This window comes from Streptomyces sp. NPDC004031, from assembly GCF_053604375.1.
The window spans coordinates 1-57,671 of the sequence record NZ_JBSGHL010000012.1 but is presented as its reverse complement, the minus strand read 5'-3'; the positions used below and the strand labels follow the sequence as shown (position 1 = coordinate 57,671).

41 protein-coding genes (1 of these 41 running past the window's edge) are annotated in these 57,671 nt (G+C 73.7%); 17 read left to right on the top strand and 24 right to left on the bottom strand.

Going from position 1 to position 57,671, the window contains the following annotated elements; all coding sequences use genetic code 11:
• The 7 genes from ACWERV_RS10170 to ACWERV_RS10140 form a co-directional block, all read right to left on the bottom strand.
• Positions 1-1,838: the 5' portion of a glycoside hydrolase family 3 C-terminal domain-containing protein gene (locus ACWERV_RS10170; protein ID WP_452931079.1), read on the bottom strand. It extends 1,810 nt beyond the left edge of the window; only the first 1,838 of its 3,648 coding nucleotides appear in the window; it begins with the start codon at positions 1,836-1,838; the stop codon falls past the left edge of the window.
• Between the two features lie 237 nt (positions 1,839-2,075).
• On the bottom strand, positions 2,076-4,337 hold the full coding sequence (locus tag ACWERV_RS10165; protein ID WP_452931077.1) for an ROK family protein: 2,262 nt from the start codon (positions 4,335-4,337) through the stop codon (positions 2,076-2,078).
• Positions 4,330-7,497 carry an alpha-mannosidase gene (locus ACWERV_RS10160; RefSeq protein WP_452931074.1) on the bottom strand — a complete coding sequence of 1,056 codons (3,168 nt, stop codon included), beginning with the start codon at positions 7,495-7,497 and terminating at the stop codon, positions 4,330-4,332. The genes ACWERV_RS10165 and ACWERV_RS10160 overlap by 8 nt, the downstream gene beginning before the upstream one ends.
• A gap of 258 nt (positions 7,498-7,755) precedes the next feature.
• Positions 7,756-8,832, bottom strand: coding sequence for a Gfo/Idh/MocA family protein (locus ACWERV_RS10155; RefSeq protein ID WP_452931071.1), 1,077 nt, complete (start codon positions 8,830-8,832; stop codon positions 7,756-7,758).
• Positions 8,817-9,470: a ThuA domain-containing protein gene (locus ACWERV_RS10150; RefSeq protein WP_452931068.1), complete on the bottom strand. Its 654-nt coding sequence runs from the start codon at positions 9,468-9,470 to the stop codon at positions 8,817-8,819. The genes ACWERV_RS10155 and ACWERV_RS10150 overlap by 16 nt, the downstream gene beginning before the upstream one ends.
• Complete coding sequence (locus ACWERV_RS10145; RefSeq protein ID WP_452931065.1) at positions 9,467-10,786, bottom strand: enolase C-terminal domain-like protein; 1,320 nt, start codon at positions 10,784-10,786, stop codon at positions 9,467-9,469. The genes ACWERV_RS10150 and ACWERV_RS10145 overlap by 4 nt, the downstream gene beginning before the upstream one ends.
• Before the next feature lie 224 nt (positions 10,787-11,010).
• The gene (locus ACWERV_RS10140; RefSeq protein ID WP_452931062.1) at positions 11,011-11,793 is read right to left on the bottom strand and encodes an IclR family transcriptional regulator; all 783 of its coding nucleotides are present in this window, start codon (positions 11,791-11,793) and stop codon (positions 11,011-11,013) included.
• Positions 11,794-12,007: 214 nt separating this feature from the next.
• On the opposite strand from ACWERV_RS10140, the gene ACWERV_RS10135 reads away from it, so the two are divergent.
• The 6 genes from ACWERV_RS10135 (at position 12,008) to ACWERV_RS10110 (ending at position 23,474) form a co-directional block, all read left to right on the top strand.
• Positions 12,008-13,351 (top strand): ABC transporter substrate-binding protein, encoded by a 1,344-nt coding sequence (locus ACWERV_RS10135; protein ID WP_398177951.1) that lies wholly within the window; start codon positions 12,008-12,010, stop codon positions 13,349-13,351.
• On the top strand, positions 13,348-14,349 hold the full coding sequence (locus ACWERV_RS10130; protein ID WP_452931059.1) for a carbohydrate ABC transporter permease: 1,002 nt from the start codon (positions 13,348-13,350) through the stop codon (positions 14,347-14,349). Before ACWERV_RS10135 ends, ACWERV_RS10130 begins: the two co-directional genes overlap by 4 nt.
• Entirely contained in the window at positions 14,346-15,248 is a 903-nt protein-coding gene (locus tag ACWERV_RS10125; RefSeq protein WP_452931056.1) for a carbohydrate ABC transporter permease, read from the top strand. The genes ACWERV_RS10130 and ACWERV_RS10125 overlap by 4 nt, the downstream gene beginning before the upstream one ends.
• A complete protein-coding gene (locus ACWERV_RS10120) occupies positions 15,248-16,099 on the top strand; it encodes an NAD-dependent epimerase/dehydratase family protein (RefSeq protein WP_452931053.1) in 852 nt (283 codons plus the stop codon). Before ACWERV_RS10125 ends, ACWERV_RS10120 begins: the two co-directional genes overlap by 1 nt.
• Positions 16,100-16,178: 79 nt before the next feature.
• Positions 16,179-19,271 carry an alpha-mannosidase gene (locus tag ACWERV_RS10115; RefSeq protein ID WP_452931050.1) on the top strand — a complete coding sequence of 1,031 codons (3,093 nt, stop codon included), beginning with the start codon at positions 16,179-16,181 and terminating at the stop codon, positions 19,269-19,271.
• Positions 19,272-19,538: 267 nt separating this feature from the next.
• Positions 19,539-23,474: a discoidin domain-containing protein gene (locus ACWERV_RS10110; RefSeq protein ID WP_452931048.1), complete on the top strand. Its 3,936-nt coding sequence runs from the start codon at positions 19,539-19,541 to the stop codon at positions 23,472-23,474.
• Positions 23,475-23,540: 66 nt separating this feature from the next.
• Here the strand turns inward: ACWERV_RS10110 and ACWERV_RS10105 are convergent, their stop codons facing one another.
• The 4 genes from ACWERV_RS10105 to ACWERV_RS10090 form a co-directional block, all read right to left on the bottom strand.
• Entirely contained in the window at positions 23,541-24,188 is a 648-nt protein-coding gene (locus ACWERV_RS10105) for a thymidine kinase (protein ID WP_452931045.1), read from the bottom strand.
• A gap of 59 nt (positions 24,189-24,247) precedes the next feature.
• Positions 24,248-25,432: an alkaline phosphatase family protein gene (locus ACWERV_RS10100; protein WP_452931042.1), complete on the bottom strand. Its 1,185-nt coding sequence runs from the start codon at positions 25,430-25,432 to the stop codon at positions 24,248-24,250.
• Positions 25,432-26,016 (bottom strand): DUF5998 family protein, encoded by a 585-nt coding sequence (locus tag ACWERV_RS10095; RefSeq protein WP_398177929.1) that lies wholly within the window; start codon positions 26,014-26,016, stop codon positions 25,432-25,434. Before ACWERV_RS10095 ends, ACWERV_RS10100 begins: the two co-directional genes overlap by 1 nt.
• A gap of 85 nt (positions 26,017-26,101) precedes the next feature.
• Entirely contained in the window at positions 26,102-28,945 is a 2,844-nt protein-coding gene (locus ACWERV_RS10090) for a bifunctional acetate--CoA ligase family protein/GNAT family N-acetyltransferase (protein ID WP_452931039.1), read from the bottom strand.
• Positions 28,946-29,097: 152 nt separating this feature from the next.
• Between ACWERV_RS10090 and ACWERV_RS10085 the strand changes: the two genes are divergently transcribed.
• On the top strand, positions 29,098-29,379 hold the full coding sequence (locus ACWERV_RS10085) for an HPr family phosphocarrier protein (RefSeq protein WP_452931037.1): 282 nt from the start codon (positions 29,098-29,100) through the stop codon (positions 29,377-29,379).
• Positions 29,380-29,576: 197 nt separating this feature from the next.
• Here ACWERV_RS10085 and ACWERV_RS10080 read toward each other — a convergent pair whose 3' ends face one another.
• The 3 genes from ACWERV_RS10080 to ACWERV_RS10070 all read right to left on the bottom strand — a co-directional run bounded on the left by ACWERV_RS10080 (position 29,577) and on the right by ACWERV_RS10070 (position 33,222).
• Positions 29,577-30,251: a GntR family transcriptional regulator gene (locus ACWERV_RS10080; RefSeq protein ID WP_398177920.1), complete on the bottom strand. Its 675-nt coding sequence runs from the start codon at positions 30,249-30,251 to the stop codon at positions 29,577-29,579.
• A 200-nt stretch (positions 30,252-30,451) separates the two neighbouring features.
• Positions 30,452-31,816, bottom strand: coding sequence for a M16 family metallopeptidase (locus tag ACWERV_RS10075; protein ID WP_398179266.1), 1,365 nt, complete (start codon positions 31,814-31,816; stop codon positions 30,452-30,454).
• A gap of 17 nt (positions 31,817-31,833) precedes the next feature.
• Positions 31,834-33,222 carry a M16 family metallopeptidase gene (locus ACWERV_RS10070; protein ID WP_452931034.1) on the bottom strand — a complete coding sequence of 463 codons (1,389 nt, stop codon included), beginning with the start codon at positions 33,220-33,222 and terminating at the stop codon, positions 31,834-31,836.
• A 246-nt stretch (positions 33,223-33,468) separates the two neighbouring features.
• Here ACWERV_RS10070 and ACWERV_RS10065 point away from each other — a divergent pair, with 246 nt between their 5' ends.
• Together ACWERV_RS10065 and ACWERV_RS10060 are read left to right on the top strand one after the other, a co-directional pair.
• Positions 33,469-35,916 carry a DNA gyrase/topoisomerase IV subunit A gene (locus ACWERV_RS10065; protein ID WP_452931032.1) on the top strand — a complete coding sequence of 816 codons (2,448 nt, stop codon included), beginning with the start codon at positions 33,469-33,471 and terminating at the stop codon, positions 35,914-35,916.
• 86 nt (positions 35,917-36,002) lie between these two features.
• Positions 36,003-36,923, top strand: coding sequence for a sucrase ferredoxin (locus ACWERV_RS10060; protein WP_452931028.1), 921 nt, complete (start codon positions 36,003-36,005; stop codon positions 36,921-36,923).
• Here ACWERV_RS10060 and ACWERV_RS10055 read toward each other — a convergent pair.
• The 3 genes from ACWERV_RS10055 to ACWERV_RS10045 are packed head-to-tail and all read right to left on the bottom strand — an operon-like array spanning position 36,907 to position 39,740.
• On the bottom strand, positions 36,907-37,959 hold the full coding sequence (locus ACWERV_RS10055; protein ID WP_452931026.1) for an ABC transporter substrate-binding protein: 1,053 nt from the start codon (positions 37,957-37,959) through the stop codon (positions 36,907-36,909). The genes ACWERV_RS10060 and ACWERV_RS10055 overlap by 17 nt on opposite strands.
• A gap of 49 nt (positions 37,960-38,008) precedes the next feature.
• Positions 38,009-38,902: an ABC transporter permease gene (locus ACWERV_RS10050; protein WP_398179263.1), complete on the bottom strand. Its 894-nt coding sequence runs from the start codon at positions 38,900-38,902 to the stop codon at positions 38,009-38,011.
• Between the two features lie 4 nt (positions 38,903-38,906).
• Positions 38,907-39,740 (bottom strand): ABC transporter ATP-binding protein, encoded by an 834-nt coding sequence (locus tag ACWERV_RS10045; protein ID WP_398177907.1) that lies wholly within the window; start codon positions 39,738-39,740, stop codon positions 38,907-38,909.
• Positions 39,741-39,980: 240 nt separating this feature from the next.
• Between ACWERV_RS10045 and ACWERV_RS10040 the strand changes: the two genes are divergently transcribed.
• Both ACWERV_RS10040 and ACWERV_RS10035 read left to right on the top strand, forming a co-directional pair.
• Positions 39,981-41,624 carry a sensor histidine kinase gene (locus ACWERV_RS10040; protein ID WP_452931022.1) on the top strand — a complete coding sequence of 548 codons (1,644 nt, stop codon included), beginning with the start codon at positions 39,981-39,983 and terminating at the stop codon, positions 41,622-41,624.
• On the top strand, positions 41,621-42,325 hold the full coding sequence (locus ACWERV_RS10035) for a response regulator (protein WP_452931019.1): 705 nt from the start codon (positions 41,621-41,623) through the stop codon (positions 42,323-42,325). Before ACWERV_RS10040 ends, ACWERV_RS10035 begins: the two co-directional genes overlap by 4 nt.
• A gap of 31 nt (positions 42,326-42,356) precedes the next feature.
• Here ACWERV_RS10035 and ACWERV_RS10030 read toward each other — a convergent pair whose 3' ends face one another.
• From ACWERV_RS10030 to ACWERV_RS10010, 5 genes are all read right to left on the bottom strand, one after another.
• The gene (locus ACWERV_RS10030; protein WP_452931016.1) at positions 42,357-44,003 is read right to left on the bottom strand and encodes a solute symporter family protein; all 1,647 of its coding nucleotides are present in this window, start codon (positions 44,001-44,003) and stop codon (positions 42,357-42,359) included.
• 11 nt (positions 44,004-44,014) lie between these two features.
• On the bottom strand, positions 44,015-44,494 hold the full coding sequence (locus ACWERV_RS10025; RefSeq protein ID WP_398177895.1) for a DUF485 domain-containing protein: 480 nt from the start codon (positions 44,492-44,494) through the stop codon (positions 44,015-44,017).
• 94 nt (positions 44,495-44,588) lie between these two features.
• Entirely contained in the window at positions 44,589-45,248 is a 660-nt protein-coding gene (locus ACWERV_RS10020; protein ID WP_452931013.1) for a response regulator, read from the bottom strand.
• The gene (locus ACWERV_RS10015) at positions 45,245-46,399 is read right to left on the bottom strand and encodes a sensor histidine kinase (protein ID WP_452931010.1); all 1,155 of its coding nucleotides are present in this window, start codon (positions 46,397-46,399) and stop codon (positions 45,245-45,247) included. The genes ACWERV_RS10020 and ACWERV_RS10015 overlap by 4 nt, the downstream gene beginning before the upstream one ends.
• On the bottom strand, positions 46,396-46,875 hold the full coding sequence (locus ACWERV_RS10010; protein ID WP_452931008.1) for a DUF1453 domain-containing protein: 480 nt from the start codon (positions 46,873-46,875) through the stop codon (positions 46,396-46,398). Before ACWERV_RS10010 ends, ACWERV_RS10015 begins: the two co-directional genes overlap by 4 nt.
• A 422-nt stretch (positions 46,876-47,297) precedes the next feature.
• Here ACWERV_RS10010 and ACWERV_RS10005 point away from each other — a divergent pair, with 422 nt between their 5' ends.
• The 6 genes from ACWERV_RS10005 to ACWERV_RS09980 all read left to right on the top strand — a co-directional run bounded on the left by ACWERV_RS10005 (position 47,298) and on the right by ACWERV_RS09980 (position 55,124).
• Positions 47,298-49,175: an APC family permease gene (locus ACWERV_RS10005; protein ID WP_452931005.1), complete on the top strand. Its 1,878-nt coding sequence runs from the start codon at positions 47,298-47,300 to the stop codon at positions 49,173-49,175.
• A gap of 303 nt (positions 49,176-49,478) precedes the next feature.
• The gene (locus tag ACWERV_RS10000) at positions 49,479-50,135 is read left to right on the top strand and encodes a maleylpyruvate isomerase N-terminal domain-containing protein (RefSeq protein WP_452931003.1); all 657 of its coding nucleotides are present in this window, start codon (positions 49,479-49,481) and stop codon (positions 50,133-50,135) included.
• Between the two features lie 181 nt (positions 50,136-50,316).
• Positions 50,317-51,540: a phospholipase D-like domain-containing protein gene (locus ACWERV_RS09995; RefSeq protein ID WP_452931000.1), complete on the top strand. Its 1,224-nt coding sequence runs from the start codon at positions 50,317-50,319 to the stop codon at positions 51,538-51,540.
• A 96-nt stretch (positions 51,541-51,636) separates the two neighbouring features.
• A complete protein-coding gene (locus ACWERV_RS09990; protein ID WP_452930998.1) occupies positions 51,637-53,367 on the top strand; it encodes a diacylglycerol kinase family protein in 1,731 nt (576 codons plus the stop codon).
• A 1-nt stretch (position 53,368) separates the two neighbouring features.
• Positions 53,369-54,325: a YihY/virulence factor BrkB family protein gene (locus ACWERV_RS09985; RefSeq protein ID WP_452930995.1), complete on the top strand. Its 957-nt coding sequence runs from the start codon at positions 53,369-53,371 to the stop codon at positions 54,323-54,325.
• Position 54,326: 1 nt separating this feature from the next.
• On the top strand, positions 54,327-55,124 hold the full coding sequence (locus tag ACWERV_RS09980) for a phosphatase PAP2 family protein (RefSeq protein ID WP_452930992.1): 798 nt from the start codon (positions 54,327-54,329) through the stop codon (positions 55,122-55,124).
• Positions 55,125-55,162: 38 nt separating this feature from the next.
• Here ACWERV_RS09980 and ACWERV_RS09975 read toward each other — a convergent pair whose 3' ends face one another.
• Positions 55,163-56,731 carry a glycoside hydrolase family 88 protein gene (locus tag ACWERV_RS09975; protein ID WP_452930989.1) on the bottom strand — a complete coding sequence of 523 codons (1,569 nt, stop codon included), beginning with the start codon at positions 56,729-56,731 and terminating at the stop codon, positions 55,163-55,165.
• A gap of 261 nt (positions 56,732-56,992) precedes the next feature.
• Positions 56,993-57,298: a hypothetical protein gene (locus ACWERV_RS09970; protein WP_452930986.1), complete on the bottom strand. Its 306-nt coding sequence runs from the start codon at positions 57,296-57,298 to the stop codon at positions 56,993-56,995.
• Between the last annotated feature and the right edge of the window lie 373 nt (positions 57,299-57,671).

Below are 57,671 nucleotides of genomic sequence, written 5' to 3'. Positions count from 1 at the left end.
CCGCTGAAGAGGACCGAGGAGACCTTGTCCTGCACGTCGTCGATCGTGACCGGGCCGTCGGACTGGATGACCAGCGCCGTCCTGTCGTTGCCGAGGGCGGCGGTCTGGTCGATGAGCGAGCGGTAGTTGCCGGGCATCGCGAGGTTGTCGCGGTCGTTGCCCTCGTCGCCGTTGGCCTGGGTGGTGCCGACGAAGACCACGACCAGGTCGGCGGCCTTGATCGCGTCCTTGGTGGCGTCGCTGAGCACGGCCGGGCCGGTCGCGGTCGAGGAGGTGCCGGCCGCGTCGTAGACCACGGAGGCGTACGGGTCGACCGAGTGGACCGCGTTGAGCACGCCGCGCAGCGGGGTCGTGGTGTGGGTGGGCTTGCCGGAGTAGAGGCCGAGGGTCGTGGTGTCGGCGAGGTCGCCGAGGACGACGACCTTCTTGGCCTTGGTGACGTCCACCGGCAGCAGCGGCGCCTTGGCTGCGGCCGGCTTCCCGTTCTTCAGCAGCACCAGCGAGTTGTCGGCGACCTTGGTGGCCAGCGCCTGGTGCGCGGGGCTCTCCACCTGGTCCTTGGTGATCTTCGTGTACGGCACCGAGCCCGCCGGGTCGAACTCGCCGGTGGCCATCCGCACGCTGAAGACCTGCACCAGCGCGGTGTCCACGACGCCCTCGCCGAGCGCGCCGGAGGCGATGGCCTCCTGGATGTTCGCGGTGGTGGCCTCGTCGCCGGTGCAGTTCAGGTCGGTGCCGGCGCGCAGGGCGTAGGCCTGGCTGCCGGCCTGGCCGGAGAGCTTCTTGCCGGTCGCGGTCTCGGTCCAGGTGGGGCTGTCGGCGTGGTCGGTGGTCCAGCCGGGCGGCGCCCAGTCGTGGCCGCCGGGGAACTGCCGCCAGCCGGTGCCGACGGCGCCGCAGTCGGAGGTGATGTAGCCGTCGAAGCCGAAGGTGCGCCGGGCCAGTTCGTCGGTGGTGTACGTGTCGGCGACCGAGGGGGTGCCGTTGATCGCGTTGTACGACGTCATGAGGCCCGCGACATGCGCCTGCTCGATGAGGTCGCGGAACTGCGCGGTGTAGTAGTCGCGCAGCTCGCTGTCGCTCACGTCGGAGCTGATGCCGGTGCGGTTGTCCTCGACGTTGTTGAGGGCGTAGTGCTTGGCGGTCGCGGCGACCTTGAGGTAGCCCGTGGGGGAGCTGCCGTCCTGGTTGTTGCCCTGGTAGCCGTCGATGAACTGGCCCGCCATCTGGCCGACGAAGTACGGGTCCTCGCCGAAGGCCTCGTCGGTGCGGCCCCAGCGCGGGTCGCGGTCCAGGTTGACGGTGGGCGCCCAGAAGGTGAGCGAGCCGTAGTCGTCGGCCGAGGGCCCGAGGTTGTTCTGCCCCTTGCCGAACAGCGACTTGTCGAGGAAGCCGCGGATCTCGTCGGAGATCGCCGTGGTCTCCTGGTACATCAGGTCCTTGTCCCAGGACATCGACGAGGCGAAGTTGACCGGGAAGCTGGTCGCCGCCGGGTTCAGCTCGCCCTGGCCGCCCGCCGCGGTGTCCGCGCCGAGCCGGTTGACGCCGTGCTGGCCCTCGCTCCAGTAGGTGTACTGCTGGACGCCGAGCCGCGGAATGGCGGGGGCGTTGTTCGTGCTGAGCTGCTGGACCTTCTCCTGGAGCGTCATCCGGGACACCAGGTCCGCGGCGCGCTCCTCGAAGGAGTAGTGGGTGTCCAGGTAGATCGGGGTGGCCGCGGCCGTCGCGCGGGGGGTGCCGGCCACGGCCGCGGCGCCGCTCCCCGCGGTCAACGCGGCCGCGCACGCCAGGGCGCACGCGACGGCGACTCCCGGGCGCCGGCGCTTTCGCTGGTCCATCCTGCCTCCGTACGTCATCGAGCAGGGACCCGGGCCGCTCCGCGACTTTCGTCCAAGTCCGGAGAAAGGTCCGGGCAGTGCGGTAACAACTGGGCAGTGTGTGGCCAGTTCTGATGCAAGGTCAAGACGTATGCGCGAAATTATCCGATGAATAATGCTGGAAAATGGCATGCCGGATCACGCAAATTGCGCAAGTTCCTTGCAATGACACGGTGGCGACGGGCCCGGCAGCACTGCTCAGGGGCGGTCCCGGCCGCGCAGCCGCGGGGTGAAGGTGGCGTGGAAGATCGTCGAGGCCGCGCCGACCGCCGCGGCCTCCGCGCTGAGCACCGACGGCTCCACCTCGACCTGCCGCAGCCGGCGCGCCTGCGGGAAGTCGTTGACCACCCGGCGGATCTCGTCCAGGTAGTAGGACGCGGTGTCGTCGGTGAAGAAGGGGCCGCCCAGCACGATCAGGTCGATGTCCAGCAGATCGACCAGGCCCAGCGCGCCGCGCCCGACCGCGCCCGCGACCTCGCGCAGCGCGGCGACCGCCGCCGGGTCGCCGCCCGCCGCCGCCCGTCCCACCGCGCGGTAGGCCGCCGACGAGCCGCCCGGCGGCGGCAGGTCGGCGCCGCCCGCCGCCCGCAGGCCCAGCCGCGCCGCGGCCTCGGGGACGGACACCGGCGGATTGCACTCCGGCAGCAGCTCGGGCTTGCCGTCCGGGCCGACCCGACCCAGCGCGACCGCGCACAGCTGGCCGAACTCCCCCGCGTTGGCGCTCACCCCGCGGTAGATGTCGCCGTTGAGATAGAGGCCGGAGCCCACCCCCGTACCGAGGTAGAGGTACGCGAAGTCGCGCGCCCGGCGGTCGCGGCCGATCCACCGCTCCCCCGCCGCCGCGGCCAGCGAGTCCTTCTCGATGATCACCGGGCAGGGGAAGTGGTCCTGGAGCAGGTAGAGCAGCGGCAGGTCGTTCCACGCCGACATCAGCGGCGGGTCCAGCACGGTGCCCGACGCGATGTCGACCGGGCCGGGCACGGCGACGCCGATACCGAGGAAGCCGTCCTCGCGCACCGCGCCGCGCGCCTTCTCCAGCGCCTCCCGGCCCAGCGCGACGACCTGCGCGACGAAGTCGCCCGGGTCGATGTCGGCGCTGACCGGCCGGGTGCAGGTGCACACGAGGGCGCCGTCCAGGTCGATGACCACCGCGGTGATGACCTCGGGATCGATGTGCAGGCCCAGCGCGTGCGCCGCGCTGCCGCACAGCCGCACCGGGGTGCGTGGCTTGCCCGAGGTCGCCCGGCGCTGCGCGTCCTCGACGAGGATGCCGCGGTCCAGCAGCGACCGGGCGATCCGGGAGACGGACTGCTGGGTCAGGCCCGTGCGGTGCGCGATCTCGCCGCGGGTGATGGTGCCGGCCAGCCGCACCGCCTCGATCACCACGCACTCGTTGAACGAGCCCAGGTCGATCTGGTTGACACCGCTGGAGGACACCTGGCGTGGGACCGCTCCCAGAACGGCGGCGTCCGGGACCGCCGTCCGCGGTGCGCGCAGGTGCCCGGCGACGCTCTCCCGCAGCCAGCCCACCGGGCCCTCGGACTGCTGGAGCGCGGCGATCAGGTCGAGGTAGACGCGGCGCGAGGACTCCGGGTGGCTGGTGCTGTCCAGGGCGACCATCGCGCGCAGGAAGCCGCGCCAGGACGAGCGGGCCGGCAGCAGATGCCGGCTGGGGCCGCCCGGCGCCGCCGCGGGCGGCACATCCGGCACGGCCGCGTCGTCCCACAGCGTCACGGCGTGCAGCGCGATGTCCGGGTGGTGCCCGGCCGCGGCCGCGAGGAAGGCGGCGAGCCCGTCCGGGCCGGGCTGCCGGGGTGCGGCGGCGCGGCCTGCGGGGCGCCGCTCCTCCAGCGCCCGGCCCAGCCCGGCCAGCACGTCCTCGCCGATCACGGTCGCGGCCGGGCCCGGCGCGGCTACCGGGCGGCTGCGGGTCCCGGCCAGCAGCACCGCGCGGCGGGCGTCGGCGTAGAGGCCGAGCACCCACACGTCGGGGCCGGGCAGCGGCGGGACGGTCGGCACCTCGGGGCCGGGCCCGGCGGCGTCCGGGGTGAGGCGCCAGCGGCGGCGGATGGCGGCCACCGTGGCGTGCGACAGGCCCAGTTCGCGGGCGATGGCCCGGCCCGCGCCGCTGCCGCCGGGGGCGAGCAGGGCGCGGGTGACGACCTCGGCCTCGTCGACGGTGGCGGGCCGGCCGGTGCGCGGGCGCTGCTCCAGGCCGCGCAGTCCGGCGCTCTGCCAGCGGTGCCGCCAGGTGCCGACGGTCTGCCGGGAGATGCCGAGGCGGCGGGCGATCTCGGCGTCCCGCACGCCCTCCTCGGCGAGCAGCACCACCCGGGCGCGGACCGCGAGCGGCCCGCCCTCGGCGGCCCACCCGCGCAGGACCTCGCGGCTGCCGGAGCGCGGGTCCGCCTGCTCCTCCGGCTCTCCGGCGACGGCGGTGACGGTGCGGACCTCAGTCACGGCCCACCCCCTGCGCGGCGGCCGGGGTCAGCCGCAGCGTGAGGATCTGGAAGGGGCGCAGGGTGAGCGGTACGCCGTCGGCGGCGTGCGGGCGGGGGCTCAGCGGGGACTCCAGCAGGTCGGTTTCGTGGACGGCGGCGACGGGGAAGCCGGCCGCAAGCGTGGCACGCGCGCGGCCACCACGCGATTCATACAGTCTGACAACGATGTCTCCGCTGCGGTCGTCGGCCAGCTTGACCGTCTCGACCAGCACGTCCGGGTGGTCCACCGCGACCAGCGGCTCCTGCGGCAGCGCGGGACCGGGCCGCAGCGGCAGCGCGAGCGCGTAGCCCTCGGCGACGGCGTCGCCGACCCCGGCCCCCGGGCGCAGGGTGTGCCGGAAGTGCTGGACACCGCGGTCGGCGTGCGGGTCGGGGCTGTGCGGGGCGCGCAGCAGGGTGCTGCGGACGACCGTGGTGGTGCCGCCGTCGGCGCGGGTGTGCCGGGTGACGTCGTAGCCGTAGCCCGCGTCACCGGCCAGGGCGACGCCGAAACCGTGCTCGCCGACGTGGATCCAGCGCTGGGCGGCGGCCTCCTGGTGGGCGGCGTCCTGTGCGGTGTTCTCGTGCGTGGGGCGGGTGACGTGCCCGAACTGCACCTCGGCGCGGGTGTTCTCGGCGTGCACGTCGAGCGGCCAGGCGGCCTTGAGCACGGTGTCCTGCTCGCGCCAGTCGATCTCGGTGTCCACCGCGAGCGCCCGGCTGCCCGCGCCGAGCGCGAGGTCCTGGACGACGGTGGAGCGGCCGGTGCCGCGCGTCACCCGCACGACGGCGAGCAGCGGTCCGGCCGCCCGCACCTCGACCCGCTCGGCGGTGTCGAGGTCGCGGCGGGTGGCGCGGTAGCCGGGGTCGAGCTGCAGCGCGCTCCAGCCGGCGGGTTCGTCGCGGTGCAGCTGGAGCAGGTTGCCCGCCTCGCCGGGGGCGATGGCGTCGCGCCCGGTGGCCAGGTCGACCGCGGAGCGCACCAGGCCGTGGGCGTCCACACGGACCCGCAGCAGCCCGTTGTCCAGGACGTGCCCCCCGTCCTCCGCGGGGGTGACGGTGACCGGGGCGGTGCCGTCGAGCGGGAGTCCGGCGGGGCCGGCGCCGAGGGCGGGCGCCTGCGCCAGGACGGCCACCTTGCCGTCGGGCAGCGGCTGCGCGGTGGGGTAGAAGGTGCCGGTCCCGGCCTCGGGGGCGGGGAGCACGGCGACCTCACGGCGGGCGTGCGGCGCGGAGTTGAGCACGTAGGTGCCCTCGGGGTCGCCGGCCGCGCGCCGGACGAGCCGGTCGAGGCGGCGGTGGACGTCGCGGTGGGTCTGCTCGGCCTCCTCGTGCACCCAGGCGATCGAGGTGCCGGGCAGGATGTCGTGGCACTGCTGGAGCAGCACCTTCTTCCACAGCCGTTCCAGCTCCTGGTAGGGGTAGCTGACGCCGAGCCGCACCGCGGCGGTCGCCGACCACAGCTCGGCCTCGTGCAGCAGCGCCTCGCTGCGCCGGTTGCCGCGCTTGGTGCGGGCCTGGCTGGTGTACGCACCGGTGTGCGGGGTGAGGTCGATCTCGCCGCGCCACACCGGGGCGGCCACGCAGGACTCTCCCCCGGCGGGTCCGGCCGGTGCGCCCGCGGGGGCGGCGTACTCGGCGGCGGCGTCGCGGAAGAAGTGGCCGGGCTGGCGGAGCGTCACGCGCGGGGCTCCGTCGAGGTCGGCGAGGCGGCGGGCGCGTTCCAGCATCGCGCGGTCGGGCCCGCCGTCGCTGCGGCCGAAGGGCAGCAGGGAGCGGGTGGCCAGGCCCTTCTCGGCGAAGCCGGCGACGGCGTCCGCGGTGTCCCCGGCGGTCAGCTCGCTGCCCTCGGGTCCGCCGGGGGCGAGGTGGGTGAACAGCCGGGTGCCGTCGAGGCCTTCCCACCAGAAGGTGTGGTGGGCGGGGCCGCAGCCCGGGTCGGGGCGGCGGCTGAGGAACCAGGTGGCGCCGGACAGCGCGGCGATCTGCGGGAAGGCGGCGGAGGCCCCGGAGGCGTCGGGCAGCCAGACCCCGTCGGCCTCGACGCCCAGCTCGTCGCGGAAGAAGCGCCGCCCGTAGACGAACTGCCGCACCAGCGCCTCGCCGCCGGGCAGTTCGGCGTCGGCCTCGACCCACATGCCGCCGACCGGCGCCCAGGTGCCGTGCGCGACGGCCTTGCGTATCCGCTCGAAGACGTGCGGGTGGTGCTCCTTGGTCCAGGCGTAGTGCTGGGCGGCGGAGGCGGCGACGATCAGCTCGGGGTATTCCTCGGCGAGCGCGGCCATGGTGCTGAAGGTGCGGGCGCACTTGCGCACGGTCTCGCGCACCGGCCACAGCCAGGCGGAGTCGATGTGGGCGTGGCCGACGGCGTCCAGGTGATGGGCGGAGTCGTGGGCCGGGCGGGCGAGCAGCGGGGCGAGGACGCCGCGGGCGCGGGCCGCGGTCCGGCCGACCGCGCGCGGGTCGACGGCGGCGACCGCGCGCTCCAGGCCGACGGCGATCTCGTACCGCCGCGGGGCGTCGGCGGGCAGTGCGCGCATCAGGCCGAGCAGTGTCTCGACGTCGTGGACGAGCTGCCAGACGTCCTCGTCGCGGATGGCCAGGTCTGCCCGGCGCAGCCGGAACAGCGGGGTGTCGCCGGCGGTCGCGGGGTCGCCGTAGCGGGTGCCGGCGCCGCTGCCGCCCTCGATGCGGGGGTTGGCCGCGGCCTCGACGAGCAGCCGGACGCTCTCGCCGCCGGACGCCGAGCGGTGCAGCAGCACCGCGCCGAGCCCGGGGTGCAGGCCTTGCAGCGGGATGCCGTGGGCGTCGTGGACGAGGGCCTCGGCGCGGCCGCCGTACTCCCCGGCGCCCTCCTCGGAGCCGAGGTCGACGAGCGCCTCGACGCGGCGCCCGGCCCAGCGCTCGGGCACGGTCGCACGGACGTCGAACCAGCTGGTCGCCCAGGGGCGGCCCCAGGGCTCGCCCACGGTGAAGGGGGTGTAGTCGGCACGCAGGGCCACCTCGGCGGGCACCGGTTCGCCGGCGATGTGCCAGGCGCCGACGTCCATGGGCAGCCGCTGCGGATAGAGCGCGGGGCGCAGCCTGTCGGCGAGGAAGGCGGCCGTGCGCTCTTCCCCGGAAGTGGTCCGGTCATGCATGGGCAGCCCTTCCTGTCCAGCCAGTAACCGCTATGTAAAACCATGTGTGTTATCAAGTCAACGCTTACGACACTTTCGGCTTTCCTGCTGGTCGTGACCTGCGAAGACGTATACGTCAGGCGAATTAACCGCCGCGCCGCGCATTCTTCGGACATTAATTGACGTGACATCGTGGAGACGAAAAGGCGGCGGAGGTACCGGCCCCCATGACCGGTCCCTCCGCCGCCTTCCCTGCCCGTGCCGCCGCTGGTGGCGGGCTTACGTGAGCGGCACCGCCGCCGGGCGCTCGCAGGAGGTGGCGACCGGCAGCGACCGCCCCTCGTGCGCCGCGTCCAGCAGGGTGAGCATCACGTCCAGGACGTGCTCGGCGAGTTCGCCCGACGCCAGGTGCGGGCGGTCGCCGGCCACGGCGTCGGCGAGGTCCGCGAGCCCGGTGCCGCGTCCGGCGCCACGGTGCCCCGCGGAGACCGGCAGCTCCTGCCACGCGCCGCCGGTGAACAGCTCCACCGGGCCGTCGAAGCCGTTCGGGTCCGGCACCCCGAGCGAGCCCCGCGTGCCGTGCACCTCGATCCGCGGCAGGTGGGCGGCGTGGATGTCGAAGCTCATCACCAGCGTGGACAGCGCGCCGCCCGCGTGCTCCAGCACGCCCGTGACGTGCGTGTCGACCTCGACCGGGAAGCGCTGCCCGGCCCGCGGCCCGCTGCCGATCTCCCGCTCGGCGCGCGGGGTGCTGGCCGCGCCGGTCGCCCGGACGACCGGGCCGAGCAGGTGCACCAGCGCCGAGAGGTAGTACGGGCCCATGTCCAGCAGCGGGCCGCCGCCCGGCCGGTAGTAGAACTCCGGGTCCGGGTGCCAGGCCTCGTGGCCCGCGGTGGTCATGAAGGCGGTCGCGGCGACGGGCCGGCCGATCAGCCCGTCGTCGACCGCCTTGCGCGCGGTCTGGGTGCCGGTGCCGAGCACGGTGTCGGGCGCGCTGCCGACCCGTACGCCCGCGGTGCGCGCGGCGGCCAGGACGGCGGTGGCCTCCGCGCGGGTCGCGGCGAGCGGCTTCTCGCCGTAGACGTGCTTGCCCGCCGCGATCGCGGCGAGCGCGACCTCGGCGTGCACGGCCGGGATCGTCAGGTTGAGCACCGCGTCCACGTCGTCGCGCGCGACCAGTTCGGCGACGTCGCCCGCGACCTCGGCGCCGGCCGAAGCGGCGGCCTCCTTCGCGCGCTCCGGGTCGAGGTCGGTGACGGCGGTCAGCCGCAGGGTCTCCAGCCGGGCGATGGTGTCGAGGTACTGGCCGCTGATCTTGCCGGCCCCGACCATGCCTATCCTCAGCGGCTCGCCCACAGAAGTCCCCTCTCGGTGATCGCCCGCACCTCGGGCACGTCGAAGTCGTCGGCCTTGTGGCCGATGGCGGAGACGAAGACCCGTCCCGCGCCGTGCGTCCTGGTCCACACCTGCGGCATGACCACGTCCCGCGAGCGGTCCCCGGCGGCCGGGAAGACCGAGGTGGCCAGCACCTCGCTCGCCGGGTCGGTCGACATGAAGTAGTGCTCGGTGTGGACGGCGAAGTCCTTCAGGCCCGCGGTGATCTCGTGGCCGCCGTCCGCCAGTTCGACGGTGTAGTCGACGAAGCCGGCCGGGTGCATGAGGAACTGGCCGCCGGTCAGCTGGGCGTAGTCCAGGTCGCCGCGGAAGGAGTCCAGGACCCCGCCGTGCCAGCCGGCGAAGCCGGTGCCCGCGCGCACCGCCGCGGACAGGCCGCGGCTCTGCCCGGGGGTGATCTCGCCCATGGTCCAGCACTGGACGACCAGGTCGGTACCGGCCAGCAGGGCCTCGTCGGTGTAGACGTCGAGCGAGTCGGAGATCTCGACGGCGAAGCCGTTCTCCTCCAGGAAGGGCAGGAAGAGGCCGGTGATCTCCACCGGGCTGTGCCCCTCCCAGCCGCCCCGGACGACAAGGGCCTTCCGTACGGATTCGGTCACGGGCGTTGCACGCTCCCATCGGTGTTGCGCAGCAGGGCCCACCGGTCGTGGGCCAGCGGTTCGGGTACCGGGTACCGGCGTGCGGCGGCCTCGTCGAAGTCGACGCCGTGCCCGGGGGTCTCGTGCGGGCGCAGGCCCCCGCCCTCCGCCACGACCGTACCCGGGAAGACCTCGTGCACCGGCGGCTTGAAGACGGCCGCCTCCTGCACCCCGAAGGCGTGACTGGAGATGTCCATGGCCAGGGTCGCGGCCTGCGCGACCGGGCTGACGTCGGCCGGGCCGTGCGGCGCCAGGCGTACCCCGCGCAGCTCGCACATCGCCGCGATCTTGCGCGCCGGGGTCAGTCCGCCGAGCGTGGGGACCCTGATCCGGGCGAAGTCGATGTCGGGTCCGGCGAGCAGCGCGGTGAACTGCGCCGGGTCGTGGAAGAGTTCGCCGACCGCGAGGGGGACGGGCGAGGCGTCGTGCAGCCGCTTGAAGTGGCCGGCGTCCTCGGGGGCGAGCAGGTCCTCCACGAAGTACATCCGGGCGTCCTCGACACGGCGCAGGAACTCCCGGGCCTGCCGCGGGTCGAGGCGCTCGTGGACGTCGTGCAGCAGCTCGACGTCGTCGCCGACCAGCTCGCGGACCCGGGTGAGGACGGGCGGGACGTGCCGCAGGTAGCCGGCGCTGTCCCACGGCACGCGCCGCTCGTGCACCGCCTGCGGATCTGCCGCGCCGCCGCCCGCGGTGCCGTAGGTGTCGGCGCCGGGCACCGCGGCCTGGATCCGGACGTGCCGGTAGCCGCGCTCGCGGGCGGCCAGCACCTTGTCGGCGATCTCGGCGGCGTCCTGGCCGTCGACGTGCGTGTAGGCCTCGGCGAAGGCCCGGACCCGGCCGCCGAACAGCGAGTGCAGCGGGGCCCCGAGGCGCTTGGCCTTCAGGTCCCACAGGGCGACGTCGACACCGCCGAGGGCGTTGCCGGTGACGGAGCCGCCGCGCCAGTAGCCGCTGTTGAGCAGCAGCCGGTGGATGTCCTCGATGTCGTCGGGGTCGCGCCCAACCAGCATCGGGGCGACGTAGTCGTCGAGGACCGACCGGACGGCCAGCGTACGCTGGGGGTCGCTCGCACAGCCGAGGCCGTAGAGTCCGGGGTCGTCGGTCTCGACCCGGACGATGAGGTGCGGACAGCCGTGCGGGGCTGTCAGGAACGTGCGAACGGCCGTGATGCGTACGGCGGCTCCGCGCTCCTCGACCCAGGGTGCGGGGGCGAGGACGACGGGACGGCCGGGGTCGGTGCCGGTATGGCTGTCGGTGCCGGCATCAGGCAATGCCATGTGGGACTCCCACGTACAGATAGCAGAATGTCGTACTGCCATCCGAACGTATGGAGGGCGGTCGACAGTTGTCAATGCCTGTCCGCGGCCGCCACCCGGTCACCCGTCAACAACCCTGCGGTCAGCGGGAGTTGGTCTGCGGGAGGCGGCAGGGCATGCCGCGGCACGCACCGGCGGCGCGGAGGGGACGCCGGGGCGTGCCGGGAGCGACTGGGGGCGGCCGGTCAGTGCTGGCCGAGGCGTTTGAGCAGGGTGCTGAGGCTGTGCGCGGCCTCGGTGACGGCCTGCGCGACCTCTTCCAGCCGGGCGTCGTCCATCCGGCTCTTGGGGGCGGAGCAGCTGATCGCGTCCATGCCCTGGCCGCCGCCGAGCGGCACCGCGACACAGCGGATGTCGACGGAGTTCTCGCCGTCGTCGGTCGCCCAGCCGCGCAGCCGGGTCTCGGCGAGCTGGGCCAGGAAGGCGTCGGGGTCGGTCACCGTGCTGGGGGTCAGCCGCTCCAGCGGCCAGTCCAGCCGGCGCTGCACTTCGGCCGGATCGAGCTGCGAGAGTACCGCCTTGCCCAGCCCGGTGGCGTGCGCGGGCAGCCGGCGGCCGACCGCCGAGTACATCCGTAGCGCATGTCTGGACTCGCGTTTGGCCAGGTAGACGACGTGCGTGCCATCCAGCCTGCCCAGGTGCACCGCCTCGCCGGTCTCCTCGGCGAGCGCGTCCAGCACCGGCCCGGCCAGGCTCGTGACGTCGTCGCCCTCCAGGTAGGCGGTGCCCGTCAGCAGCGCCTTCAGACCGATGCCGTAGCGCGTGCCCGACGCGTCCAGGTCGACCCATCTGCGGGCCTCCATGGTCCGCAGGATCGCATGCAGGCTGCTCTTCGGCACGGACATCGCCGCGGCCATCTCCGCCAGTGAGAGCCGGGCCCCCTGCACCCCGAGCAGCTCCAGCACTTCCAGCACGCGCGCCGCGGACTTGACCTCTTCCGGCTTCCGTCCGCGCGCCGCTTCTGCCACCGATTCCACTGATCCTCCGCTCCCCGCGCCGACGCCTCTCGGCCGCGCTGTGCCCATCTCACCTCAGCGCGCGTCTTGACGCTATACCAAACACGACCCTAAGTTCAGGGACTCCAACGTCATTCGGTCTTCTGAACGACCGAAGCCTAGGTAGGGGCCCATGCGCACACCATTCGCACGTTTTACCCCGAAAACGAGACTTGCCGCGGGAGCGGTGGCGGCCGTCCTGTCGATGAGCCCGCTCGCCGCGTGCGGCGGCGGCTCCTCCGGTGGCGGCGACGCCAAGTCGCTGACCATGTGGACCTTCAAGCAGTCCCACGTGGCGGCGCTGAAGAACGCGGCGGCGGAGTTCAAGAAGCAGACCGGCATCACGGTGAACGTCCAGGCGTACGGCCCGGACGACGCCTACACCACCAAGGTGCAGGCCGCCGCCAAGACGCACGACCTGCCCGACGTCCTGGAGGTGCACTCCGACGGCGAGGACTTCGCGCTCGGTGCCACCGGCATCACCAAGGACATCGCCAAGGACGTCGGCAGCGACTGGAGCGGCCTGTACCAGAAGGGCGTCCAGACCTCCGGCACGGTGACCCCCGCGCACTACAAGGAGTCGGTCCCCACCGACTCCAAGTCGCACGGCGTCAAGGAGGGCCAGCGCTTCAGCGTGCCGCTGACCTCGGGCACCTTCGGCATCATCATGGGCAACAAGAAGATGCTGGCCGCGGCGGGCGTCACCAAGCCCCCGGCCAGCTACGAGGAGTGGCTCGCCGACCTCAAGGCGACGACCGACAAGGACCCGAAGAACGGCGGCGTCTCCCTCGGTCTGAAGGTCAAGGCCACCGGCCTGACCTGGGCGCTCCAGCCGCTGGCCTTCGGCGAGCTGGGCAAGGACAAGTACCAGGCGCTGTGGAACAAGGACGCCGCCACGGACTTCGCCTCGCCCGACGGCCAGAAGGTGCTCGCCGACTACGCGAAGATGCAGCCGTACTGGATGCCCGGCACCCAGACCCTGGACATCGACGCGGCCGACCAGGCCTTCGCCCAGGGCAAGTCGGCCTGGGACATCGGCGGCACCTTCACGCTGGCCTTCCTCCAGCAGAACGGCATGAACCCCGACGACGTCATGGCCTTCGGCTTCCCCGGCCCGCAGTCCGGCGCGGTGCCCAAGCCGGCGCTCGCCCCGCTCGCCCTGACCGGCCTGGCCGTCACCTCCACCAGCGCGCACCCTGACAACGCGCTCAAGTGGATGAAGTTCCTGGGCCAGCCCGACGTCGCCTCGAAGTTCGCCAAGGACGCCACCGAGGTGCCCTCCACCGAACTCGGCGCGGACGCCGCCTCGGTGATGGGCGCGACCCTCGCCGACATGACCAAGGCCTTCGAGGGGACCCCGGAGAACACCTACGACCCGAACGTCGCCGACTTCCGGCCGCCGGGCTACGACCAGGACTCGATGGCGGAGATCCTCGCCGACCTCACGCCGCTGAAGCAGAAGGGCGTGGACGCCACCGGCAAGGCCCTGGCCAAGCTGAACAACAACTTCTGGGCGACGGCGAACAAGTGAGCACCGCACCCCGTCCCGTACTGACGGAGACGGCCGCCGCCGGCCGGGGCGCCCCCCGGCCGGCGGACGCGGCCGGCCCCGCGGGCGGCCGCCGTATGCGCCGCCGCACCTACGAGGCCTTCTCCGGTTATCTGTTCGTCGCCCCGGCCGTGATCCTCTTCGCGGTCATGGGCCTGTACACGGTGGGCTACGGCTTCATGCTCAGCTTCGCCCGGTGGAACGGCTTCGCGCCGCACTGGGACTGGGTGGGCCTGCAGAACTACAAGGATCTGCTCTGGCAGAACCCCGCCTACGCCCCCCGGCTGCACCACGCCGCGAAGCACACGCTCTACGTGATGATCTTCGTACCGCTGCTGACCGTGCTGGTGTCCTTCCCGCTCGCGGTGCTGCTCAACTCCGCCAAGCGGATGCAGGGCCTGCTGCGCTCGGTCTACTTCGTGCCGTACGTGACCAGCGGCGTCGCGGTGTTCTTCGCCTGGCAGTACATCCTCCAGCCGGACGGCGCGATCAACACCGTGCTGAGCAGTCTGGGCATGGGCTCGCTCAGCCAGCCGCAGGGCTGGCTCGGCAACCCGGACACCGCGCTGCCGACGATGATCGTCGTCACGGTGTGGGGCGCGGTGCCGGTCGCGATGCTGCTGTACCTGACGGGGCTCCAGGGCATCGACCGCAGCGTGCTGGAGGCCGCGCAGCTCGACGGCGCGGGCTGGTGGCGCACCAATGTCTCGGTGGTGTGGCCGCTGGTGCGGCCGATCACCTCGATCGTGGTGCTGCTCAACCTGCGCGACTCGCTGCAAGGCTTCCAGACCTTCCTGGTGATGACCAACGGCGGCCCCGGGGACCACACCAACGTGCTGGGCCTCGAGGCCTACCGGCTGGCCTTCCTCAAGGACCTCGCGCCGACGCTGGGCCTGGCGAGCGCGCTGGGCTGGCTGCTGTTCGCCGCCGCGCTGGTCATCGCGCTGATCAACCTGCGAGTCATGCGGAGCAAAACATGACAACGATTTCCCTCGGCTCGGGGACGGGCCGCGGCAGCGGAGACGCACACCGCAAGGACGGCGCCGCGGCGGCCCGCGCCCGCAGGGTCAGTGCCCGGGTACTGGTCGGGGTGCTGCTCGCGCTCTACGGCGTGATCAGCATCTACCCCTTCCTGTGGATGGTGTCGGCGGCCTTCAAGGACCAGATCGAGGTGGTCCGCGGCGGCCATCTGATCCCGCACCACCCGACGCTGGACACCCTCACCAGCACGTGGAACCAGCTGCACTTCTTCCGCTACTTCATGAACAGCCTGGAAGTCACCCTGCTGACCGTGGTGCTGACCCTGGTGGTCTACGCGGCCGCCGGCTACGCCTTCGCGGTGCTGGACTTCCCCGGCCGCGGCGCGCTCCAGAAGCTGTTCGTCGCGCTGCTGTTCGTGCCCGGCGTGACGGTGATGCTGCCGATCGTGCTGCTGGAGAACAAGATGGGCATCCTCGGCACCCACATGGGGCTGGTGCTGCCCTTCGTCAACGGCGGCGCACCGCTGTCGGTGCTGCTGATGACCGGTGCCTTCGCCTCCGTGCCGAAGGAGCTGCGCGAGTCGGCGCGGGTGGACGGGGCGAACGAGTTCCACATCTTCACCCGCATCTACCTGCCGCTGACCCGCCCGGCGCTCATCACGGTGGCGCTGATCACCGCGATCCCCACCTGGAACGAGTACCTGCTGACCCGGGTGTCGCTCAACGACCCGAACACCTACACGCTGCCGCTGGGCCTGCAGACCCTCGCCTCGGAGAACGTGCCGCACTACAACAACCTGATGGCCGGCGCGCTCATCGTCGTGGTGCCGGTGGTCCTGCTCTTCCTGGCCCTGCAGCGCTACTTCGTCAACGGCCTGGTCGGGGCGGTGAAGGGCTGATGCGGATCCTCGTGACCGGCGCCGCCGGCCACATCGGCGGCCATGTCACCGAAGAGCTGCTCACGGCGGGCCACGAGCTGGTGCTCACCGACCTGCTGCCGGTGGACGAGCCGCGCGCGCTGCGGGTGCACACCGGCGACCTGCGGGACGCCGACCTGGTGAGCAAGGCCGTCGAGGGCGTGGACGCGGTCGTCCACCTGGGGGCGATCCCGCACCCCAACGTGCCCGACCACAGCGCGATGTTCGCCGCCAACTGCCTCTCCGCGCACCGGGTGTTCGACGAGGCCGGCCGCTCCGGGGTCCGCCGCGTGGTGGCCGCCTCCAGCATGGCGGCGGCCGGCCTCGCGTGGTCCCCGGTGCCGGTCTCGCCGTCCTACGTGCCGCTGGACGAGGGGCACCCGAGCCTGGTGCGCGACCCGTACGGGCTGTCCAAGGTGGTGCTGGAGGAGATCGCCCGGACGGCGCACCGGCGCTGGGGGCTGGACGCGGTGTGCATGCGCTTCCCGTTCACCGGCACCGGCGACCGGCTCGCGGACTTCCTGGCCACCTGCGCGGCCGACCCCGCGGCGCAGCGGCACGACCTGTGGGGCTGGCTGCACACGGACGACGCGGCGCGGGCGATCCGGCTCGCCGTCGAGGGCGACGTGACCGGCTGCCACGTCGTCAACGTCACCGCCGCCGACACCACGTCGGCCGTGCCCTCGGCGGAACTGATGGCCGCGCACCACCCCGGCGTACCCGTACCGCCCTCGGTCACGGGGCACGCGAGCCTGTTCGACACGACGGCATGCACCGATCTGCTGGGGTTCGTCCCCCGGCTCACCTGGCGTACCACCGAAGGAGAGAGCTGATGTCGCACGCATCCCCCTCCCGCCGCTGACCGCACCCTCCCCCGGCCCTCGGCAAACCCCCAGCAGAAAGAGCACACCAGTGCATGACGACCGGCATATCGTCGAAGAGCGGATCACCAAATTCCTCGCGCAGGTGGTCAGGCCCGCCCTCTACCGCGACCCGGTGGACCTGGACCTGACCGTCTGGCACGTCCCGGGCGAACCCGTCCCGGTGGCGGACGCCCTGGCCGCCGCGTACGAGCCGACGGCGATCGGCGAGACCTGGGGCGGCCCCTGGTCGACCAGCTGGCTCAAGGCCACCGGCCGGGTCCCGCAGGAGTGGGCGGGCCATCGCGTCGAGGCCGTCTTCGACCTGGGCTTCGACCCCACCAAGGGGCCGGGCGGGCAGGCGGAGGGCTTCGCCCACGACGCCTCCGGCTCCCCCTTGCAGGGGCTGCACCCGCACCACCGCAGTGTGCTGCTCGCCGAGTCCGCCGCGGGCGGCGAGCCGGTGGAGCTGCTGGTGGAGCTGGCCGCCAACCCGATGATCGAGGGCGCGAAGTCGGTCGGGACGTGGTTCGGCTCCAAGGAGACCGCGGGCACCGAGCACCTCTACCAGCTGCGCGAGGCGCACATCGCGGTGCGCGAGAACACCGTCTGGCACCTGCTGCACGACATGGAGGTGCTCGACGAGCTGATGCGCGAGCTGCCCGTGGGCGGCTCACGGCGGCACGAGATCCTGCGCGCGCTGGCGCACGCGATCGACGCGGTCGACGTGCGGGACGTCGCGGGCACCGCGCAGGCCGCCCGCGACCGGCTCGCCGACGTGCTGTCCCGCCCGGCATACGCGTCCGCGCACACCGTCACCGCGGTCGGCCACGCGCACATCGACTCGGCGTGGCTGTGGCCGATCCGGGAGACGGTGCGCAAGTGCGCCCGCACCTTCACCAACATGACGACGCTCGCCGAGGAATACCCCGAGCTGGTCTTCGCGTGCTCGTCCGCGCAGCAGTACGCGTGGATCAAGGAGCGCCGCCCGGAGATCTTCGAGCGCATCAAGAAGGCGATCACCGAAGGCAACTGGGCGCCGGTCGGCGGCATGTGGGTGGAGGCCGACGGCAATCTGCCCGGCGGCGAGGCGCTGGCCCGGCAGCTGGTCTTCGGCCGCCGCTTCTTCGCCGAGGAGTTCGGCCTGGAGCAGGAGGGCGTGTGGCTGCCGGACTCCTTCGGCTACACCGCCGCCTACCCGCAGCTGGCCACCCTCGCCGGGGCCAAGTGGTTCCTCACGCAGAAGCTGTCGTGGAACGAGACCAACCGGCTGCCGCACCACACCTTCGCGTGGGAGGGCATCGACGGCACCCGCATCTTCACCCACTTCCCGCCCGTCGACACCTACAACGCGAGCCTGACCGGCGCCGAACTGGCGCACGCCGAGAACAACTTCGCCGACAAGGGCGCCGCGACCCGCTCGCTGGCCCCGTTCGGCTTCGGTGACGGCGGCGGCGGCCCCACCCGCGAGATGCTGGAGAAGGCCCGGCGGCTGCGCGACCTGGAGGGCTCCACCCGCGTCGAGGTCGGCCACCCGGAGGACTTCTTCGCCGCCGCCCGCGCGGAGTACGAGAAGCTGCCGGTCTGGCGCGGCGAGCTGTACCTGGAGAACCACCGCGGCACGTACACCAGCCAGGCCCGCACCAAGCACGGCAACCGGCGCGCCGAGGCGCTGCTGCGCGAGGCCGAGCTGTGGTCGGTGGCCGCGGCGGTGCGGGGCGGGGCGCCCTACCCGTACGAGAAGCTGGAGTCGATCTGGCAGCGGGTGCTGCTGCACCAGTTCCACGACATCCTGCCCGGCTCGTCGATCGCCTGGGTGCACCAGGAGGCCGAGAAGGTGCACGGCGAACTCCAGGCGGAGCTGGCCGAGGTGATCGGGACCGCGCTGGACGGCGGCGAGGGGGTGGCGTTCTTCAACGCCGGGCCCTACGCGCGCCGCGAGGTCGCGCTGCTGCCGGAGGGCATGCACACCGAGGGCGGCCAGCGGCTGTCCGACGGGCGGCAGGCCGTGCTGGTCGAGGCGCCCGCGCTGGGCAGCGGCCGGGCCGTCGATCCCGCCGGTACCCAGGCCGTGACCGCGGTCGCCGAGGACGGCACGATCACCCTCGACAACGGGGTGCTGCGGGTCGTCGTCGACGCCCAGGGCCTGGTGCGCTCGGCGTACGACCTGCGGGCGCGCCGCGAGGCCATCGCACCGGGCGCCGCGGGCAACCTGCTCCAGCTGCACCCGGACGACCCGAACCTGTGGAGCGCCTGGAACATCGACGGCTACTACCGCGACACCGTCCGGGACCTCACCGACGCGGTGTCCGTCGAGATCGCCGAGTCCGGTCCGCTGCTGGCGTCGGTACGGGTGGAGCGCGCGTTCGGCGACTCGCACCTGGTGCAGCACCTGGAGCTGACGGCGGGCAGCGACCGGCTGGCCGTCAGGACCGACATCGACTGGCAGGAGCGCGACACCCTGCTCAAGGCCGCCTGGCCGGTCAACGTGCACGCCGAGACCGAGAGCGCGGAGATCCAGTTCGGCCACGTCCGCCGCCCCACGCACGAGAACACCAGCTGGGACGCGGCCCGCTTCGAGCTGTGGGCGCACCGCTGGGTGCACCTCGGCGAGCACAACTGGGGCGCCGCGGTCGTCAACGACTCCACCTACGGCCACGACGTGTCCCGCACCACCCGCGAGGACGGCGGCACCACGACCACGCTGCGGCTGTCGCTGCTGCGCTCCCCGCACAGCCCCGACCCGCAGGCCGACCGCGGCCGGCACAGCTTCGGCTACGCGCTCGTCGTCGGCGCCGGGGTCGGCGACGCCGTCGCCGCGGGCTACGCCTTCAACCTGCCGCTGCGCCCCGCGGGCGCGGCGCCGGCCGGCGGGCCCGCGCTCGTCACCGTCGACAACCCGGACATCACCGTGGAGACGGTCAAGCTCGCCGACGACCGCAGCGGCGACGTCGTGGTGCGGCTGTACGAGTCGCGCGGCGGCGCCGCCCGCGGTGTGCTGCACACCGGCTTCGCCCTGGCCGGGGCCGAGGTCACCGACCTGCTGGAGAACCCGGTGGAGCCGGTCGCGGCCGGCGCCGACGGCGGACTGCCGCTGGAGCTGCGGCCCTTCCAGATCCTGACCCTCCGGCTGCGCCGGGCCTGATCCCGCGCCACCCCTGAACGGCCGCGCCGCCCCCTGCCGACGGGGGCGGCGCGGTCCGGGCCCGCCCCGGGCCGGTCCGCCGGTCCGGCGGTTCCGGCTGCCCCGGAACCGGGCCCGCACCGCACCACCGAAAAGAACAGCACCACCGAACAGAACGGCACCACCGGCAAGAACAGCACCACCGGCACCACCAGCACCGCACGCACACGCACCATCCGCACGACCCCTGACCGTACGTCCTGTCGTGATCCTCCGGAGGTTGTCCCCGTGCCACCCAGACGTTCCCCGCTCCGGGCGCTGCTGCGCGCCCCCGCGCTGCTGCTGCTCACCGTGGCTGCGCTGCTGCTGCCGGCCTCGCTGCCGGCGTGGGCCGCCGCGCCCACGCTCTACCCGCTGGGCGTCGGCGCCGATCTCGGCCCCGACCCCTTCACCCTGGGCCTGACCGCGACCGCCGGTGACGACGCCTCCGCGCTGCGGACCGGGACGCAGGACGGTACGCCGTACTGGCGCACCGACGTCGCGAACGGCGCCGGATACCTGGCGTTCGACCTCGACCAGGACTACACCGACACCGTGACGGCCGGTCAGCTCACTGTCGCCGTCACCTACCAGGACACCGGCGGCGGCACCCTCCAGCTCACCCGGGGCAGCGGCTCCGGGGACGCGCTGGGCAGTGTCGCGCTGGCCGGGTCCGGTGACTTCACCACCGCGGCCTTCACCGTCCCGGCCGACTTCTCCGCGGGCCGCGAGCTGCGGATCTCCGGTACGGACGGCGGCGCTCCGGCCGACGTCACGGTGGCCCGGGTGCGGATCGCCGCGGGCCTGTCGGTGGACCTCGGCCCCACGGTCGAGACGCACGGCGTCGACCCGCGCGCGGGCGACAACGACTCCCACCTGGTCACCGGCACCGTGGACGGCCGCGGCTACTGGCAGACCGACCACAGCCACGCGGGCGCCGAGACCGGCTTCTTCTACATGAACGCCGACGACACCGTGGTCTACGACACCACGGACCCGGTGGCCGTCAGCATCGACTACTACGACCAGGGCAGCGGCGGGATCCAGCTGGAGTACGACTCCCCGGGCGACACCATCCCGCAGATGTTCAAGCAGTCGCCGCTGTTCACCTACGGCGACTCGGGGACGTGGAAGACCCACACCTTCGTGCTGGACGACGCGATCCTCACCAACCGCTCCAACGGCTCCGACTTCCGCATCACGACCGGCGGCAGCGCGGCCGAACTCAAGGTCGCCCGGGTCACGGTGACGGCGCTGCCGAAGACCCTCGACCCGACGACGGGCCTGAAGCAGCTCGTCGCCCAGGCCGACCTGGCCTACCTCGCCGCCCGCGAGGGCACCCGCGACGGGCAGTACCCGGCGGGCGCCAAGGAGGCCCTGAAGCAGGCCGCGGACCAGGCCCGTACGGTCGCCGAGGGCACCGGCGTGACGGACGAGCAGGCCCGTACCGCCTTCCACACCCTGCAGGCGGCGCTCGACGCCTTCCACGCGCTGGCCGTGAACACCGACCTGGCGCACCTGGGCACCGCCACCGCGTCCAGCTCGGCGGCCGGCTCCTCCCCCGCCGCGGCCATCGACGGCGACGGCGGCACCGCCTGGACCAGCGGCGACGCCGGAAAGGGCGAGACCTTCACGGTGGACCTGGGCAAGCCGCAGCGCTTCGACCAGGTGCTCGCCACCTGGCAGGGCTCCTTCGGCTGGGACTACACCGTGCAGGTCGGCACCGACGGCCGGCACTTCACCACCGTCGGCCGCAGCGGCGCCACCGGCGCGGGCTCCGCGACCAGCACCGCCTTCCCGCTCACCACCGCGCGCTACGTCCGGCTCGCGGTGACCGGCTACGCGCCCGGTGCGAACAAGGTCGCGCTGGCCGACCTGGAGGTGCACCGGCGCAACGCGGTCACCCCGCACCCGGTGCTCGTCCACACCCGCTATCCCACCCCCGACCCGGTGGTCGCCGACTTCGACGTCCGTGCCTACGGCGCCGACGCCACCGGCCGCAAGGACGCCACGGCCGCCGTGCAGCGGGCGCTGTACGACTGCCAGGACGCGGGCGGCGGCACGGTGTGGATGGGCGCGGGCACCTACCGGATCACCACCACCGTGGAGGTCCCGGCCTTCTGCTCGCTGCGCGGCGACCGGCGTGACCCGGACACCGGCTCGGGCTCGTACGGCACCGTGATCAGCGCCGATCTGCCGTCCGGCGCGGACGGCCCGGTGCTCTTCCGGATCGGCGGCAGCGCCTCCGTGCAGGGCGTCACCACGTACTACCCGCGCCAGAACGCCGCCCACCCGGTCCCGTACGGCAACACGTTCGAGATCCCGGGCTCGGCCTGGCAGAGCGACGCCAACTTCATGATGGGCACCGTCGCACACGTCACGATGCTCAACTCCTACCAGGGCATCGGCATCTCCACGAAGGCCGACGACCGCGGGCGTCCCGCGGTGCAGGGCCAGGTGCACGAGTCGGCGACCGTCGCCGACGTCAAGGGCACCGTGCTGTCGGCCGGAGCGACCGCCTACAACGGCTCGGACGTCGGCACCTGGAGCGACGTCACCTTCTCCAACGCCTACTGGGCGAAGGCACCGGCGGCCTACCAGCCGCCGAAGCGGGCCGGCCTGGACCGCTGGACCCGGGCCAACGCCACCGGCCTGGTGCTCGGTGACCTCGAATGGGACCAGTTCTCCGGTATCTCGCTGTCCGACCTCCACATCGGCATCCGGACGGTCAAGGGCCAGCGCGCCACCTTCACCGGCTCGTTCCTGCGCACCTCGGTGGTCCGCACGGACGTCGCCCTCCAGGTGGACGACCTCGACAGCCGCTGGGGCATGTCCTTCGCGGGCGGCACCCTCCAGGGCAGCACGGCCTCGGTGCGCAACACCACCGGCGGCTATGTGAAGCTCACCGGCACCACCCTGGACGGCCCCGCCTCCGGCACCGTCGTCCGGATGCCCGGCGCCGTCCCGGCCGCCCCGGCCGCGACCGCCGACCCGGCCCCGAAGCGGCAGGCGCTGTACGTCGCGAGCGGCGTGCCGCACGGCGTGGGCTACCTGCCCGCGGCCGACGCGACCGGCCCGCTGCAGAAGCTGCTGGACACCGCGGGCAGGCAGGGCGGCGGCACCGTCTACCTGCCGGCCGGCTGGTACCGCGTCAGCACCCATGTGAAGGTCCCGGCGGGCGTCGAACTGCGCGGCGCGGCGGCCTCGCCGAACCGCGACGAGGACGGCGACAGCGGCGGCACCGTGCTCTTCGCCTTCGAGGGCCGCAACACCTCGGCCCCCGCCACCGCCACCGCGCTCGTCACGCTGGCCGGCGACGGCGCCGGGGTCCGCGGCCTGCGGGTCTTCCACCCGGAGAACAACCCGGCGACCGGCTACGTCCCCTACCCGTACGCCATCCGCGGGGCGGGGCGCGGCACCTACGTCGTCGACGTCACGATGACCAACACCTGGAACGGCATCGACCTCACCTCCGAGCGCAGCGACGGCTTCACGGTGCGCAAGGTCGGCGGTGTCTTCCTCAACCGGGGCATCACGGTCGGCGCCAACGACCACGGCACGATCGACGGTGTCCTGAGCAACGGCAACGCCGTCAACCGGACCGGCTTCTACGAGCCGGGCTGGGGCCTGGGGAGCAACCTCTTCCCGCAGACCATCGACGGCGTCACCCGCAAGAACACCGACCTGGTGCACGTCGCGGGCGCCCGCGCCCTGACGGTCCTGGACGTCTTCGGCTACGGCATGCACGACGGCCTGGCCGTGGAGTCCGGCCAGGTCAGCGCCTTCAACCTGGGCACGGACAACCTCGGCGACGGCGGCTACACGGTCAAGGCCGGTCCGTCCGCGGACGTCCGCGCGGTGAACGTCATGCGCTACAACGGCACGACGTACACCGGTCCGGCGAAGCTGTTCAACATCATGGCGATCACCATGGTGCAGCAGTCGGTGACCGCGAGCGCCTCACCCGCGGCCGGCGGCACGGTCACGGTGACCGGCAACGCCACCGAGCCGGGCCGCTACGAGAAGGGCGACACGGTGACGGTCACCGCCGTCCCGGCCGCCGGGTACCGGCTGCTCGGCTGGACGCTGGACGGGGCCGACGTGCCCGCCGACGGCAACGCGCTGAGCGTCCCGGTCACGGCCGACCGCACGGTCGAGGCCGAGTTCGGCCCGGCCGCGGGCTGACCGCCCCCGGAAGAACGCGCGGGCCCGGGGCCGTCCCCCGGGCCCGCGCCCTTCGCGTACCGGCCGTCAGGCGCCCGGCACCGGCAGCACGTCGGGCGCCAGGGCCGCGGCGCCCGCCGACGCGGAGGTCATCCGGCGCCGGTGGTGGCGGCGGCACAGCACCTCGTAGCCCGTCTCGTCCTGCCGGGAGACGTCCCCGACCACCACCTGGGCGCCCTCCACGACCATCTGCCCGCCGACCGTGCGGGCGTTGTGCGTGGCCCGCGCACCGCACCAGCACAGCGCCTCGACCTGCAACGTCTCGATGCGGTCGGCGAGTTCGATGAGCCGCTGGGAGCCGGGGAAGAGCCGGGTGCGGAAGTCGGTCGCGATGCCGAAGGCGTAGACGTCCACGTCCAGCTCGTCGACCGCGCGGGCGAGCTGGTCGATCTGCTCCGGCGCCAGGAACTGCGCCTCGTCCACGACCACGAAGTCCGCGCGGCCGCCGCGGCTTATCAGGGCGACCAGGTGCGCGTAGAGATCCATGCCGTCCACCGCCTCGACGGCGTCGGTGACCAGCCCGAGCCGCGACGACAGCTTGCCCTCGCCCGCCCGGTCGTCCTTGGTGAAGATCACCGCCTGCAGGCCGCGTGAGGCGCGGTTGTGGACGATCTGCAGGGCGAGGGTGCTCTTGCCGCAGTCCATCGTTCCGGAGAAGAAAACCAGCTCGGACATGGCGGGACAGCGGCCTTTCGGTGGAGGGACAGGACAGGGGCGCGCGGACGCGGGAGGACTCAGGTGCGGACTTCGAGCAGCGGCACGAGCTGCTCGGCGGGGACCATCGAGCCGTGCAGGCCGGTCATCCTCGACTCCCCCGGCTCACCGCGGCTCGCGACGATCGCGATGTCGTCACGGGCGACGGCGACCACGTCGCCGATCCTGGGCAGCACCCGCGGCTCCACGTGCGGCCCGAACCAGCCCGCCGCCACCGCCTCGTCGCGGCCCGCGACCCACATCCGGTCGCCCAGCACCTCGCGCCACACCGCGAGCACGTCGGCGGCCGCGCCCGGCACCGCGTAGACGTGCCGGGCACGCCCCTCGCCGCCCAGCAGACCGACCCCGGCGCGCAGCTCCCAGTCCTCGTCGACGTCGATGCGCGACTCCTCGTCGAAGGGGATGTCGGTCATGCCGTGGTCGGCGGTGACGTAGAGCACCGCGCGCGGCGGCAGCTGCTCGGCGAGCCGCTGCACCAGCCGGTCGACCGTCATCAGCTGGCCGCGCCAGGCGTCGGAGTCCACACCGTGCCGGTGGCCCATGCCGTCCAGCTCGCTGTAGTACGTGTAGACGAGCGTGCGGTCCGCGGCGGCCAGCCGGTCGGCGGCCAGGTCCATCCGCTCCTCGCCGGTCAGCCGGCCGTGGAAGGTGCCGCCGGACAGCGCGACCTGGGTGAGCGGGGTGCGCGCGAAGTCGGGCGAGGACACCTGGCAGGTGGCGATGCCCGCGGCGTCGGCGAGCCGGAAGACGGTGGGGTGCGGCTGCCAGACCGCCGGGGCGGTCCAGGGCTGCCAGCGCAGCTGGTTCATCAGCTCGCCGGTCGCCGGGTTGAGCGTCATGTAGCTCGCCAGGCCGTGCCGGCCGGGCGGCAGCCCGGTGCCGACGGAGGCCAGCGAGGTCGCGGTGGTGGCGGGGAAACCGGCCGTCAGCGGGCGGCCGGTGCCGTTCAGCGAACTGGGCAGCAGCGCGTTCAGGTAGGGCGCCTCGTCCGGGTGCCGGGCGATCAGCTCCCAGCCGAGCCCGTCCACGAGGAAGACGCACACCCGGTCGGCGGGCGCGAGCCGCAGTCCGGTGCGCGGCATGCCGTCGATGCCGAACCCCGCGACCGCGGCCGGGACGACGTCGCACAGCGCGGCGCTGCCGTAGGCGGGTACGGGGGCGGTGCGGGGGTCGAGCAGCCCGTCGTCGTGCAGGGGCTGGACCATCAGGCGGCGGCCGCGGTCGCCTCGGAGAGCGCCTGCGCGAAGGCGAGCGCCTGCCGTACGGTGTCGGGTCCGTCGCCCGCCTCGCTGACCCGCAGGGACAGGTCGTCGGCGGTGGAGGAGCCGGTGTAGCCGTGGTCCGCCTCGCAGTTGGGATCCCCGCACGCGGCCGGTTCCAGGTCGATCCGGGAGACGGCGCCCCAGCCGATCGTCAGCACGACCTCGCGCGGCAGCGTGCCCGGGGTGTACGCCTCCGGGTTGGCCACCACCCGGCTGACCACGACGGAGGAGATCCGGCCGATCTTGACCGACTCCGTCGACGTCGTGGCGTAGGGCGTCGGCGAGGAGTCGTCGGCGGCCTGCTCGTCGGTATGGCTGACGATGAAGCGGCTCGCGGTGAGCACCAGCACGGTCACATGCCGGCGCACCTCGTTCGCGTCGAACGTGGTCTCCTGGTGCACCAGGTACGACGTGACGGGCTCCTGCCCGACCGCGGCCTCCACGGCCTCCGACACGAGCCCCGGGTAGTACCCGCTGCGCTCGATCGCCGTCCGCAGTCCCTGCGTGGTGATCCCCGACTTCGCCATACGTCCATCCTAGGGGTCCTGCAGGTCCCCGCGGTGTCGCGTGCCCGGCGCGCGCCCGCCGCCGGTCCGTGCCGCGCGGCGGCCGTCAGTACTGCGACAGGGCCCGCGGGCCGAGGTCGGTCCGGGCGGGCGGCGGCGCGAGCCGTACGGTCGCGGCCAGCACGGTCAGCCCGTGCGGGGCGACGACCACCGGGTCCAGGCGCACCGCGACGACCTCCGGCAGGTCGTCGGCCAGCAGCGACACCCGCAGCAGCAGCTCCTCCAGCGCGCCGGTGTCGACCGGTTCGGCGCCGCGCCAGCCGAAGAGCAGCGGCGCGGCCTTGATGGAGCGCACCAGGTCCGCGGCGTCCCGGTCGGTCGCGGGGACGAGCCGGTGCGCGAGGTCGCCGAGCAGTTCGGAGGGCGGACCGGCCAGCCCGAAGGAGAGCACCGCCCCGGCGGCCGGGTCCACCCCGGCCCGGATCACCGTGTCCACCCCGCGCGGCGCCATCGCCTGGACGACGGGGCGCAGCTCCGCGGGCCCGCCCAGCCGCGCGGTCAGCTCCTCGTACGCGCGCCGCAGGTCGCCCTCGTCGGCGAGGTCCAGGCGGACACCGCCGAGGTCCGGGCGGTGCCGCAGGTGCGGGGCGGTGGCCTTGAGGGCGACGGGGTAGCCGATCGACCCGGCGGCGGCGACGGCCGCGTCGGGGTCCGGCGCGGGCAGCGCGCGGCGCACGGTGACGCCGTAGCGGGCGAGCAGGGCCGCCGCGTCGGCGTCGGAGAGGGTCACGCCCTGCGGCGGCGAGCCGGGCGGCAGCAGCCGGCGCACGTCCTCGGCGGCCGCGGCCTCCTGGATGTCGTCGAAGGCCGGGACGCGTCCCGGGTCGGCCGAACCCGCGCGCCACACGGCGTACCGGGCGGCCTCGGCGAGCGAGCCGACGGCCCGGTCCGGCGCCCGGTAGGCGGGCAGCCGCGCGCCCTCGCCGCCGGGTGCGCCGAGGCGTTCGGCGAAGGTCTCCAGGGCCAGGTGCACCACGACGACCGGCTTGTCCCCGGCGGCGGCGCGGCGCAGCGCGTCGGCGAGCGCGGGGTCGTCGCCCTCGTCCGGCACCCCGTCCAGGGCCCCGGCCTCGCCCGGCGGGGCGGCGGGTGGCAGGGCGTCGGCGGTGACCCGCGGGATGGCGGTGACCACGACCGCGTCCGTCGCCGGGTCGGCCAGCGCGCGGGTCAGGGCCTCGGCGAAGTCGGCGGGGGCGGCGGAGGTGGTGAGGTCCAGCGGGGCGGAGGGGCGCAGGCCCGCGGTGAGCGCGGCGTCGTAGGTGAGCAGGCCGAGGGATTCGGAGTTGCCGAGGATCGCCAGCCGGTCGCCCGCGGGGAGCGGCTGGAGGGCCAGCAGGAGCCCGGCGTCGAGGAGTTCGGTGACGGTGTCCACGCGGATCACACCGGCCTGCCGGAAGAGCGCGCTCACGGTGCTGTCGGGGATGCGCGCGACGGGCACCGCGTGCCCGGCGGGCACCGAGCCGCTGTGCAGGGCGCCCTTGACGACCACGACGGGCTTGACGGCGGCCGTGCGGCGGGCGAGCCGGCTGAACTTGCGGGGGTTGCCGAAGGACTCCAGGTACATCAGCACGGCGTCGGTGTCCGGGTCGTCCTGCCAGAACTGGAGCAGGTCGTTGCCGGAGACGTCCGCGCGGTTGCCGGCCGAGACGAAGGTGGAGGGCCCGGCGCCGCGCCGGTGCAGCCCGGACAGCAGCGCGATGCCGATCGACCCGGACTGCGTGAAGAGCCCCAGCCGCCCCTGGTGCGGCATGCCCGGCGAGAGGGAGGCGTTGAGCCGCACGGAGGGCGCGGTGTTGAGCACCCCGAAGGCGTTCGGCCCGATGAGCCGCATGCCGTGGCCGCGCACCAGCCGTACCAGTTCGCGCTGCCGCTCGCGGCCCTCGGGCCCGGTCTCGGAGTAGCCGGCCGCGACCACGACCAGGCCGCGCACACCCGCCTCGCCGCAGTCGGCGACGGCCTGCGGCACCTGCCCGGCGGGCACCGCGACCACCGCGACGTCCACGCTCTCGCCGCGTGCGGCGATCTCCCGCACCGAGCGGAAGCCGGGCACCCCGTCGAGGTCGGTGTCCGGCGCGAAGGAGTGGTTGACGGCGTACAGGCGGCCGGTGAAGCCGCCGGCGGCGATGTTGCGCAGCAGGGTGCGCCCCACCCCGCCGGGCCGCCGCCCGGCGCCGATCACGGCGACGGACTCCGGGCGCAGCAGCCGCTGCATGGAGCGGGCCTCGGCGCGGTGCTCGCGCGAGCGCATGACCTGCACGGACTCGGCGGTGGGCTCCAGGTCCAGGTCGAGGTGGACGACGCCGTCGGCGAAGCTGCGCCGCTGGGTGTAGCCGGCGTCGGTGAAGACCTTGACCATCTTGCTGTTGGCGGGCAGGACGTCCGCGGTGAAGTGCAGGATGCCGCGCTCGCGGGCGACGGCGGCGATGTGCTCCAGCAGTGCGGAGGCGACCCCGCGGCCCTGGTGGGCGTCCTGGACCAGGAAGGCGACCTCGGCCCGGGTCCCGGCGGCGCCGGACACGGCCCGGCCGTGCTCGTCGGTGCGGTCGTAGCGGACGGTCGCGATGAACTCGCCGCCGACGGTGGCGGCCAGGCCCACGCGGTCGTCGTAGTCGTGGTGCGTGAAGCGGTGCACGTCGCGGTCGGACAGCCGGGGGTAGGGCGCGAAGAAGCGGTAGTACTTCGACTCGTCGGAGACCTTCTCGTAGAAGTCGACCAGGCGTCCCGCGTCGTCCGGGCCGATGGGCCGGACATGGGTGATGCCGCCGTCCCGCAGCACCACGTCGGCCTCCCAGTGGACGGGGTAGGGCCGGGGCGCTGCTCCCCGCGGGCCCTGGGCGTCTCGCGGGCCGTGCGCGCCGTGCGGTTCTTCCGGGCCTTGCGGGTCGGTCATGGCCTCCAGCGTATGCGGCGTGGCCATCTGGCGGGCGGCAGGCGCACGCGGGACCCTGGGCTCACCGGCCGGGTGCCCGGGTTGCGCCCGCGTCGTGCAAAAATGGTCTAGACAACTTGCACGATCTGACACACACACCGAAGGGCAACACCATGGTTGAGCGCCGCGTCAACGTCGGCTGGGCGGAGGGCCTGCACGCCCGCCCGGCGTCCATCTTCGTCCGCGCGGCGACCGCCGCCGGGGTGCCGGTCACCATCGCCAGGCAGGGTGGCGGCCCGGTCAACGCCGCCTCGATGCTCGCGGTGCTGAGCCTGGGCGCGAAGGGCGGCGAGGAGATCGTGCTGGCCTCCGAGGCCGAGGGCGCCGAGGTCGCGCTCGACCGGCTGGCCAAGCTGGTCGCCGAAGGCCTGGAAGAGCTTCCCGAGACCGTCTGACGCCTCGGGCGCCATGACGTGGCGCCGCACGGCTTTCCGCCGCGCGCGAGCAATTGCGCGCACGCCGGAACCAGCGGGTCCCGCAATCCACCAGGATTGCCGGGCCCGCTTTTTCACGCCCGTCTCACGCCTTTTCCGCGACCGCCCGCGGCGATACCCCGGACGATAATCACGCACTCTTGTATACGGTGCGATTGTTAATTGCGGCGGCGCCCCGCGTTTACACGGTGTTTCAGGGTTCTCACCGCCGCGGCGTGCTCCAGATGGACCGCGGCGAGCCTGCGGGCCCGCTCGGCGTCACCGCGCGCGACCGCGTCCACGATCGCCGCGTGCTCCTCCCACGCCTCCGCGGCGCGCCCCGCCCCGTCGTCGGCGTAGACCCAGGAGATCTTGTGCCGCAGCTGGATCAGCAGCGCGGCCAGCGTCGGGCTGCCGGAGGCCTGCGCGAGCGTCTCGTGGAACCACCCGCTCAGCGACGGCAGATCCGACACCTGCCCCTGCACCGCCCGCTCCTGGCCCAGCCGCACCAGTCCGCGCAGCACCTTCAGATGCGCGTCGGTGCGCCGCTGCGCCGCCCGCGCGGCGCCCAGCGGCTCCAGCAGCCCGCGGATCTCCAGCAGGTCGGCGGCCTCCTGCTCGGTGGGCTCGGCGACCGACGCACCGGCGTGCTTGCGGGTCCTGACGAAGCCCTCGGACTCCAGGGTGCGCAGCGCCTCGCGCACCGGCACCCGCGAGACGCCGTAGCGCTGTGCGAGCAGTTCCTCGGTCAGCCGGCTCCCCGGCGGGAAGTAGCCGGCGACGATGTCGTCGCGTATCGCCGTACACACCACCTCGGCAGAGATTCGCCGCGCGGTGCCTTCCGACCCGCTCACGTCCGATTCCGCATCGCCCGACCACGTCCTTTCCCCGAATTGTGCAGCGACTCTATTCCAGCACACCGGGAAAGGGGAATGCGGCCCCGGAATTACGGTGGTATGCGCATACGCGCGGACCCCGGCGCGCACGGGCGCGCCGGGGTCCGTCGGCGGTCGCGGGGCGCGCGGGCGGCGGACGCCCGCGTCTCCCGCGGGGCTCAGCTGGTGACGCGCACCGGTCCGATGCCCAGCTCGCGCACGGGCTCGGCGATGGCGGAGGCGTCGCCGACCAGGATCACCACCATGCGGTCCAGCGGGAAGGCGCTGACCACGGCCGCGGTCGCCTCGACGGTGCCGGTCGCGGCCAGCCGCTCGTACAGATGCGCCTGGAAGTCGTCCGGCAGCTGCTGCTCGACCTGGTCGGTGAGCGTCCCGGCCACGGCCGCGGCCGTCTCGTAGCGCAGCGGGGCCACGCCCACCAGGTTCTGCACCGCGACGTCCCGCTCGTCGTCGGTCAGTCCGCCCTCGGCGAGGGTGCGGACGACCTGCCAGGCGTCGGCCAGCGCGGGCCCGGTGACCTCGGTGGCCACCGAGCCGTTGATCGCCAGCAGCGCCGCGCCGGTCCCGTCCGCGGAGGCCAGCAGCACCTGCGCGAAGGCCCGCACGCCGTAGGTGTAGCCCTTCTCCTCGCGCAGCACCCGGTCCAGCCGCGAGGTGAGGGTGCCGCCCAGGCAGTAGGTGCCGATGACCTGGGCCGGCCACACCGCGGCGTGCCGGTCGGGGCCGGTGCGGCCGATGAGGATCTGGGTCTGCACCGAGCCGGGCCGGTCCACGATGACGACGCGGGCGGCGTCGTTCGCGGTGATCACCGGGCGCGGGCGCGGCTGCGCGGCCGCGCCCGTCCAGCGGCCGAGCGTCTCGTCGAGCAGCGCGGGCAGGTCGATGCCGGTCAGGTCGCCGACCACCACCGCGGTGGCCGTCGCGGGCCGGACGTGCGCGGTGTAGAAGGCGCGCACCGCCGCCGCGTCGATCCGCCGGACGGTCTCCTCGGTGCCCAGCCGCGGGCGGGAGCAGCGCAGCTCCGCCGGGAAGAGCTCCTTGGACAGCTCCATGGCCGCGCGGCGCGCGGGGTTGGCCAGCTCGTGCTCGATCTCGTCGAGCCGGTTGGCGACCAGCCGCTCGATCTCGTCCTCGGCGAAGGCCGGGGCGCGCAGCGCCTGGGCCAGCAGCGACAGCGCCCGGTCCAGCCGGGAGGCGGGCACCTCCAGCGACACCCGCACCCCGGGGTGGTCGGCGTGCGCGTCCAGGGTGGCGCCGCAGCGCTCCAGTTCGGCCGCGAACTCCTCGGCGGTGTGCTCGTCGGTGCCCTCCGACAGCGCCCTGGCCATGATGGTCGCGACACCGTCCAGGCCCTCCGGCTCGGCGTCCAGCGGCGCCGCGAGCAGCACCTCGACCGCGACGACCTGCTGGCCGGGGCGGTGGCTGGTGAGCAGCGTCAGCCCGTTGCCGAGCGCGCCGCGCTCGGGGGCCGGGAAGGCCCACGGCTTGGGCGCGCCGGCCTGCGGCTGCGGGTGGAACGTCATGACGGCGGTGGTGTCGCTCACAGCTCGCCCTCCTCCTGGTCCGTGCCGGCGTCCGCGGCGGCGTCCTGCTCCCCGGCCTCGTCGTCGGCGGCGGCCTGCTGCGCCGCCTTGCCGGTGGGCTCGTACAGCAGCACCGCCCGGTTGTCGGGACGCAGCCGGGCCGCGGCGACCGCCCGGACCTCCTCCGGGGTGACCTCCAGCACACGCTGCACCGCGGTCAGCGCCTTCTGCGGGTCGCCGAACAGCACGGCGAAGCGGCACAGCTCGTCGGCCCGGCCGCCGACGGTGGCCAGCCGGTCCAGCCACTCGCGCTCCAGCTGCGCCTGCGCCCGCTCCATCTCCTCGGGCGTGGGGCCCTCGGCGGCGAAGCGCGCCAGCTCCTCGTCGACCGCGGCCTCGATCGCGGCCAGCTCGGCGCCGCCGGACGACTTGACGTCCAGCCATCCCAGCGACGGCGCTCCGGCCAGCCGCAGCAGCCCGAAGCCCGCGGTCACGGCGGTGCGGTCGCGGCGCACCAGCCGGTTGTGCAGCCGGGAGGACTCCCCGCCGCCCAGCACCGTCAGCGCCAGATCGGCGGCGTCACCCGCACGGGTGCCGTCCTCGGGCAGCCGGTAGGCGGCCATCAGGGCGCGCGAGGGCACGTCCTCCTCGACGACCTCGCGCAGCTGACCGCCCATCACGTCGGGCAGCGAGCCGTCGCGCGGCTGCGGCTTGCCGTCGTGGGCGGGGATGGTGCCGAAGTACTTCTCCACCCAGGCGAGCGTCTGCTCCGGGTCGATGTCGCCGACGACCGCGAGCACCGCGTTGCCGGGCGCGTAATACGTGCGGAAGAACGCCTGGGCGTCCTCCAGCGAGGCCGCGTCCAGGTCGGCCATCGAGCCGATCGGGGTGTGGTGGTACGGGTGGCCGTCGGGGTAGGCGAGCGCGGTGAGGCGCTCGAACGCGGTGCCGTAGGGCACGTTGTCGTACCGCTGGCGGCGCTCGTTCTTGACCACGTCCCGCTGGTTGTCCAGGCTCTCCTGGTCCAGTGCGGTCAGCAGGCTGCCCATCCGGTCGGCCTCCAGCCACAGGGCCAGTTCCAGCTGGTGGGCGGGCATGGTCTCGAAGTAGTTGGTGCGCTCGAAGCTGGTGGTGCCGTTGAGGGAGCCGCCCGCGCCCTGGACCAGTTCGAAGTGGCCGTTGCCCTTGACGCTCCCCGAGCCCTGGAACATCAGGTGCTCGAAGAGGTGGGCGAGGCCGGTGCGTCCCTTGACCTCGTGGCGCGAACCGACGTCGTACCAGAGGCAGACGGCCGCGACCGGGGTGAGGTGGTCCTCTGAGAGCACCACCCGCAACCCGTTCGCCAGGCGGTGCTCGGTGGCTGTCAGGCCGCTGGAGTGTGCCTCCGGCGAGGCCGTGTGACCCATGGGCAAGCTGTCCTTCCGGTCGCGTGCGTCTGTCCGCTGACTGCGTAGAGTGCTGCCACTCTAGGCAAGCGAGTGCGCGGGCGGTGAAGTTCCCGGTCGCGGACGCGCTCGTGCCGGGCCGTGGTCGGCGTTGTCGGCGGCGCGGTCCACAATGGTCCGCGTCAGTTCACCCGGTCCAGCCGAACAGATGTCCGGTGCAGCAGAACCACCGGTGCAGCAGGAACCAGACGAAGGAGCGCCGCCGAGATGGCCCGCCGCACGACGAAGACCCCGCCGCCGGACGACGGTTTCGAGGAGCGGATCCTCGACATCGACGTCGTGGACGAGATGCAGGCGTCGTATCTCGAATACGCCTACTCGGTCATCTACGCGCGCGCCCTGCCCGACGCCCGGGACGGCATGAAGCCGGTGCACCGCCGCATCGTCTACCAGATGAACGAGATGGGCCTGCGCCCCGAACGCGGCTTCGTCAAGTGCGCCCGGGTCGTCGGCGAGGTGATGGGCAAGCTGCACCCGCACGGTGACGCGTCCATCTACGACGCGATGGTGCGGATGGCGCAGCCCTTCTCGCAGCGCCTCCCGCTGGTCGACGGGCACGGCAACTTCGGCTCGCTGGACGACATGCCGGCCGCCATGCGCTACACCGAGGCCCGGATGTCCGGCCCGGCGCAGCTGATGGTCGAGTCGATCGACGAGGACACCGTCGACTTCTCGCCCAACTACGACGGCCAGGAGCAGGAGCCCGCGGTCCTGCCGGCCGCGTATCCGAACCTGCTGGTCAACGGCTCGTCCGGGATCGCGGTCGGCATGGCCACCAACATGCCGCCGCACAACCTCGGCGAGATCGTCGCCGCGGCCCGGCACCTGATCCGCTACCCCAACGCCGACCTGGACGCGCTGATGCGCCACGTCCCGGGCCCCGACCTGCCGACTGGCGGCCGGATCATCGGCCTGGACGGGATCCGCGACGCGTACGAGACCGGCCGCGGCACCTTCCGGATCCGGGCGACGGTCACCGTCGAGGACGTCACGGCGCGCCGCAAGGGCCTGGTCGTCACCGAACTGCCCTTCAACGTCGGCCCCGAGAAGGTCATCGCCAAGATCAAGGACATGGTCGGCGCGAAGAAGCTCCAGGGCATCGCCGACGTCAAGGACCTCACCGACCGCGAGCACGGCCTGCGGCTGGTCATCGAGATCAAGAACGGCTTCAACCCCGAGGCCGTGCTGGAGCAGCTCTACAAGCTCACGCCGATGGAGGACTCCTTCGGCATCAACAACGTGGCGCTCGTCGACGGCCAGCCGCTCACCCTGGGCCTGCGCGAGCTGCTCCAGGTCTACGTCGACCACCGCTTCGAGGTGGTGCGCCGCCGCAGCGAGTTCCGCCGCACCAAGCGCCGCGACCGGCTGCACCTGGTGGACGGCCTGCTGGTGGCGCTCGTCGACATCGACGAGGTCATCGCGATCATCCGGGCCAGCGAGAACGCCGCGCAGGCCAAGGAGCGCCTGATGGAGCGCTTCGGCCTGTCGGAGATCCAGACGCAGTACATCCTGGACACCCCGCTGCGCCGGCTGACCCGCTTCGACCGGATCGAGCTGGAGGCCGAACGCGACCGGCTGAACGCGGAGATCGCCGAGCTGACGCGGATCCTGGATTCCGACGCGGAGCTGCGCAAGCTGGTGTCCGCCGAGCTGGCGGCGGTGGCCAAGCAGTACGGCACCGAGCGCCGCACGCTGCTGCTGGAGTCCGGCGGCGCACCCGTCGCCGCGGTGCCGCTGGAGGTCGCCGACGACCCGTGCCGGGTGCTGCTGTCCTCCACCGGACTGCTGGCCCGCACCACGGCCGACGCGTCCGGGGACGGGGGCGGCGGCAAGCGCGCCAAGCACGACGTGATCGTCTCCGCGGTGCCCACCACCGCCCGCGCCGACATCGGGGCGGTGACCACGCACGGCCGGCTGCTGCGGCTGACGGTCATCGACCTGCCGGTGCTGCCGGAGTCCACCGGGCCGCTGACGCTGGCCGGGGGCGCGCCGCTCGCCGAGTTCGTCTCGCTGGAGGACGACGAGCGGGTGCTGTGCCTGACCACGCTGGACGAGTCGTCGCCGGGCCTCGCGCTCGGCACGGAACAGGGCGTGGTCAAGCGCGTCGTGCCGGACTACCCGGCCAACAAGGACGACCTGGAGGTCATCGGCCTCAAGGACGGGGACACGGTGGTCGGCGCGGTCGAGCTGCGCACCGGCGAGGAGGACCTGGTCTTCATCACCGACGACGCCCAGCTGCTGCGCTACCCCGCGGGCCAGGTGCGCCCGCAGGGCCGGCCGGCCGGCGGCATGGCGGGCATCAAGCTCGCGGAGGGCGCCAAGGTGATCTCCTTCACCGCGGTGGACCCGGCGGTCGACGCGGTGGTCCTCACCGTGGCCCGCTCCGAGGGCACGCTGGACGGCGCGGGCGAGGGCACCGCGAAGCTCACGCCCTTCGAGCAGTTCCCGCGCAAGGGCCGGGCGACGGGCGGGGTGCGCTGCCAGCGCTTCCTGCGGGGCGAGGACGGACTGCTGCTGGCCTGGGCGGGCCCCACCCCGGCCCGCGCCGCCACCGCGGCGGGCGCACCGGCCGAGCTGCCGCCGAAGGACCCGCGCCGGGACGGCTCGGGCGTGCCGCTGGCCAAGCCGGTGACGGTGGTGGCCGGACCGGTGTGAGGCGGACGGGCCCGGCGCCGGGCCCGTCCTCCGCGGGGGCGGGGGCTCCGCGACGTTGCCGCGGAGCTGCGGGTTAGGCTCCCCCGGTGACAGTTACGTGCACGTCCGCGTCGGCGGAGCTGGGTGAGTCCGTCGCGGCGACCGCGGCCGTCGCGACCACCTGGCTGCTGGTCGAGCAGCCGGGCCCGTGGGGGGACAAGGCCCTCACGTCCAGCCGGCTCGACCCCGCCGTGGGCCGCGAGCTGGAACACCTCGCCGACGGCACGGGCGTGCGCGTCGCCCTGATCCGCCGCCCCGGGCGGCACGCCGACCGGCACACCCCGGCCGCGCACCAGGTGTTCGTCGCGCACACCGCGCCGGGCGGCTCATGGGTGCGCACCGGCTCCGTCGCGGATCCCGCGGAGCTGACGGCGCTGGACCTCACCGCGCTGGGCGCGGGTACGCACGGGGGCTTCGGCGAGGCGTACACCGGTCCGCCGCTGGCGCTGGTGTGCACCAACGGCAGGCGCGACCGCTGCTGCGCGGTGCAGGGCCGCCCGCTCGTCACCGCGCTGGCCGCGGCCGAGGGCCCCGGTATCTGGGAGGCCACCCACCTGGGCGGCCACCGCTTCTCCCCCACCGTGCTGGTGCTGCCCTACGGCTACGCGTACGGGCGGGTCGACGCGCGGCTCGCCAAGGAGGTGCTGACGGCGGCGCACGCCGGGCGGATCACCCTCGACGGCTGCCGCGGCCGCTCCTTCTGGGACCGCCCCGGGCAGGCAGCCGACCTCGCCGTACGCGCCCTGACCGGCGAGGACCGGGAGGACGCGCTGACGGTGTCCGGCACCGCCCCGCACGGCCCCGACGGCTGGACGGTGCGGGTGGCGCACACCGACGGCCGGGCCTGGGACGTCGGCGTCTCCCGGACGGCCGGGCAGCCGCCGCGCCCGGAGAGCTGCGGCGGCGCGCTCGGCACCCCTGCCGCCTTCACCGCGGACCGGGTGGCGGCCGTCAGCGGGCCTTCGTGACGAACTCCGTGGTGTAGGTCTTCGCCAGGTCCACCGTGGCGTTCTTCAGGTTGGGGTTGAAGGCCTTCAGCACGCGCTCCACGGTCGCCGGGCCGTCGGGCGGCATGACCCCGTCGGTGGTGAACATCGGCAGCGTCGCCTTGATCGAGGCCGCGTAGAGCTGCGCGCCGCCCTGCGCGTAGTCCGCGGGCATCTTGGCGGCGATCTCCTCGGGCGTGTGGGTGGACATCCAGCCCAGGGTCTTGACGAAGGCGTTGGCCAGCTTCTGGACGGTGTCCTTGTGGCCGTTGACCCAGTCGGTGTTCATGTAGAGGCTGGAGGACGGGTAGAGGCCGCCGAGCGCCTGCCGCGAGCCCTCCGGGGTGCGCATGTCGTAGAGCACCTTGCCGATGCCCTTGTCCAGGATCTGCGCGACGGTCGGGTCGGTCGTCATACCGCCCTGGATCGCGCCCTGCTGCATGGCGGCGATGAACGTCTGTCCGGCGCCGGCCGCGACTGGCGTGAAGTCGCTGACCTGGACGCCGTTGCTGACGGCCAGGTACTTGGTGAGGAAGTCGGTGGAGGAGCCGAGGCCCGTGACGCCGAGCTTCTTGCCCTTGAAGTCCTTGGCGGAGGTGATGTCGGCGGCGGCCTTGTCCGACACGACCTCCACCTCGCCGGGCGCCTGGGCGAACTGCACCACCGACTCCACGTACTTCTTCTTCGTCTGGAGGTCCAGCGTGTGGTCGTAGAAGCCGACTGCGCCCTGGACGTCACCGGACACCAGCGCGGTGGTCGCGTCGACACCGGCGGGCTCGGTCATGAGGGTCACGTCCAGGCCCTCCGCACGGAAGTAGCCGAGCTGCTGGGACAGCATCGCCGGCATGTAGATGACCTTGTCCAGACCGCCGACCATGATCTTGACCTTGGTTCCGCCGCCGCCGGAGCCGCCGGAGGAACCGGCCTTGCCGGAGGAGTCGTCGGCGCAGGCGGTCAGCGTGGTCAGGGCGAGGGCCGCGGTGACGGCGAGCGCGGGGAGGGTTCTGCGGGTGCGCATGGGGGTCACGTCCTTGTGAGGTGGTGGGGCGGTGGAAGGAGGCGGTACGTCAGCGGCCGGTGCCCGCGTCCGCGGGCTTCCAGCGGAAGAGCCGCTTCTCCAGGAAGGTGAGCAGGCCCTCGGCGACGAGGGCGACGACGGCGAGGATGACCATCGCCGCGTAGACACCGGCGGCGTTGAAGGTGCCCTGCGCGGTGGAGACCATCAGGCCCAGGCCCTTGGTGGCGCCGATGTACTCGCCGACGATCGCGCCGATCAGCGCGAAGCCGAAGCTGACGTGGAGGCTGGTGAAGATCCACGAGGTGGCCGAGGGGATGACCACCTGGAAGGTGACCCGCCGGTTGCTCGCCCCGAGGATCCGGGCGTTGGCGACCAGGTTGCGGTCGACCTCGCGGGCGCCCTGGAAGGCGTTGAAGAAGACCGGGAAGAAGACCAGCACCACCGCGGAGGCCACCTTGGAGGCCGGTCCGAGGCCGAACCAGATCAGGAAGATCGGGGCCAGCACGATACGCGGCAGGGCGTTGAGCACCTTGACGTAGGGGCCGAAGACGTCGGCGAGGAAACGCACCCGGCCCAGCGCGATGCCCAGCAGCACACCGGCGACGACGCCGATGAGCCAGCCGAACAGCGCCTCGGACAGGGTCGCCCAGATCTGCTCGGCGAGGCTGCCCTGCGCGGTGCCGTGCAGCGCCCACTGCCGGATCTGGTCCCAGATCTTGCTGGGCATGGAGAAGTTGAAGGGGTCGATGACCCCGGTGCGGGCGAACCACTCCCACAGGCCGAGGACGGCGGCGAGCACCAGCAGCCGGCAGCCGTACACCAGCAGCGTGCGGTTGCGGGCGGCGCGGGCCCGCGCCGCCCTGCGGTCGGCCGCGGACCCGGAAGCCGCGGCCTTCACCGTCTCCGGCCTGCCGGGCGCGGCCCGCTCAGGGCTCGCGTCCACGGGGTCACGCAGCGTTTTCGGCGGCTTCGGCACCGGTGGCACCCCTCTCCCTGGTGATGCGGACTTCCTCGCCGAGCGAGGACCAGATCTCGCGGTAGATCTCGACGAAGCGCGGTTCGAGACGGACCTCCTCGACCTTGCGGGGCCGGGGCAGGTCGATCGTGAAGACCTCCTTCACGGTGGCCGGGCCCGCGGTCATGACCACGACCTTGTCGGCGAGCGCGATCGACTCCTCCAGGTCGTGCGTGACGAAGACCACCGAGGCGCCCGTACCGGCCCACAGCTCCAGCAGCTGGTCCGACATCAGGGCCCTGGTCTGCACGTCGAGCGCCGAGAAGGGCTCGTCCATCAGCAGGATCGACGGGTCGTTGACGAAGGTCGCGGCGAGCGCGACGCGCTTGCGCTGGCCGCCCGACAGCTGGTGCGGGTAGCGGTCCTCGAAGGCCGCGAGCCCCACCCGGGAAAGCCAGTCCCGGGCCCGCTCCCTGGCCTCCGCCCGGGGCACACCGCGAAAACGCGGCCCCGCCATGACGTTGGACAGCACGGTGCGCCACGGGAAGACGGCGTCCTGCTGGAAGACGAAGCCGACCTCGGTGCCGATGCCGCGCACCGGCTCCCCGCCCACCAGCACCTCGCCTTCCGAGGGCTCCTCCAGGCCGCTGACCAGCGTCAGCGTGGTGGACTTGCCGCAGCCGGTGGGGCCGACGACGGCGACGAACTCACCGCGCCCGACCGTCAGGTCCAGATCTCTCACAGCGGTGTGCAGCGCGCCGGACGGTGTCCGGAACGCCTTTCCCGCCCCCCGCAGCTCGATGGCGGGACTCGTGTCGTGGGTCATGGCGGTGGACGCTACGAGCGCCCGCCGGGCCCGCACAGGCTTGTGAGCGCAAGCCCGCCTTGTGCCCGCAAGCTGGGCTTGTGCTCGTTTAGCCCACGTCAGGACAACGAAAGCGTGACGGACCCTGCCTTTCGGCGCGCCCAGCGTTTACGTTGCGTGGACGGCACGGGCGCCGGAGCCGCAGGTGCGCCCCGCTGCCGTCAGGGACGGAAACGGGACGCGCGGCCGGAGGAGGCGACGATGCGCATCGGGTGGCCGCGCCGCGTCTCGGCGCAGGTGCTGCTGATGCAGGTGCTGATCACCGCGGGGGTGACGGCCCTGGCGGTCGGGCTGTTCCTGGCACCGCTCAGCCGGCAGCTGGACCAGCAGTCGATGCGCCGGGCACTGGCCATCGCGCAGACGGTCGCGGCCGAGCCGCAAGTGGCCCAGGCGCTGCTGACCTCCCGGCCGACCCCGCAGGGCCCCGTGCAGGCGGAGGCCGAACGCATCCGGCTGGCCACCGGCGCCAGCTACATCGTGGTCATGGACGTGCACGGCACCCGCTGGTCGCACACCGACCGGTCCCGGATCGGCGAACACGTCTCGACCGACCCGAGCGTCGCGCTCGGCGGACACGACATCATGCAGATCGACAGCGGCACCCTGGGCCGCACCGCACGCGGCAAGGTGCCGCTGCGGGACGCGCACGGGCGGATCGTCGGAGCGGTGTCCGTCGGCTTCGACTACACCGGCATGCGCGCCCGGCTGCTGGCCGTCGTACCGCTGCTGCGCTACGCCGGAGCGGCGCTCGCGGTGGGCGTGCTCGCCGCGCTCTGGGCGGCGCGGCGGCTCCAGCGCGCCACGCACGGACTGGCCTTCGCGGACATCTCGGCGCTGCTGGACGAGCGGGAGGCGATGCTGCACGGCATCCGCGAAGGCGTCGTCGCGCTCGACCCGCACGGCAGGATCCGCCTTCTCAACGACGAGGCGCAGCGGCTGCTCGGGCTCGGCGCGCAGGACACCGGCCGCCCGCTGGAGGCGGTGCTGCCGCCGGGACGGACCACCGACGTGCTGGCGGGACGGGCCGAGGGCACCGACCTGCTGACGGTCAGCGACGGGCGGGTGCTGGTCGCCAACCGGATGCCGACCGAAGGCGGCGGCGCCGTCGTCACCCTGCGGGACCGCACCGAACTGGAACTGCTCGGCCGCGAGCTGGACTCCACCCACGGGCTGCTCGACGCGCTGCGGGCACAGGACCACGAACACGCCAACCGGCTGCACACGCTGCTGGGCCTGCTCGAACTCGGACTGCACGAGGCCGCCGTGGACTTCCTCGCCGAGGTGGCCGACGCCCACCGGACCTCCGCGGAGGAGGTCGCCGAACGGGTGCGGAACCCGCTGGTCGCCGCGCTGCTGGTGGGGAAGTCGGCGATCGCGGCGGAGCGCGGGGTGACCTTGCGGATCGCGCCGGACACACTGCTGCCGGACCAGGTGGTGGACCCGCGCGACGTGGTGACCGTGCTGGGCAACCTGGTCGACAACGCGCTGGACGCCGCGGCGGGCGAGGTGGAGGTGGAGCTGCGGGCCGAGCGGTCCACGGTGCTGCTGCGGGTGGGCGACGACGGGCCAGGGGTGCCGCCGGAGCTGCGCGGGCGGATCTTCGAGGAGGGCTGGACGACGAAGGAGCCGCCCGCGCACCGCGGACGGGGCCTCGGCCTGGCACTCGTACGGCGGCTCGCGGAGCGCTACGGCGGCACCGCGCGGGTGACCGCCAGGGCCGGGGGCGGGGCGCTGTTCACCGTGGTCCTGCCCGAGGCGCTGATGGCGGGGGACCTGGCGCCGCGGCAGGACGCCGCCGGGCAGCACCGGGTACTCGTCCCGGCGGCCGGAGGAGGGGACCGATGATCGAGGTGCTGGTCGTGGACGACGACTTCCGGGTGGCCGAGATCAACGCCGCCTACGTCGCCAAGGTGCCCGGCTTCCGGGTCGCCGGGCGGGCGCACACCGCGGCGCAGGCGCTCGCGGCACTGGAGCGCGGCCGCATCGACCTGGTGCTGCTGGACCACTACCTGCCGGACGAACCCGGACTGACGCTGGTGCGCCGGATGCGCCAGCAGGGCCACCACGCCGACGTCATCATGGTGACGGCGGCCCGGGACGTCGCGACCGTGCAGGCCGCGCTGCGGCTGGGAGCGCTGCAGTACCTCGTCAAGCCCTTCGGCTTCGCCGGACTGCGCGCCAAGCTCGACGGCTACGCGGCGCTGCGCCGGGCGCTGGACGGCGTCGCGGGCGGCGGCGGACGCGGTGAGGCCGGGCAGGAGCAGGTCGACCGGATCTTCGGCGCGCTGCGCACCGCCGCTGCCGCGCCCGCCGACCTGCCCAAGGGCCACTCCGCGCCCACCGCCGACCTCATCCGCCGGGTGCTGCGGGAGGCGCCGCACCCGCTGTCGGCGCACGAGGTGGCGGAACGGGCGGGGCTCAGCAGATCCACCGCCCAGCGCTATCTCAAGCACCTGGAGCAGGCGGGCCGGCTGAGCCTCACCCTCCGCTACGGCGACACCGGACGGCCCGAGCACCGCTACGCCTGGGCGGCGCCCGGCCGCTGAACGCGCCGGCCGGGCCCGCCGGACGGACCGGCTAGACCGCTCCGGCGCCGGTGAGCGACCTGACCTCGGTCTCGGCGAACCGCTTCGGGTCGGCGGGCTCCGGCGACAGCACCGTGCCGAGCCACCCCGCGAGGAAGCCGAGCGGGATCGAGATCAGCCCGGGGTTCTCCAGCGGGAAGACATGGAAGTCGACCCCGGGGAAGAGCGCGTCCGGCCGGCCCGACACCACGGGCGACAGCACCACCAGCAGCAGCGCCGGCACCAGCCCGCCGTAGATCGCCCACACCGAACCGCGGGTGGTGAAGCGCGACCAGAACAGCGAGAAGAGCAGCGCCGGCAGGTTCGCCGACGCGGCCACCGCGAAGGCCAGGCCCACCAGGAAGGCGATGTTCTGGTCCTGGGCGAGCAGGCTCAGCGCGATGGCCGCCGCGCCGATGCCGACGGCGGCGAACCGCGCGACCCGCACCTCGTCCTCCTCCATGGCCTCGCCCGGATCCCGCCGCCCGTGCCGGGCCACGGGACGGCGCAGCGCGGTGTAGAGGTCGTGCGCGACCGACGCCGAGGAGGCCAGGGTGATACCGGCGACCACGGCCAGGATGGTCGCGAAGGCCACCGCGCCGACGATGGCGAACAGCACCGTCCCGCCGGTCGTCCCCGCGCCGCCGCCGAGCGCCTCGGCGAGCAGCGGCACCGCGGTGTTGCCCGCCGCGTTGGACGAGCGCACGGTGTCCGACCCGACGACGGCCGCGGCGCCGAAGCCCAGCACGATCGTCATCAGGTAGAACGCCCCGATGAGCCCGATGGCCCACACCACCGACTGCCGCGCCGAACGGGCCGTGGGCACCGTGTAGAAGCGCGACAGGATATGCGGCAGGCCCGCCGTGCCCAGCACCAGCGCAAGGCCGAGGCTGACGAAGTCCAGCCGGGAGGTCCAGCTCCCGCCGTACTTCAGTCCCGGGGCCAGGAACGCGTGCCCCTGCCCGCTGCCGCCGACCGCCGACCGCAGCAGGTCGTCCACGTTTCCGTGGAAGCGCCACAGCACCATCACGGTGAGCAGCACCGTGCCGCTCATGAGCAGCACGGTCTTGACGATCTGGATCCAGGTGGTGGCCCGCATCCCGCCGAACGTCACGTAGAAGACCATGAGCGCGCCGCAGCCGATCACCGCCCAGGTCCGCGCCGCGGTGCTCTCCCCGCCGAGCAGCAGCCCGACCAGGCTGCCGGCGCCGACCATCTGCGCCACCAGGTACAGCACCGACACCACGACCGACGAGGTGCCCGCCGCGATCCGCACCGGACGCTGCTTCATCCGGGCCGACAGCACGTCCGCCAGCGTGTAGCGCCCGCAGTTGCGCACCAGCTCCGCGACCAGCATGAGCACCACGAGCCAGGCGACCAGGAAGCCGACCGAGTACAGCAGGCCGTCGTAGCCGTAGAGCGCGATGAGCCCCGAGATGCCGAGGAAGGACGCCGCCGACATGTAGTCGCCGGAGATCGCGAAGCCGTTCTCCATCGGGCTGAACATCCGGCCGCCGGCGAAGAACTCCACCGACGAGCTGCGCTGCCGCCCCGCCCACGCGGTGATCGCCAGTGTCACCGAGACGAACACCGTGAACAGCACCACGGCCAGACCCTGGTGCTCGCCCGCCGAATCGGCCAGGTACGCCACCGCTGTCATCCGTTGGTCCTTCACCGCACGCGCTCCTGCCCGGTCCTGGTCGCCAGCGTCCAGCGCAGGTCGAGTGCCGCCCGGTCCCTGCGCAGCCGCGCGTGCCGGGTGTATCCCCAGGTCAGCAGGAACGTCGTGGCGAACTGCGCCAGCCCCGCGACCATCGCCACATTGACCTGCCCGGCGACCCGGTGGCCCATCAGCCCCGGCGCCGTGGTGGCCATCACGACGTAGAGCAGATACCAGGCGACGAACCCCGTCGCCGCCGGAAAGGCGAACCCCCTGTACCGCTGCCGCACTTCCCGGAACGCGGCACTCAACTGCACCTCCTCGTAGACCGCCCCCCGGTCCCCCGTCACCCCCGCGGCAGCCGGCGCCCTCTCCTCAGGTGGCGCGGCGGGCTGGGACTGACCGGGCAACCAGAGTTCTTCCTCTCCGGCGTCCCGCCATGGGTCGTCCACCCGCAGCGCCAAAGGGTCGCCGCCGTCGTGCTTGTCCACCGAACTCTCCTCGTTCCACGGCCAGATGAACCGTGTGCCCCATATTGGACAGAGCGGGAAGATCCCGACCGACAATCACGAATCGCTCACCCCATCAGGTGATGCCCTTCCGGTAGGCGTACCCCACGGCCTGAGCCCGGTCCCGCACCCCGGTCTTGGCGAACAAGTTGTTGATGTGCGTCTTCACCGTAGCCATGCTGACCTGCAGTCTTGCCGCGATCTCGGAGTTGGACAGCCCCTCCGCCACGAGTGCCAGCACCTCCGCCTCCCGGACCGTCAACCCATCCGGCAATTCCTTCCCCTCGTCGTGTCGCGTCACCCCTCCCACTTCGTCCCGCCCCGCCAGCATCTCCAGCACCCGCCCCTGGAGGGCCGGCGACAGCCCCGCCCCGCCCGCGGTGACATCCGTGATCACCCGGGCGATCTCGTCGCCGCCCGCGTCCTTCGTCAGATATCCGCGCGCCCCGGCCCGCAGCGCCGGGAAGAGCGAGTCGTCGTCGGCGTAGGTGGTGAGCACCACCACCTGTGTCGCCGGACGCCCGGCCCGGATCCGCCGGGTCGCCTCCACCCCGTCGCACCGCGGCATCCGCAGATCCATCAGCACCACGTCCGGCTCCAGTTCCGCGGCCAGCCGGACGGCCTCCTCGCCGTCCGACGCGGCGCCCACCACCTCGATCCCGGGCAGCAGCCCCAGCAGCGTCACGATCCCCTCGCGCACGATCGTCTGGTCGTCCGCGACCACCACCCGCGTCATACGGGCACCCGCAACCGCACCACGAAACCCTCCTCCGCCGGTCCCGCGTCCAGCGCGCCGCCCAGCAGTTCGGCGCGCTCCCGCATCCCCACAAGACCGTAGCCGGATCCGGAGGCCCCCAGAGAGTTGTCCACAGGCACCCGGGCGCCGAAGTCCCTGAACTCCAGCTCCACCTCCGCCGGGCGGTACTCCAGCCGCAGCTCGACCCGCGCGCCCGGCGCGTGCTTGCGGACGTTGGTCATCGCCTCCTGTGCCACCCGCCGCACGGCGAGCCCGGCCTCCGCCGGGAGCCCGCGCGACTCCCCCGTCACCTCCAGCCGTGCTCCTGCGGACGACACCAGCTCGCGCAGGAAGTCCTCCACCGGCGACATGTCGCCCCGCAGCGCCGACAGCGCCTGCCGTGTCTCCGCCAGGCCCTCCCGCGCCATCCGGCGTGCCGCCACGACCCGTTCCAGCACCACGTCACGCTCCGCGCCCCGCTCGATGAGCAGCCGCGTCGCCTCCAGGTGGACCGTCTGGGCCGACAGGCTGTGCGCGAGCACGTCGTGGATCTCCCGCGCGATCCTGGCCCGTTCGGCGAGCGCCGCCGTCTCGGCCTCCGCCCTGCGCGCCGCCCGCTCCTGCGCGAGCAGCCGCTGCGTCTTGCCGCGCGCCTCGGCGTCCAGCCGGGCGGTGTAGCCCAGCAGGCACAGGCCCAGCACCGTGAGCAGCGCCGCCGGCCGGCCGTCGGAGCCGCCGATCAGAACGAAGTCGACCAGCGCCGCCCCGGCCAGCGGCGCCGCCGCCGCGAGCGGCAGCCGCTGGAGGGAGAGCATCGCGACCCCGCACACCAGCACCCCCGCCGCGACCGGCGCGCCCAGCGCCTGGCAGCCGGCCGCCGCAGCGATCAGCAGCGCCATGAGCGCCGCCGAGGGCCACAGCAGCCGTCGCAGGGTGATCCGGAAGAAGATCCACACGACCGCGCTCGCGGCGGCGATTCCGGCCAGGGCCAGCGCGATCTGCCAGCCGGACAGGTGCGTCCTGGTGGCCGTCGCCCACACCGCGACCGCGAGCAGGACCGCCCTGACCCCGCGGCCGATCCCCCGTCGGCTCGCCGACCTGCCCGAACGGTCCAGGGCCTCCTTCGACGGCCAGGACGTCCACATGCTCATGCGACCGTACGGTACGACGGCTCCACGCCCCTGGCCCGCCGCACGAGCAGCGCGGCACGTATCAGCAGCGTGAGGCCCACCGCGAGGAGGACCGAACCCGTCTCCTCGCGCACCCCGGCCGCGGCCCCGGCGGCGTAGAGCGCGACGCGCGCGGCTATGCCGACCACCCACACGGTGATGCTCGCCCGCGTTCCCTGCGTCCAGACCGCGCCGTCGCGCCCCGTCCACACCCGGCTCGTCCGCGCCCAGGCCAGGCCTATGCCCGCCCCCACCAGCAGCTCGGCGCAGAGCAGCAGGACCGACAGGTCGCGGTGGGCCGGGTCGACCAGCCCGCCGTCCCGTATCGCCAGCACCAGCAGGATCCCCGGGATCAGCCACCACCGCCCGCGGGCGGAGATCCGGCGCGGGCGGACCTGGCGGGCGATCACCAGGCCGAGGACCGCGACGATCACCAGAGCGTTGAGCCAGCCGGACATGAGGGGCACCTCCATCAGCGCGACGCGGGAATCACCGGCGGTCTGCCGGTGTCTTCGAATCTACGGAAACACGCAGGTCAGCGGATCAAGCCCCGGGTTGAAATCGCACCTCCACCCCCGGGTGGAGAGACCGCGCGGACCCGCTGCCTCCCGTCCACCCGGCCCGCCGGACCCGCGTCGCCCCCGCGCTCGCAGCACCGTCCGCACCCCCTCCGCGCGGCCGGGCGCCCGGTACCCCACCCCGCCGAGCCCCCGCCGAGCCCGGCCGCGGCCCGCCGCGCCCCACCAGACCCGCAGCCCCCCCGCCGTCAAGGTTCCGTGAAGACCTCCCCCTCCCGCGCCAGGAGGGCGTACGGAGTGCCGCCCCGCGTGCCGTCCGGCCCGCACGCTGAGGGGATCCGCCGCCGTTCCAGGAGCCGCACATGTCCGTACCGACCACCGCCCGGGACCCTCACAGAGGCGGCGGCCTGCCCGTGGACCCCGGGGAGGAGCGGCATCGGCTCACCGCCGTGCAGGGGCTGGCCGCGCTCTCGCTGGACGCGATGGCGTCCGTCGCGTACGGGCCCGAGTCGATCGTGCTGGTGCTCGCGGCCGCCGGTGCGCACGGGCTCGGCTTCACCCTCCCGGTCACCTTGTCGATCGCCGCGCTGCTGGCCTTCCTGGTGGCGTCCTACCGCCAGGTCGTCGAGGCCTTCCCCGACGGCGGCGGCTCCTACGCGGTCGCGGGGCGCCACCTCGGCCGCCGTACCGCGCTCGTCACGGCGGCCTCGCTGGTGCTGGACTACGTCCTGAACGTCGCCGTCTCCGTCACCGCCGGGGTCGCCGCGCTGACCTCGGCCTTCCCCTCCCTCTACGGCGACCGGGTGCTGCTGTGCACGGCCGTGCTGGCGCTGGTCACCGCCGTGAACCTGCGCGGCGTCGTGGACTCCGCGCGGGCGTTCCTCGTGCCGACCGCCGTCTTCGTGGCGTCGATCCTGACCGTCGTCGTGGCCGGGCTCTTCCGCGACGGGCCGGTCAGCACGGCCGCGGCGCACGGTCATGCGTCCGTCGTCGCGTCCGGCGCCACCACCGTGGGAGCCCTGCTGCTGCTCCGGGCCTTCGCGGCCGGCTGCTCGGCGCTGACCGGCGTGGAGGCGGTCGCCAACGCGGTGCCGTCCTTCCGGCGGCCCGCCGTGCGCCGCGCCCAGCGCACCGAGACCGCGCTCGGCGCCCTGCTCGGCGTGATGCTCGTCGGCCTCGCGGTGCTCATCGGCCGCTTCCACCTCCAGCCGGTGGAGGGCACCACGGTGCTCGCGCAGCTCGCCGACGCGTCGCTCGGCCACAACTGGGCCTTCTACGTCGTGCAGTTCGCCACCATGGTGCTGCTGGGCCTGGCCGCGAACACCTCCTTCGCCGGCCTGCCCGTCCTGATGAGCCTGCTGGCCAGGGACAACTACCTCCCCCACGTCTTCGCGCTCAAGGCCGACCGGCAGGTGCACCGCTACGGCGTGCTGGCGCTCGCGCTCGTCTCGGCGGCGCTGCTGGTGGCGTCCGGCGGCGACACCAACCGGCTCGTCCCGCTGTTCGCGATCGGCGTCTTCATCGGGTTCACCATCTGCCAGGCCGGCATGGTCAGGCACTGGCGCTCGGTGCGCGACACCGTGCCCGGGTGGCGCCGCAAGGCCCTGCTCAACGGGACCGGCGCCGTTCTCACCGGCGTGGCGGCCGTCGTGGTGACGGCGAGCAAGTTCACCGAGGGTGCCTGGCTGGTCGTGGTGGCCGTGCCGCTGCTGGTGGCCGCGTTCGAGGGCGTGCACCGCTCGTACGCCCGGACGGGCGCCGCCCTCGGACTCGGGCGCGTCCCCGAACCCCCACACCGCGAACGCTCGCTCGTCGTCGTGCCCGTGGCCACGCTCTCCCGGCTGACCAGCGAGGCGCTGTCGGCCGCCGGGGCGCTGGGCGACGACGTGCGCGCCGTCACCGTCACGCACCCCGAGGACGCGGAGCGCACGGCGGCGCTGCGCCGCGACTGGGAGCTGTGGGCACCCGGCGTCCCGCTCGTCGAACTGCCCTCGCCGCACCGCGACCTGGGCCGTCCGGTGACCGCGTACGTACGCACCCTCGCCGCGGGGCGGCCAGGTGTCCGCGTCACCGTCCTCATCGCGGAGACCGAACCGCGCCACGCCTGGCAGCGGCTGCTGCAGAACCAGCGCGGCGCCGTCCTCGCCCACGCCGTGCGGCGCGACACCGACGCGGTGATCTGCCGGCTGCGCTTCCGCCTCACGGAACGGCCGCCCGGCCCCGGCTCCCCCGGGATCTGAGCGGCGCCCCGAGCGTCCGGACCGGGCCGATGGACGCGCCGTCAGGACCGCGTCGGCGAAGGCCCGCGCGTCCCCCGCGCCGGACCCGCGGACGAGCCACGGCCCCCTCGCGCCTCGCCAGGCCGCCCGCCTGCCGGACGGTCCGGCGCACGCGAGCCCTGCGCCGGGCGGATGCCCGGACCCGCGAACGAGCCACGGCCCCGTCGCGCCTCGCCAGGCCCCCCGCCTGCCGGACGGTCCGGCGAGCGGATTCCGGACCCGCGGACGAGCCGCGGCCCCCTCACGCCTTGCTAGGTTGCGGCCATGGACCTCTTCACGCAGTCGTGGGCCGCTCTGCGCGCGGCCGTCGCCGGCCTCGCGGCGGAGGACTTCGGGGCGCCCTCGGGCTGTGCCGGCTGGCTGGTCCGCGATCTGGTGTGCCATCTGGTCATCGACGCGCAGGACGTGCTGATCACGCTGGCGACCCCCGAGACCGCCGAGCCGACGCGCGACGCGATCACGTACTGGGAGGCGTCGGCCACCGCGCCGACGGGCGAGGACCCGCTCGACGCGCTGACGGTCCGTCTCGCCGCCGCCTACCAGGATCCCGCGCTGCTCGCCTTCCACCTCGACGACGTCGGCTCCGCCGCCGGACGCGCCGCGCGCCTCGCCGACCCCGCGGCCCGGGTCGGCACGCGGGGACAGGTCCTGACCGCCGCCGACTACCTGGGCGCGTACGTCCTGGAGTGGACCCTGCACCACCTCGACCTGACCGCCCACCTCCCCGCGGTCCCCGGCCCGCCGCCCGCGGCCCTGGCCAGGTCCCGCGCGATGCTGGAGCAGCTCGCGGACACGCGCTTCCCCGCCGCCTGGTCCGACGCCGACGTCCTGCTGGTCGGCACCGGCCGCCGCTCCCCGAGCGGCGCGCAGCGTGCCGAACTGGGCACTACGGCGGCCCGCCTGCCCTTCGTCGTGGGCTGAGCCCCCGCCCCCCCTGCCGTGCCGCCCGCCCGAGCGGCGGCCGGGTCCTCCCTGCGCGGCCACGGCCTCGTCAGACCCGTCCTGCTGGTCAGCAGGCCTCATCCGGCGAAGGCGGGGCAGACGGCGAGTGGGTGCCGTCGAGCCGAGACGGTCGACGGTCGCCGTGCCATGGGAGGTTCAGATGACCATTGCGGAGTTCCGCGCGCCGCACACCGGTCCGGACGCCGGGCCGCCGCCGGCTCTCGACCGGGATGCCCGCGCCCAGCGGCTGCGGAGGCGGCTGGAGCGTCTCATAGGCGTCGCCGCGACCGAGGGCAACGCGCTGCGCCCGCTGCGCAACGGCGACGAGATCTTCCCCGCCCTCCTCTCGGCGGTGCGGGGCGCCCGGCACACCATCGACATGATGACCTTCGTGTACTGGCGCGGCCAGATCGCCCGCGACTTCGCGCACGCCCTCGCCGAACGGGCCGCGGCCGGTGTGCGGGTGCGGGTGCTGCTCGACGGTTTCGGCGCCAAGCAGATCGAGCCGGCCCTCCTCGACGCGATGCACGCGGCCGGCGTGCATGTGGCGTGGTTCCGCAAGCCGTTGTGGCTCTCGCCGTTCAAGCAGAACCACCGCTGCCACCGCAAGGCGCTGATCGTCGACGAGTGCCGGGCGTTCACCGGCGGGGTGGGCATCGCGCAGGAGTGGTGCGGTGACGCCCGCGGCCCCGGCGAGTGGCGCGACACCCACGTGGAGGTCCGCGGCCCCGCCGTCGACGGAATCTGTGCCGCGTTCGCGCAGAACTGGGCCGAGTGCCACACCGAACTCTTCGACGACCGCGACCGCTTCGTCCCGCACGAGCAGCCGGGGAAAGCGGTGGTGCAGGTGGTCCGCGGCTCCGCGAGCGTCGGATGGCAGGACATGCAGACGCTGCTGCGCGTCGTCATCACCTCGGCCGAGGAGCGCTTCCGCCTCGCCACCGCGTACTTCGCCCCCGACGACTACTTCGCGGACCTGCTGTGCGCCACCGCCCGGCGCGGTGTCCAGGTGCAGATCATGCTGCCCGGCCCGCACACCGACCAGCGCGCCTGCCGGCTCGCCGGGCAGCACCTGTACGCGTCGCTGCTCGACGCGGGCGTGGAGATCCTGGAGTACCAGCCGACGATGCTCCACACGAAGATCGCCACCGTGGACGGGGTGGGCGCGCTGATCGGCTCCTCGAACTTCAACCGCCGGTCGATGGACCACGACGAAGAGGTCATGCTCGCGGTGCTGGACGAGGAGTTCACGGCGGAGCTGGACGCCGACTTCGAGCGCGACATGCTGCGGACCGAGGCGATCGACCCCGCCCGGTGGCGCCGCCGGGTCCTGCTCCAGCGCGCCCGCGAGGCCGCCGTGCTGCCCATCCGCCGCTTCCTCTGAGCCGCCGGACCCTGCCGCCAGGCCCCCGCGCACCGGGGCCCCGCCGTCCCACCGCCCCTGCCCCGTCCCCAACCCACCCGTAGAACAGGGGGTCCCATGCCCACCGTGCTCCCCGACCGGGGCGTCCCGGACCACCGGCCCGCCGCGCCGTCCCGCTCCGGACGTGCGCCGCTGCCGACCACCGGCACGGCAGCCGCCGCCGCCCGCGTCGCCACGCTGACGGTGTGCCAGGCGGCGCTGCTGATCGGGCTGGGCCTGCTGATCACCGGCCCGGCGCGCCATATATGGCCGATCACCTCCGAGGACAGCGTCAACGAGGGGTTCGCGCGGATCCGGACGAGCACCTTCGACACGCTGACGTCCTGGGGGTCCGAGGCCGGCAACACCCTGACGATCATCGCGATCACGCTGGTCGTCTGCGCGGTTCTGGTGCTCGCGCCGGTCCTGCCGCGGTGGCGCGAGGCCGTCTTCCTCGCGGTGAGCGTGTCGCTGCAGGCGCTGGTGTTCCTCGCGATCACCAGCGCCGTGGACCGTCAGCGGCCCGAGGTGCACCGGCTCGACGACTCGCCCCCGACGTCGAGCTACACCTCGGGCCACACCGGCGCCGCCACCGCCCTGTACGGCGGGCTCGCCGTCCTGGTGCTCACCCGCGCCCGCAGGCTCAGCCGCCCCTGGCGGATCGCGGTGGCGGTCCTCCTGCTGCTGGTGCCGCTCGGCGTGGGCACCTGCCGCCTCTACCGGGGGATGCACCACCCGACGGACGTCGCGGGCGGAATGCTCAACGGGGCGCTGTCCCTGCTGATCGTGGGCCGTTCGGTGCTGTCCGGCGACGCCGTGCCCGCCCCGCTCCCGAAGCACGCGGCGGACGAGGCCGCGGACGAGGCCCGCAGCGCCACCGCGCCGGCGCCCGGCCCGACGGTGGTGATCGTCAACCCCGTCTCCGTCTCCGCCTCCGACCGCGACAAACTCCGGCTGGTGCTGGAGCGCCACGGCCGGACGGCGCCGCGCTTCGTGCCCACGACCGCCGACGACCCGGGGCACGGCCAGGCCGCGCAGGCGGTGGCGGACGGAGCGGAGCTGGTCGTCGTCTGCGGCGGCGACGGCACCGTCCGCACGGTCGCCGACGCCCTGGCCGGTTCGGGTGTGACGCTGGCGATCGCCCCGCACGGCACCGGCAACCTCCTCGCCCGCAACCTCGGCCTTCCGCTGGACCCCGCCCGTGCGCTCGACGCGGCGCTCGGCGGGTCGCCGTGCCCGGTCGACCTGGGTCTCCTCGAAGGGGACGGCGGGGCGCCCGGCGGCCACTTCTGCGTCATGGCCGGTGCGGGACTGGACGCGGCGCTGATGGAGGGCACGCCGGAGCGCGCCAAGTCCGCGCTGGGCTGGCCCGCCTACGCCCTGGCCTCGCTGCGCGCCCTGCGCACCGCCCGTACCCGGATCACGCTGCGCCTGGACGGCGCGGAGCCGGTACGCCGCGCCGTCCGCATGGTCCTGATCGCCAACGTGGGCGGCCTCCAGGGCGGTGCGTCGCTCGCGCCCGACGCCCGCCCCGACGACGGTCTGCTGCACGTCGTCCTCCTGGACCCGCGGGGGATCCGCGGCTGGGTCGCCGCCACCTCGGAGATCCTGCGCGGGGCCTCCCGGCACTCCCGTCCCGGCGGGCTGGAGGTCTTCCCCTGCCACGCGGCGGAAATCGTCCTGGACGCCCCGTGCCCGCGCGAGGTCGACGGGGATCCGGTGGCCGCCGGACGGCGGCTGTCCGCGCGGGTCGTCCCGGGGGCCCTGCGCATCCTCCTCCCCGGACCCGACCCTCAGCAGGGGGTGTGACATGGGCACCGCGACACGGGTCCCGCAGACCCACGACATGCCCGAGGACGAGCTCTCGGCCGACGAGGCGATGGCCGCGCTGCGCCGCCACGGCCGCCTGCCGCTGGTGCGCGACTCCTTCGTCCGCTTCCGCTACGCCGACGGCTTCAGCCACGCGCGGGCCCTGGCCCTGCAGATCGTGCTGGCGGTGATCCCGCTCGCCATCGCCTTCGTGGGCCTGTCCACGGCGCTGCACGGCGAGAGCCTGGGCCGGGTCGCCGAGCTGACGATCCGCCGGCTGGCCACGGGCCCCAGCGAGCAGGTCGTGGAGGACGCGCTCGCGCGCAGCCGGGAACATGCGGGCGAAGGCGCCCAGTTCGCCCTGTGGTTCGGCCTGCTCTTCGCCTGGGTGAACCTCACCACAGGGATGTGCCAGATCGAACGCGGCGCGAACCGCATCTACGGCATCGAGCGCGACCGCCCATTCCGCCAGAAGTACACCCGCGGCCTGGTGATGTCGGTGACGGCCGGGGCCCCGCTCGGCCTGGCGACGATCGCCATGGTGGCCGGGAACGACCTCGGCGCCTCCGCGGTGGCCGTCTGGCACGTGGGCGGCGGAACCACCCTGACCGTCTGGAACTGCGTACGCTGGCCCGCGGGTGTCCTGCTCGCGCTGGCGTCCGCGAGCGTGATCTTCCGCGGCTCGCCCCGCCGGCGCCAGCCGGGCTACACCTGGCTCGCGTTCGGGGCGGCCGTCGCCATCGTGCTGTGGGCCGCCCTGACCGCGCTGCTGGCCCTGTACCTGCGGCTCAGCGGCTCCTTCGACACCGTCTACGGACCGCTGAGCGCCTTCATGGCCCTGCTGCTGTGGTCCTACCTGACGTCGCTCGCCCTGTTCCTGGGACTGTCCTTCGCGGCCCAGCTCGAAGCGGTACGGGCGCTGCGGCCGGGACCCGTCCGATCCGATCCTGGAGCTTGACATGCCCCCGCACGCCTCCCGCACCGGGTCCCCGCCGGCCCTCGACCGCACGCGCCGGGCCGACCGCCGGTACGGCGTCCACCTGCTGGGATCGGCCGCCGGGGCCGCGGCCGCCGCGGTGCTCTTCGGCCTCGTGCTCGTCCTGGTGGAGGCGCACTGGGGCCCGCTGCGGCGCGTGGACACCGGGGCCGCCGACTCGCTGCACCAGTACGCCGTCCGCCACCACGGGTGGACGCGCACGATGGCCTTCGTGTCGAACTGGATCCTCGCCCCCGGCACCCTGCGCACGCTGGTGGGGCTGCTCACCCTGTGGCTCCTGCACCGCAGGGCGTGGCGGCTGGCGGCCTGGTCGGCGGTGACCGCGATCGCGGGGGCGCTCACGGGCATGCTCGTGAAAGCGGTCGTCGAACGGACCCGTCCCGCCCTGCCCGACCCGGTGGCACACGCCCCCGGCTTCTCCTTCCCCTCCGGGCACGCGATGACGGCCACCACGTCCTTCGCGATCTTCCTGCTGGTGCTGCTCCCGCTGGTGCCCCGGGCCGCGCGCGGGCTGTGCTGGCTGGTGTCGGCGCTGGCGGTGGTGGGCGTGGGCTTCACCCGCGTGGCGCTCGGGGTGCACTGGTGCAGCGACGTGATCGGCGGCTGGCTGCTCGGCCTCACGGTGGTCGCCGCCACGGCCTGGGCCTTCGACGCCTGGCGGTCCGACGTCCACCGGCCCGTCCCCCCGCTCGCCGACGGCCTGGAGCCCGAACTCGACCGGCCCCGCCCCGAACCGGCCGCCCGCCCCCACGACACCTGACACCTGACACGGGACGTGGAGCGGCAGGGCCCGGCACGTTACAGGGCGACGAGGTCGAACTGCTCCCACGTCCCGACCGTCGCGGCACCGGCGATCAGCGGGGAGGCGCCCGCGTTCGCGGCGGTGACGTACTTGCCGTTGGCCTGGGCGCGCAGGCTCACCGAACCGTTGGGGTTCGCGACGACGAGGAAGGTCTCCCAGCCCTGCGCCGTCGCGCGGTTGGCGATGAGCGGCGAGGCGCCCGCGTCGTCGGCGCTGACGTACTTGCCGTTGACCTGCGCCCGGAGCGTGACGTTGCCGCCGGAACCGGCGGTCAGGGTGAAGGTCTCCCACCCTTGCACGGCCGTGCGGTTGGCGATCAGGGGCGACGCGCCGCCGTCCTCCGCGGTCACGTAACGGCCGTTGATCCGGGCGCGCAGCGCGTACGTGCCCGAGGCCGGACCGCCGCCTGCCGTTCCTGGATCGGCGAGCGCGGCCACTTCCGTGCCGCCCAGGAGGAAGCCGCCGACGCCGAAGTCGGCGCTGCTGTCGTACGTGACGGGCTGGCTGGAGTCGGGGCGGTCGCCGACCTTCTGGACGTAGCCGAGGACTCCGTCCGGGTGGACGGCCGTGGCGACCAGGCCGTTCCAGGCGCGCGCGGCGACCGGCAGGTAGGCCGTCCGGTCCACCAGGCCCGAGGCGACGGCGTAGGCGGTGCCGTAGAGGAAGAAGGCCGTGCCGCTGGTCTCGGGGCCGGGATAGTGGTTGGGGTCGGCGAGGTTGACGTTCCAGAAGCCGTCGGCGCGCTGGACGGACGCGACCGCGGTGATCAGCCGGGTGAGGGTCGCCCGGTATTCCGGGACGTCGGCCTGACCGGCGGGCAGCGCCTTGAGGACCTTGGTGTGCGCACCGGCCACCCAGCCGTTGCCGCGCGACCACACCACCGGCTTCCCGGACGGCGAGACGATGCCACCGGGCAGGAAGTTCTTGTCCCGGTACCAGAGCCCGGTCACCGCGTCGTAGAGGCCGGGACCGCCCTCGGCGCTCTTGGTGTGGTTGTAGAGCCGGTGCAGCTTGTCGAAGTAGCCGCCGTCCCCGCGCAGCACACCGAGCCGGGCGAACTGCGGCATGGCCATGTGGAGCGCGTCGTCCCACCACCAGTCGTCGTCCTTGCCGACCTGGTTGACGTACGTCATGGTGTGCAGGCAGCTCTCGATCGCCGCGATCTTGCTGTCGGCGGGCGCGAGGTCGTACAGATCCAGATACGCCTGCCCCGCGCACTGGTTGTCCGCGTCCCGCGTACCGGTGCCGCCGTTGAGCCCCCAGCCGTGCGCCTGGGCCCAGTTCGTCACGTAGTTCAGATACGTGACGTCGCCGGTGAGCCGGTGGAGCGCCATGAGCCCGCTCATCAGGGTGGAGTTGGCCCACTGGTTGTCACCACCCCCGGCATGCGCGCCGATCCACTGGTCCGCGACGCGCCGCAGCACCGCGACGATGTCCGGCCGCGCCGGAAGCGTGGCCGCCGGAGCCGCGGCACCCGCCGCATGCGCGGCCGCCGGTACGCCCACGGTGGGCACTCCGGCCGCGGTGAGCGCGAGCGCGCCGGTCAGGAACGTGCGTCGGTCCATGGCGATGCCTCTCACGAACGGGTGGTGGGGGACGAACCTTCGTGATCGATCACGCGCGCCACGCCGCCCATCCCTTATTCACACATGCGAACAAGAGACACCGACATGACTCGCCGCGCCCCGCGACCATAGGACTGGACCAATCCCGGGGTCAATCCCCCGTACCCCACCCTGCCCGCCGCCGACGGCACAGCCGCCGGTGGGTGACCGTCCCTCACCTGGCGAACGACGCGCGAGCCACCACAATCCACCTCCGCCCGGCTACGAATCCGCGACAAGTCGAGCCATCTCGCGCAGGCAGCGCCAGTACTCGGGGGCGTCCTCCTCGGCGAGCACAGGCATGACCTGGTCCAGGCGCGTGACGCAGCGAAGCAGGCCGCTTCGCCCTCGCGCGTCGAGCTCGCCGCCGTTCTTGACCCAGACGGAAACCCAGCCCGCGGTGTCCGCATCCAGCATCACCAGGTCGAACCCGGCCCGGTCCGCACCGGCCGGCCCGGGAGGAAAAGGCAATGTCATGAACTCTTGGAACAGGCGCGACACCGCCTCGACTGCGGTTTCTTTGCTCACGCGGACCATCCTGGCGCAGCTGCCGCCGTCCTGGGGTCGTCCTGAGTCCGCGGTAGCAGATGAGGCCGGCACGGCCGGCCGCCGGGCAGCGCGAACGGAAGGCCGCTGCGGACGCGGCTCACCGCCTGCCGGTCCGCGACGAGCCGCCATCCGCTCTCCGCGCCGGGGACCTGGCAGGGGCGAGGCGCTTGAGGGTCACTCTTCGCGCTGAAGGGCGTGAGCGAAGTGTTCGAGGCCGACTGAGCGGCTGGCCTTGATGAGGACGACGTCGCCCGGGGCGAGGAGTGGGGTGAGCGTAGCGAGGAGGGTGTCGGCGTCTTCTGCGGCGGCGGTCACGACGCTGGGGCTACTGTCGCGGGCTGCTGCGGTGACG

What these genes read in the sequence shown, in the direction of transcription:
- ACWERV_RS10160 (WP_452931074.1), bottom strand. Translation starts at nt 7,497, where the DNA reads ATGCATGACCGGACCACTTCCGGGGAAGAGCGCACGGCCGCCTTCCTC.
- ACWERV_RS10145 (WP_452931065.1), bottom strand. Translation starts at nt 10,786, where the DNA reads ATGGCATTGCCTGATGCCGGCACCGACAGCCATACCGGCACCGACCCC.
- ACWERV_RS10125 (WP_452931056.1), top strand. Translation starts at nt 14,346, where the DNA reads ATGACAACGATTTCCCTCGGCTCGGGGACGGGCCGCGGCAGCGGAGAC.
- ACWERV_RS10120 (WP_452931053.1), top strand. Translation starts at nt 15,248, where the DNA reads ATGCGGATCCTCGTGACCGGCGCCGCCGGCCACATCGGCGGCCATGTC.
- ACWERV_RS10105 (WP_452931045.1), bottom strand. Translation starts at nt 24,188, where the DNA reads ATGTCCGAGCTGGTTTTCTTCTCCGGAACGATGGACTGCGGCAAGAGC.
- ACWERV_RS10100 (WP_452931042.1), bottom strand. Translation starts at nt 25,432, where the DNA reads ATGGTCCAGCCCCTGCACGACGACGGGCTGCTCGACCCCCGCACCGCC.
- ACWERV_RS10095 (WP_398177929.1), bottom strand. Translation starts at nt 26,016, where the DNA reads ATGGCGAAGTCGGGGATCACCACGCAGGGACTGCGGACGGCGATCGAG.
- ACWERV_RS10090 (WP_452931039.1), bottom strand. Translation starts at nt 28,945, where the DNA reads ATGACCGACCCGCAAGGCCCGGAAGAACCGCACGGCGCGCACGGCCCG.
- ACWERV_RS10085 (WP_452931037.1), top strand. Translation starts at nt 29,098, where the DNA reads ATGGTTGAGCGCCGCGTCAACGTCGGCTGGGCGGAGGGCCTGCACGCC.
- ACWERV_RS10075 (WP_398179266.1), bottom strand. Translation starts at nt 31,816, where the DNA reads ATGACGTTCCACCCGCAGCCGCAGGCCGGCGCGCCCAAGCCGTGGGCC.
- ACWERV_RS10070 (WP_452931034.1), bottom strand. Translation starts at nt 33,222, where the DNA reads ATGGGTCACACGGCCTCGCCGGAGGCACACTCCAGCGGCCTGACAGCC.
- ACWERV_RS10065 (WP_452931032.1), top strand. Translation starts at nt 33,469, where the DNA reads ATGGCCCGCCGCACGACGAAGACCCCGCCGCCGGACGACGGTTTCGAG.
- ACWERV_RS10055 (WP_452931026.1), bottom strand. Translation starts at nt 37,959, where the DNA reads ATGCGCACCCGCAGAACCCTCCCCGCGCTCGCCGTCACCGCGGCCCTC.
- ACWERV_RS10045 (WP_398177907.1), bottom strand. Translation starts at nt 39,740, where the DNA reads ATGACCCACGACACGAGTCCCGCCATCGAGCTGCGGGGGGCGGGAAAG.
- ACWERV_RS10040 (WP_452931022.1), top strand. Translation starts at nt 39,981, where the DNA reads ATGCGCATCGGGTGGCCGCGCCGCGTCTCGGCGCAGGTGCTGCTGATG.
- ACWERV_RS10035 (WP_452931019.1), top strand. Translation starts at nt 41,621, where the DNA reads ATGATCGAGGTGCTGGTCGTGGACGACGACTTCCGGGTGGCCGAGATC.
- ACWERV_RS10030 (WP_452931016.1), bottom strand. Translation starts at nt 44,003, where the DNA reads ATGACAGCGGTGGCGTACCTGGCCGATTCGGCGGGCGAGCACCAGGGT.
- ACWERV_RS10020 (WP_452931013.1), bottom strand. Translation starts at nt 45,248, where the DNA reads ATGACGCGGGTGGTGGTCGCGGACGACCAGACGATCGTGCGCGAGGGG.
- ACWERV_RS10015 (WP_452931010.1), bottom strand. Translation starts at nt 46,399, where the DNA reads ATGAGCATGTGGACGTCCTGGCCGTCGAAGGAGGCCCTGGACCGTTCG.
- ACWERV_RS10010 (WP_452931008.1), bottom strand. Translation starts at nt 46,875, where the DNA reads ATGTCCGGCTGGCTCAACGCTCTGGTGATCGTCGCGGTCCTCGGCCTG.
- ACWERV_RS10005 (WP_452931005.1), top strand. Translation starts at nt 47,298, where the DNA reads ATGTCCGTACCGACCACCGCCCGGGACCCTCACAGAGGCGGCGGCCTG.
- ACWERV_RS10000 (WP_452931003.1), top strand. Translation starts at nt 49,479, where the DNA reads ATGGACCTCTTCACGCAGTCGTGGGCCGCTCTGCGCGCGGCCGTCGCC.
- ACWERV_RS09995 (WP_452931000.1), top strand. Translation starts at nt 50,317, where the DNA reads ATGACCATTGCGGAGTTCCGCGCGCCGCACACCGGTCCGGACGCCGGG.
- ACWERV_RS09990 (WP_452930998.1), top strand. Translation starts at nt 51,637, where the DNA reads ATGCCCACCGTGCTCCCCGACCGGGGCGTCCCGGACCACCGGCCCGCC.
- ACWERV_RS09985 (WP_452930995.1), top strand. Translation starts at nt 53,369, where the DNA reads ATGGGCACCGCGACACGGGTCCCGCAGACCCACGACATGCCCGAGGAC.
- ACWERV_RS09980 (WP_452930992.1), top strand. Translation starts at nt 54,327, where the DNA reads ATGCCCCCGCACGCCTCCCGCACCGGGTCCCCGCCGGCCCTCGACCGC.
- ACWERV_RS09975 (WP_452930989.1), bottom strand. Translation starts at nt 56,731, where the DNA reads ATGGACCGACGCACGTTCCTGACCGGCGCGCTCGCGCTCACCGCGGCC.